The 57671-nt window shown below is 40.5% G+C and carries 66 protein-coding genes and 1 pseudogene (2 of these 67 cut by a window edge); 16 read left to right on the forward strand and 51 right to left on the reverse strand.

The window, feature by feature from the left end:
• The 5 genes from CDG59_RS05405 to CDG59_RS05425 form a co-directional block, all read right to left on the reverse strand.
• Window positions 1-376 carry the 5' end (the start) of a TRAP transporter large permease subunit gene (locus tag CDG59_RS05405; RefSeq protein WP_087544072.1) on the reverse strand. 1829 nt of this gene lie to the left of the window's left edge, so the window shows 376 of its 2205 coding nt (coding positions 1-376); its start codon is at window positions 374-376; the stop codon falls past the left edge of the window.
• Between the two features lie 178 nt (window positions 377-554).
• Window positions 555-1136, reverse strand: a complete 582-nt coding sequence (gene rrtA / locus CDG59_RS05410) for a rhombosortase (RefSeq protein WP_087544074.1) — start codon at window positions 1134-1136, stop codon at window positions 555-557.
• A gap of 76 nt (window positions 1137-1212) precedes the next feature.
• Window positions 1213-2277, reverse strand: a complete 1065-nt coding sequence (locus tag CDG59_RS05415) for a hypothetical protein (protein WP_087544076.1) — start codon at window positions 2275-2277, stop codon at window positions 1213-1215.
• Window positions 2278-2821: 544 nt separating this feature from the next.
• Window positions 2822-3217, reverse strand: coding sequence for a hypothetical protein (locus CDG59_RS05420; RefSeq protein ID WP_087544078.1), 396 nt, complete (start codon window positions 3215-3217; stop codon window positions 2822-2824).
• The gene (locus CDG59_RS05425) at window positions 3204-3461 is read right to left on the reverse strand and encodes a succinate dehydrogenase assembly factor 2 (protein WP_005156268.1); all 258 of its coding nucleotides are present in this window, start codon (window positions 3459-3461) and stop codon (window positions 3204-3206) included. The genes CDG59_RS05420 and CDG59_RS05425 overlap by 14 nt, the downstream gene beginning before the upstream one ends.
• A gap of 189 nt (window positions 3462-3650) precedes the next feature.
• Between CDG59_RS05425 and CDG59_RS05430 the strand changes: the two genes are divergently transcribed.
• Window positions 3651-4823: an acyl-CoA dehydrogenase family protein gene (locus CDG59_RS05430; RefSeq protein WP_087544079.1), complete on the forward strand. Its 1173-nt coding sequence runs from the start codon at window positions 3651-3653 to the stop codon at window positions 4821-4823.
• Window positions 4824-4876: 53 nt separating this feature from the next.
• Here CDG59_RS05430 and CDG59_RS05435 read toward each other — a convergent pair whose 3' ends face one another.
• From CDG59_RS05435 to CDG59_RS05590, 32 genes and pseudogenes are all read right to left on the reverse strand, one after another.
• Window positions 4877-5383 carry a DUF2059 domain-containing protein gene (locus tag CDG59_RS05435; RefSeq protein ID WP_087544081.1) on the reverse strand — a complete coding sequence of 169 codons (507 nt, stop codon included), beginning with the start codon at window positions 5381-5383 and terminating at the stop codon, window positions 4877-4879.
• Window positions 5384-5505: 122 nt separating this feature from the next.
• Window positions 5506-6996, reverse strand: coding sequence for a flavin-containing monooxygenase (locus CDG59_RS05440; protein ID WP_087544083.1), 1491 nt, complete (start codon window positions 6994-6996; stop codon window positions 5506-5508).
• A 342-nt stretch (window positions 6997-7338) separates the two neighbouring features.
• Window positions 7339-7914, reverse strand: a complete 576-nt coding sequence (locus CDG59_RS05445) for a tetratricopeptide repeat protein (protein ID WP_171294993.1) — start codon at window positions 7912-7914, stop codon at window positions 7339-7341.
• Between the two features lie 220 nt (window positions 7915-8134).
• A complete protein-coding gene (gene rplQ / locus CDG59_RS05450) occupies window positions 8135-8500 on the reverse strand; it encodes a 50S ribosomal protein L17 (protein ID WP_004641032.1) in 366 nt (121 codons plus the stop codon).
• A gap of 18 nt (window positions 8501-8518) precedes the next feature.
• Window positions 8519-9526: a DNA-directed RNA polymerase subunit alpha gene (locus tag CDG59_RS05455; RefSeq protein ID WP_004660372.1), complete on the reverse strand. Its 1008-nt coding sequence runs from the start codon at window positions 9524-9526 to the stop codon at window positions 8519-8521.
• Between the two features lie 18 nt (window positions 9527-9544).
• Window positions 9545-10171 carry a 30S ribosomal protein S4 gene (gene rpsD, locus CDG59_RS05460; protein ID WP_004641035.1) on the reverse strand — a complete coding sequence of 209 codons (627 nt, stop codon included), beginning with the start codon at window positions 10169-10171 and terminating at the stop codon, window positions 9545-9547.
• 12 nt (window positions 10172-10183) lie between these two features.
• Window positions 10184-10570 carry a 30S ribosomal protein S11 gene (gene rpsK, locus CDG59_RS05465; protein WP_001040166.1) on the reverse strand — a complete coding sequence of 129 codons (387 nt, stop codon included), beginning with the start codon at window positions 10568-10570 and terminating at the stop codon, window positions 10184-10186.
• A gap of 19 nt (window positions 10571-10589) precedes the next feature.
• The gene (rpsM, locus tag CDG59_RS05470) at window positions 10590-10946 is read right to left on the reverse strand and encodes a 30S ribosomal protein S13 (RefSeq protein WP_000090816.1); all 357 of its coding nucleotides are present in this window, start codon (window positions 10944-10946) and stop codon (window positions 10590-10592) included.
• A gap of 107 nt (window positions 10947-11053) precedes the next feature.
• A complete protein-coding gene (gene rpmJ, locus CDG59_RS05475) occupies window positions 11054-11170 on the reverse strand; it encodes a 50S ribosomal protein L36 (RefSeq protein WP_000867907.1) in 117 nt (38 codons plus the stop codon).
• Between the two features lie 20 nt (window positions 11171-11190).
• Entirely contained in the window at window positions 11191-12510 is a 1320-nt protein-coding gene (gene secY / locus CDG59_RS05480; RefSeq protein WP_171287530.1) for a preprotein translocase subunit SecY, read from the reverse strand.
• A 45-nt stretch (window positions 12511-12555) separates the two neighbouring features.
• Complete coding sequence (gene rplO, locus CDG59_RS05485) at window positions 12556-12996, reverse strand: 50S ribosomal protein L15 (RefSeq protein WP_004660366.1); 441 nt, start codon at window positions 12994-12996, stop codon at window positions 12556-12558.
• Window positions 12997-12999: 3 nt separating this feature from the next.
• Window positions 13000-13176, reverse strand: coding sequence for a 50S ribosomal protein L30 (gene rpmD, locus CDG59_RS05490; RefSeq protein WP_003653652.1), 177 nt, complete (start codon window positions 13174-13176; stop codon window positions 13000-13002).
• Window positions 13177-13182: 6 nt separating this feature from the next.
• Window positions 13183-13680 (reverse strand): 30S ribosomal protein S5, encoded by a 498-nt coding sequence (rpsE, locus tag CDG59_RS05495; protein WP_004657688.1) that lies wholly within the window; start codon window positions 13678-13680, stop codon window positions 13183-13185.
• A 2-nt stretch (window positions 13681-13682) separates the two neighbouring features.
• A complete protein-coding gene (gene rplR, locus CDG59_RS05500) occupies window positions 13683-14033 on the reverse strand; it encodes a 50S ribosomal protein L18 (protein ID WP_004660364.1) in 351 nt (116 codons plus the stop codon).
• A gap of 14 nt (window positions 14034-14047) precedes the next feature.
• Window positions 14048-14581: a 50S ribosomal protein L6 gene (gene rplF, locus CDG59_RS05505; RefSeq protein WP_004660363.1), complete on the reverse strand. Its 534-nt coding sequence runs from the start codon at window positions 14579-14581 to the stop codon at window positions 14048-14050.
• A 13-nt stretch (window positions 14582-14594) separates the two neighbouring features.
• Window positions 14595-14990, reverse strand: coding sequence for a 30S ribosomal protein S8 (rpsH, locus tag CDG59_RS05510; RefSeq protein WP_004660361.1), 396 nt, complete (start codon window positions 14988-14990; stop codon window positions 14595-14597).
• A gap of 12 nt (window positions 14991-15002) precedes the next feature.
• Complete coding sequence (rpsN, locus tag CDG59_RS05515) at window positions 15003-15308, reverse strand: 30S ribosomal protein S14 (protein WP_004660360.1); 306 nt, start codon at window positions 15306-15308, stop codon at window positions 15003-15005.
• 9 nt (window positions 15309-15317) lie between these two features.
• On the reverse strand, window positions 15318-15854 hold the full coding sequence (gene rplE, locus CDG59_RS05520) for a 50S ribosomal protein L5 (RefSeq protein ID WP_004660357.1): 537 nt from the start codon (window positions 15852-15854) through the stop codon (window positions 15318-15320).
• 15 nt (window positions 15855-15869) lie between these two features.
• Window positions 15870-16187 carry a 50S ribosomal protein L24 gene (gene rplX, locus CDG59_RS05525; RefSeq protein WP_004641054.1) on the reverse strand — a complete coding sequence of 106 codons (318 nt, stop codon included), beginning with the start codon at window positions 16185-16187 and terminating at the stop codon, window positions 15870-15872.
• A gap of 9 nt (window positions 16188-16196) precedes the next feature.
• Complete coding sequence (rplN, locus tag CDG59_RS05530; RefSeq protein ID WP_004657680.1) at window positions 16197-16565, reverse strand: 50S ribosomal protein L14; 369 nt, start codon at window positions 16563-16565, stop codon at window positions 16197-16199.
• 92 nt (window positions 16566-16657) lie between these two features.
• Window positions 16658-16915: a 30S ribosomal protein S17 gene (gene rpsQ / locus CDG59_RS05535; RefSeq protein WP_004641057.1), complete on the reverse strand. Its 258-nt coding sequence runs from the start codon at window positions 16913-16915 to the stop codon at window positions 16658-16660.
• Window positions 16912-17109: a 50S ribosomal protein L29 gene (rpmC, locus tag CDG59_RS05540; RefSeq protein ID WP_004660354.1), complete on the reverse strand. Its 198-nt coding sequence runs from the start codon at window positions 17107-17109 to the stop codon at window positions 16912-16914. The genes rpsQ and rpmC overlap by 4 nt, the downstream gene beginning before the upstream one ends.
• Window positions 17109-17522, reverse strand: coding sequence for a 50S ribosomal protein L16 (gene rplP / locus CDG59_RS05545; RefSeq protein WP_004657678.1), 414 nt, complete (start codon window positions 17520-17522; stop codon window positions 17109-17111). Before rplP ends, rpmC begins: the two co-directional genes overlap by 1 nt.
• Window positions 17462-18278, reverse strand: a pseudogene (gene rpsC / locus CDG59_RS05550) (30S ribosomal protein S3). The gene rplP and the pseudogene rpsC overlap by 61 nt, the downstream one beginning before the upstream one ends.
• A 1-nt stretch (window position 18279) precedes the next feature.
• Complete coding sequence (rplV, locus tag CDG59_RS05555; RefSeq protein WP_004657676.1) at window positions 18280-18609, reverse strand: 50S ribosomal protein L22; 330 nt, start codon at window positions 18607-18609, stop codon at window positions 18280-18282.
• Window positions 18610-18620: 11 nt separating this feature from the next.
• Window positions 18621-18896 (reverse strand): 30S ribosomal protein S19, encoded by a 276-nt coding sequence (gene rpsS / locus CDG59_RS05560; RefSeq protein WP_004641066.1) that lies wholly within the window; start codon window positions 18894-18896, stop codon window positions 18621-18623.
• A 13-nt stretch (window positions 18897-18909) separates the two neighbouring features.
• Window positions 18910-19734 (reverse strand): 50S ribosomal protein L2, encoded by an 825-nt coding sequence (rplB, locus tag CDG59_RS05565; RefSeq protein WP_004660349.1) that lies wholly within the window; start codon window positions 19732-19734, stop codon window positions 18910-18912.
• Between the two features lie 11 nt (window positions 19735-19745).
• Window positions 19746-20066, reverse strand: coding sequence for a 50S ribosomal protein L23 (rplW, locus tag CDG59_RS05570; protein WP_038346096.1), 321 nt, complete (start codon window positions 20064-20066; stop codon window positions 19746-19748).
• Entirely contained in the window at window positions 20063-20665 is a 603-nt protein-coding gene (gene rplD / locus CDG59_RS05575) for a 50S ribosomal protein L4 (protein WP_004660347.1), read from the reverse strand. The genes rplW and rplD overlap by 4 nt, the downstream gene beginning before the upstream one ends.
• A gap of 11 nt (window positions 20666-20676) precedes the next feature.
• Window positions 20677-21315 (reverse strand): 50S ribosomal protein L3, encoded by a 639-nt coding sequence (gene rplC, locus CDG59_RS05580; RefSeq protein ID WP_004777442.1) that lies wholly within the window; start codon window positions 21313-21315, stop codon window positions 20677-20679.
• Between the two features lie 57 nt (window positions 21316-21372).
• The gene (gene rpsJ, locus CDG59_RS05585) at window positions 21373-21684 is read right to left on the reverse strand and encodes a 30S ribosomal protein S10 (RefSeq protein WP_000070912.1); all 312 of its coding nucleotides are present in this window, start codon (window positions 21682-21684) and stop codon (window positions 21373-21375) included.
• Window positions 21685-21910: 226 nt separating this feature from the next.
• Window positions 21911-22639: a type 1 glutamine amidotransferase gene (locus CDG59_RS05590; protein ID WP_087544087.1), complete on the reverse strand. Its 729-nt coding sequence runs from the start codon at window positions 22637-22639 to the stop codon at window positions 21911-21913.
• 167 nt (window positions 22640-22806) lie between these two features.
• Here CDG59_RS05590 and CDG59_RS05595 point away from each other — a divergent pair, with 167 nt between their 5' ends.
• The 6 genes from CDG59_RS05595 (at window position 22807) to CDG59_RS05620 (ending at window position 29377) form a co-directional block, all read left to right on the forward strand.
• Window positions 22807-24000 (forward strand): PLP-dependent transferase, encoded by a 1194-nt coding sequence (locus tag CDG59_RS05595; protein WP_087544089.1) that lies wholly within the window; start codon window positions 22807-22809, stop codon window positions 23998-24000.
• A gap of 19 nt (window positions 24001-24019) precedes the next feature.
• The gene (locus tag CDG59_RS05600) at window positions 24020-25567 is read left to right on the forward strand and encodes a helicase HerA-like domain-containing protein (RefSeq protein ID WP_087544090.1); all 1548 of its coding nucleotides are present in this window, start codon (window positions 24020-24022) and stop codon (window positions 25565-25567) included.
• Between the two features lie 141 nt (window positions 25568-25708).
• Window positions 25709-26920: an NO-inducible flavohemoprotein gene (hmpA, locus tag CDG59_RS05605; protein WP_087544092.1), complete on the forward strand. Its 1212-nt coding sequence runs from the start codon at window positions 25709-25711 to the stop codon at window positions 26918-26920.
• A 79-nt stretch (window positions 26921-26999) separates the two neighbouring features.
• A complete protein-coding gene (locus CDG59_RS05610; protein ID WP_004660334.1) occupies window positions 27000-27452 on the forward strand; it encodes an RrF2 family transcriptional regulator in 453 nt (150 codons plus the stop codon).
• Window positions 27453-27526: 74 nt separating this feature from the next.
• The gene (yihA, locus tag CDG59_RS05615) at window positions 27527-28303 is read left to right on the forward strand and encodes a ribosome biogenesis GTP-binding protein YihA/YsxC (protein ID WP_087544094.1); all 777 of its coding nucleotides are present in this window, start codon (window positions 27527-27529) and stop codon (window positions 28301-28303) included.
• 129 nt (window positions 28304-28432) lie between these two features.
• Window positions 28433-29377 (forward strand): metal-dependent hydrolase, encoded by a 945-nt coding sequence (locus CDG59_RS05620; RefSeq protein WP_087544096.1) that lies wholly within the window; start codon window positions 28433-28435, stop codon window positions 29375-29377.
• 56 nt (window positions 29378-29433) lie between these two features.
• Here the strand turns inward: CDG59_RS05620 and CDG59_RS05625 are convergent, their stop codons facing one another.
• On the reverse strand, window positions 29434-30675 hold the full coding sequence (locus CDG59_RS05625) for a dicarboxylate/amino acid:cation symporter (RefSeq protein ID WP_087544097.1): 1242 nt from the start codon (window positions 30673-30675) through the stop codon (window positions 29434-29436).
• A 136-nt stretch (window positions 30676-30811) separates the two neighbouring features.
• Entirely contained in the window at window positions 30812-31684 is an 873-nt protein-coding gene (locus CDG59_RS05630) for an acyl-CoA thioesterase (protein ID WP_004660328.1), read from the reverse strand.
• A gap of 329 nt (window positions 31685-32013) precedes the next feature.
• On the opposite strand from CDG59_RS05630, the gene plsB reads away from it, so the two are divergent.
• On the forward strand, window positions 32014-34569 hold the full coding sequence (gene plsB, locus CDG59_RS05635) for a glycerol-3-phosphate 1-O-acyltransferase PlsB (RefSeq protein ID WP_087544099.1): 2556 nt from the start codon (window positions 32014-32016) through the stop codon (window positions 34567-34569).
• A gap of 51 nt (window positions 34570-34620) precedes the next feature.
• Here the strand turns inward: plsB and CDG59_RS05640 are convergent, their stop codons facing one another.
• The gene (locus CDG59_RS05640; protein ID WP_087544101.1) at window positions 34621-35601 is read right to left on the reverse strand and encodes a putative solute-binding protein; all 981 of its coding nucleotides are present in this window, start codon (window positions 35599-35601) and stop codon (window positions 34621-34623) included.
• Between the two features lie 125 nt (window positions 35602-35726).
• Entirely contained in the window at window positions 35727-36545 is an 819-nt protein-coding gene (locus CDG59_RS05645) for an NAD-dependent epimerase/dehydratase family protein (protein WP_087544103.1), read from the reverse strand.
• Window positions 36546-36563: 18 nt separating this feature from the next.
• Here CDG59_RS05645 and recG point away from each other — a divergent pair, with 18 nt between their 5' ends.
• Together recG and CDG59_RS05655 are read left to right on the forward strand one after the other, a co-directional pair.
• Window positions 36564-38609: an ATP-dependent DNA helicase RecG gene (gene recG / locus CDG59_RS05650; protein WP_087544105.1), complete on the forward strand. Its 2046-nt coding sequence runs from the start codon at window positions 36564-36566 to the stop codon at window positions 38607-38609.
• Window positions 38602-39285 (forward strand): ComF family protein, encoded by a 684-nt coding sequence (locus CDG59_RS05655; RefSeq protein WP_087544107.1) that lies wholly within the window; start codon window positions 38602-38604, stop codon window positions 39283-39285. Before recG ends, CDG59_RS05655 begins: the two co-directional genes overlap by 8 nt.
• Here CDG59_RS05655 and CDG59_RS05660 read toward each other — a convergent pair.
• Entirely contained in the window at window positions 39239-39634 is a 396-nt protein-coding gene (locus tag CDG59_RS05660; RefSeq protein WP_087544109.1) for an NUDIX hydrolase, read from the reverse strand. The two genes, CDG59_RS05655 and CDG59_RS05660, sit on opposite strands and share 47 nt — an antisense overlap.
• A 344-nt stretch (window positions 39635-39978) precedes the next feature.
• Here CDG59_RS05660 and CDG59_RS05665 point away from each other — a divergent pair, with 344 nt between their 5' ends.
• Entirely contained in the window at window positions 39979-40992 is a 1014-nt protein-coding gene (locus CDG59_RS05665; RefSeq protein ID WP_087544111.1) for a CorA family divalent cation transporter, read from the forward strand.
• A 42-nt stretch (window positions 40993-41034) separates the two neighbouring features.
• On the opposite strand, the gene CDG59_RS05670 is transcribed toward CDG59_RS05665, so the two are convergent.
• From CDG59_RS05670 to dxs, 8 genes are all read right to left on the reverse strand, one after another.
• On the reverse strand, window positions 41035-41322 hold the full coding sequence (locus tag CDG59_RS05670) for a lipid asymmetry maintenance protein MlaB (RefSeq protein ID WP_087544113.1): 288 nt from the start codon (window positions 41320-41322) through the stop codon (window positions 41035-41037).
• An 11-nt stretch (window positions 41323-41333) separates the two neighbouring features.
• A complete protein-coding gene (locus tag CDG59_RS05675; RefSeq protein WP_087544115.1) occupies window positions 41334-41966 on the reverse strand; it encodes a phospholipid-binding protein MlaC in 633 nt (210 codons plus the stop codon).
• 19 nt (window positions 41967-41985) lie between these two features.
• Window positions 41986-42663, reverse strand: coding sequence for an outer membrane lipid asymmetry maintenance protein MlaD (locus CDG59_RS05680; protein WP_087544117.1), 678 nt, complete (start codon window positions 42661-42663; stop codon window positions 41986-41988).
• On the reverse strand, window positions 42663-43442 hold the full coding sequence (gene mlaE / locus CDG59_RS05685) for a lipid asymmetry maintenance ABC transporter permease subunit MlaE (protein ID WP_004660307.1): 780 nt from the start codon (window positions 43440-43442) through the stop codon (window positions 42663-42665). The genes CDG59_RS05680 and mlaE overlap by 1 nt, the downstream gene beginning before the upstream one ends.
• A complete protein-coding gene (locus CDG59_RS05690; protein ID WP_005156344.1) occupies window positions 43439-44257 on the reverse strand; it encodes an ABC transporter ATP-binding protein in 819 nt (272 codons plus the stop codon). Before CDG59_RS05690 ends, mlaE begins: the two co-directional genes overlap by 4 nt.
• Before the next feature lie 420 nt (window positions 44258-44677).
• The gene (locus CDG59_RS05700; RefSeq protein ID WP_087544119.1) at window positions 44678-46600 is read right to left on the reverse strand and encodes a DEAD/DEAH box helicase; all 1923 of its coding nucleotides are present in this window, start codon (window positions 46598-46600) and stop codon (window positions 44678-44680) included.
• A 449-nt stretch (window positions 46601-47049) separates the two neighbouring features.
• Entirely contained in the window at window positions 47050-47880 is an 831-nt protein-coding gene (locus tag CDG59_RS05705; protein WP_087544121.1) for an inositol monophosphatase family protein, read from the reverse strand.
• Between the two features lie 135 nt (window positions 47881-48015).
• Window positions 48016-49911, reverse strand: a complete 1896-nt coding sequence (dxs, locus tag CDG59_RS05710; RefSeq protein WP_087544122.1) for a 1-deoxy-D-xylulose-5-phosphate synthase — start codon at window positions 49909-49911, stop codon at window positions 48016-48018.
• 305 nt (window positions 49912-50216) lie between these two features.
• Between dxs and ribA the strand changes: the two genes are divergently transcribed.
• From ribA to aroE, 4 genes are all read left to right on the forward strand, one after another.
• On the forward strand, window positions 50217-50819 hold the full coding sequence (gene ribA, locus CDG59_RS05715) for a GTP cyclohydrolase II (RefSeq protein WP_004660293.1): 603 nt from the start codon (window positions 50217-50219) through the stop codon (window positions 50817-50819).
• A 40-nt stretch (window positions 50820-50859) separates the two neighbouring features.
• Window positions 50860-51333, forward strand: a complete 474-nt coding sequence (locus tag CDG59_RS05720) for a DUF4844 domain-containing protein (protein WP_087544124.1) — start codon at window positions 50860-50862, stop codon at window positions 51331-51333.
• Between the two features lie 131 nt (window positions 51334-51464).
• Window positions 51465-52406, forward strand: coding sequence for an oxygen-dependent coproporphyrinogen oxidase (gene hemF / locus CDG59_RS05725; protein WP_087544125.1), 942 nt, complete (start codon window positions 51465-51467; stop codon window positions 52404-52406).
• Window positions 52407-52538: 132 nt separating this feature from the next.
• Entirely contained in the window at window positions 52539-53327 is a 789-nt protein-coding gene (gene aroE / locus CDG59_RS05730; protein WP_087544127.1) for a shikimate dehydrogenase, read from the forward strand.
• A gap of 66 nt (window positions 53328-53393) precedes the next feature.
• Here the strand turns inward: aroE and CDG59_RS05735 are convergent, their stop codons facing one another.
• Complete coding sequence (locus tag CDG59_RS05735; protein WP_087544128.1) at window positions 53394-55718, reverse strand: hypothetical protein; 2325 nt, start codon at window positions 55716-55718, stop codon at window positions 53394-53396.
• Window positions 55719-55957: 239 nt separating this feature from the next.
• Here CDG59_RS05735 and CDG59_RS05740 point away from each other — a divergent pair, with 239 nt between their 5' ends.
• Window positions 55958-57671 carry the 5' portion of an acyl-CoA dehydrogenase C-terminal domain-containing protein gene (locus CDG59_RS05740; protein ID WP_087544130.1) on the forward strand. Its footprint extends 110 nt past the window's final position, so the window shows 1714 of its 1824 coding nt (coding positions 1-1714); it begins with the start codon at window positions 55958-55960; its stop codon lies beyond the right edge, outside the window.

Raw genomic sequence — 57671 nt, forward strand, 5'->3', positions numbered from 1 at the left:
GATATTTTTCTTCACACTGTTGTTGTGCAGCTAATAAAGAAGCGCGTACATCTGATTCAGATGCTGTACCAAACATACTTGCAAACTCATCAGCAGCATTTGCTTTCATCTGCTCTTGAACTTGCGCTTCAATATTAGGATGTCGATCACAAGATGGTTTTTCAGGTTCAGCTCGTAAAAACGAATACTGCATTCCTATTTTTTCATCACCATACAAACGCTCCCCCATACGGAGCATTTGACCGTGAATCATCTCGCCAGTACCAATAAGCAAAGTCATTAGCAACAAAGCAAGAATGATGAATGTTGATATCCAATCATTCCAGATATAACCCAGTCGGGCTAATCCAGACTTTTTCTCTTGATCATTTTGCATGTATATTCCAGTTTATTGTTATCAACACCCATCCAAAGATGTTGAGTCATGCGATGTCCATGGTTGATAGATAAGTGAATTTACCCTCTTCGTAACCAATCCCTTTTAACCGCCTAAATTTGCAGCAATCTTTCCCAAAAAAGAATGACTACAATCATTTTTTTGTTGGTTTTTTTTATCAACTTATATGTTCTCTCTCTATCCTTCTTAACAATGAATAGCCTAACCCACAGAACAAACCACCAATCGCACCAATCAAATGAGCTTCTGTCAAAACAGGACTACCAATTAACTGTGCAGTACCCGTCTGGCCAAAAGTATTTTCCCATATTAATTTTGCTGAGATCAGCAACAAGACCAATAAGGCAAATTTTCTTTCTTTAGGATATTTCAGATACACGAGACCAACAGCAACATATAATCCATGCAGCACGCCAGAAAGACCAGCATATGCATCGATATAAGGTAAGTAGAAATAAAAGATAAGACTAATAAACGGAGGAAGGATTAAAAGCAGAACACATAAGTGCCAATTACGAGCATGAGGAAAAATAAAAGGTAAACACGCAAATGCCAGCATATTTAAGAAAAAATGCATCCATCCAACATGAACCCAATGTGCAGTCCATAAACGCCAAAACTCAGCGAATAAACTAGGTTTCCAATAAATGAAGTGATCTGCAAATACTTGCAAGCACGCTGATATAGAAACACATGCAGCGATTAAAATAACTTTCGGTATCCATACGTGATCTTTCATCCATTACCACCCCATGAAAAAACTGACCTTTTACCAGTTTAAATGTTTCACTTGTAAAAGGTCGTTTAATTCAAGTTTACTCTGCTGGTGCTGATGCGCCATCTCCATCATCAAATAAAGCATCCAATTCAGATGAACTTTCTTTCTTATCGTCCCAGAAAGAAGTCAAACCTTCATCACCAGAACGTACACCTGTATTTTCAGTCCAATAACGATCAGCTATACCACGGACCATCAAACCAGCCATCTTATCGATCAATCTAAATTGAGGATTTACTGGTTTGTCTTCACCAGTTGCAGCAGCATAAGAACGGAAAGCATCACGCAGTTTGGCATCATCGCCACTTGCTTGTGCAGCAACTGCATATAATGCATGTGATAAACGAACACCTTTTTTCTCGCCAATTTGCATTGATTCTTTCATGGTTGCATAAGGTTCAGGTTTACCGTCACCCGCACCTGGTAATAAAGTCCAAATCACTGCTCGCGTCGCCATCGGCGCGCCCCAGAATTTTTCATTATCCAAACAGGTCATGCCACGCTCAACAATACCCGCAATATCTTTCGGGACATTAATCGCGCCACCAGAGTTAATATCATTGGTCATCGCTTGCAGACCACTTACCATCCCTAAAAGGTAAACTGTCTGATCTAAATCATTGCGCATTGTTGGGCATGAATCACCCAATTTATATTTATATTTTGATTCCCAACGATTTGCAAAAAGTTGATAACCTGCATATTGACGTTCAGCAGCAATCCCCGCCCAACGTTTTTGTTCAATACGAGCATCTTGAGCTTCAGAAACTTGACCTGCTTTCGAAGCACGCAAATAGCGGAGTTCCGCTTCTAAGGCTTTATTTTCAGCACAAATACCTGCTGAGGTATACAATAACACCGCCATACGTGTTGGATCAGCACCCATATCCTTGGTTGACATCACCGCTGGAGTTAAGGCATTACCTGAATTACACACCATTTCGGCGTCATCCATCGCCAAAATTGGTGGAACAATATGATTTTCACTAAAACTTAATGCGACATTAGCCCCTGTTTTAATGATTTGTGAACACCCTGATAATATTGATGTTGTGAGTAACGCAACCGCCACACCCTGTCCCATTTTTTGGAATTTAGACATTCTTCCTGTCCTCTAATTAATTTGTTTTTCCTTTTAGACGTACCTTATCAGATGCAATACTTGAATTAAAGAGTAATTGCTCTAATTTAACATGTGCATTCTGACACAATTCACAGATAAGCGAATTGACAGAGAGTTGAAAATACAAAAATTTTAGGCAAAAAAAAGTAGCATTGCGACGGTTCAGCACATGCTACTTATTAACTGGTAAAAACGTGAAACTCTTTATCTTTTAGTTTTGTTGAAAGTAATCCTTGAGTAAAGTTCCTGCTCTTCCTATAAAAATTGCAAAAACAATTGCAATCACCAGAAACGACCATGTTGGAATTTCCATTACTTTGGACCTCCACCACACTTTACGTTGGTATTTGTACTTTAACGAAAATGAATACAAGTTGATGGTCAGATTGTCTGACAATTTATATTTTCACGAAATTTCAGAATATTTAATCTAACAATTTAAATGAACGCAAAGTAAAACAAACATAAAAAATTGAAAATAAACATATAATTAATTATATACAGTTGTAGAATTGTCCAACAATTAAAGCATTTTTATTAATAATTTTAAGTTTTTCCACTGCGAAATTGACAATTGATCCCACCAAATCGTTAAAGGTTGGTACTGAGTATCAGAAAAATAAATCGTAATATAAGCTTGGTGATCAATAATTTTAGTGATTGTTCGACCTTGGATTGCGATAGAAGTATCCACAAACTCAAATGACCAATGCTGATGATCCAAATACTCAAAACGCTTTATTAAAGGACGCCGTAACAATAGAACCCAAAATAAAACCATTACAACAAGGCTAAGCAGCCAAAATGAAAGAGCTAGCAATTGGTAGGCTAAAATTAGAACAGTGACAAAAACAAAAAGTTGCAATACAAGCGAAAATCGACTGTATTGCAACTCAAAAACACGATTAGCCATGAACATAATGTTTTAATTTTAAAATAAAATCTTTTAACTCAGCACGAGGTGGCTCACCCACTTCCATAAACCAATCCAATAAATCTGGATCTTCTTGATCAACCAACTCTGCAAATAGCGCCTTTTCATCAGCATCGGCGGTTAAATAATAGTTTTTAACATAAGGATCGAAATACACATCAATTTCTTTTAAACCACGACGTGCGCGATAAACGACCTTACGTTCTTCCAAACTTATTTCATCAGACATTATTTGTTCCACTATGCAACAATTTTATAGTCATAGTGTACTCGATCCCCCATTAACTTCGCAGCGTTTTTTCTCAAGTGACCAAATACATCAATCAAATTGAGCATTGATCACATTGTTCACTATTTTCAATTTCTTGTATCGTGGCAATGAATGTTTAAATCCAACACTCTAGGGAAAAAATAACAAATGCAATCAGGTGCAATTCGTCCAATTCCAAATATGCTCCCACGTAAGCTATTTACTTCTGAGCATGAAGCATTTCGTGAAACTGTACGTAAATTTTATGAAAAAGAAGTTGTTCCAAATATTGAGAAATATGAGAAACAACAGCATGTTGACCGTGACTTATGGAACAAGGCGGGTGAGCTTGGCTTGCTCTGCACCACCATGCCAGAACAATATGGTGGCTCTGGGGTTGATCGTTTGTACAGTATGATTCTCATTGAAGAACAAGCTTATGCAATGGACTCAAGTACAGGTTTCTCATTACACTCAGATATCGTTGCCAACTATATCAACAACTTTGGCAATAAAGAGCAAAAACAAAAATGGCTGCCTAAAATGGCAACAGGTGAAACAGTTACAGCGATTGCTATGACTGAACCGGGTACAGGTTCAGATCTTCAAGCAGTTCGTACTACAGCTGTGCTTGATGGCGATGAGTATGTCATTAATGGTTCAAAAATCTTCATTACCAATGGCTACCTTTGTGACATGGCAATTGTCGTCTGTAAAACAGGCAACAATGAAAAAGGCTCAGCAAATTTATCATTAATCATCGTTGAAGCTGATCGTGCTGGTTTTAGTAAAGGTAAACCTTTGAATAAAATCGGAATGAAAGGGCAAGATACTTGCGAATTGTTCTTTGACAACGTACGAGTACCTAAGGAAAACCTACTTGGTATGGAAGGTATGGGTTTCATCATGTTGATGAAAGAACTGGCTTGGGAACGTATGTTGGTTGCGATTATTTGCCAAGCAGGTGCAGAAGCAGCATTTGCGCATACTGTTCAATACACCAAAGATCGTAAAGCATTTGGCAAAGCCATTAGTACCTTCCAAAATACACGGTTTAAATTAGCTGAATTACGTACTGAAATTGATTTCTGCCGTACTTATTTAGATCGTTGTATGGAATTACAACTCGAAGAAAGCTTAAGTGTAGATGCCGCAGCAGCAGCTAAATACAAAATTTCAGATATGTTCTCAAAAGTTGTAGATGATTGCTTACAGTTACATGGTGGCTATGGTTATATGTTGGAGTATCCAATTGCACGTGCCTACATCGATAACCGTGCTAACCGTATTTATGCGGGAACAAATGAAATTATGAAAGAATTAATTTCTCGTACACTTTAAACATAAATTGGAAAGTTAAAGGGATCGTGTTTAATTACACGATCCTTTTTTATTTATTTAGTTTCAGATTTTTCAGTTGTTTGAGCTGGCGTAGGCGTTGGATTCATTCGTGCCATTAGTTGCTTTACCGTTGGATTATCAATATGTTGCTGCATAGTGACATTTAAAGCAGTGCGTGCATTTTGCGTAGTGAAATGTGCAACTTCACTTCCTATCTCACTGGCTTTTTTAGCCCATGCTTTCCCTTCTGTAGATTGATAAAAGGTTAATGCGGCTTGTAGTTCCTGTTGACTGAATGTTTCAACATAACGTTGGATAATGAATTGCTTACGCTGTTCACTGTTTAAATTTTTAATCAAATCTACGTAAAAATTTTCAGGTATATCTTTAGGCAAACGCATTCGGATTTGCTCTAAAATCATTTTATCAGTGTTTTGTAAACCTTGTTCGGTTCCATCTACAGATACCAATTTTTGAGCAATAACTTCTTTCTGTTTTACATCATCAGCAGAAACAAATGTACTGAATAATAATATCCCCAAGATTAATAGCTTTTTCACTCAGCCATCCCTGTTTTAAATGTTATTGCGCTCAATATACGCGATATTTTTTATATTTAAATAGCCACTCAAATAAAAACCCTATGCAACTGCATAGGGTTTAAAAACATTCAAGCAAAAACTTATGAGACTAATTTTGGCTTACGATTTGTTTGATCGCCACGCTTATGAAATTCTAAAACCCCGTCATGAAACTTAGCATCTTTCAGTTCTTTACGATCAGCTAGGTAATTATTGGTGATCTTCCACGGTGCTTGTTTACCTTGTTTAGGCATTACATCAGCTGCACGTGCGATATAACCAGAAGACATTTTACCCATGATTGTATCATTTTCACGCTGTAAAGGATCAGCATGTGCAATCACTTCATCAAAACCATTTTTATCCATATGATTGATTAAGCGACAGATATAATCAGCTGCAATATCAACCTTTAATGTCCATGAAGCATTGATATAACCAATGATCATCGCCATGTTAGGGACATCACTCACCATCACGCCTTGATACAGCATATGTTGAGATGTGTTCATTGGCTTACCGTCAATTGAACCTTTCACCCCACCTAGAATCTGAATTTCTAAACCAGTTGCCGAGATCACAATATCCGCTTCTAAATGTTTTCCAGATTTTAATTGGATACCATTCGCAGTGAACTTCTCAATTTGATCCGTTTCAACGCTTGCCTTACCTTCACGTAATACCTTGAACAAATCACCGTCTGGCACAACACATAAACGTTGATCCCAAGGGTTGTAGCTTGGCGTAAAGTGTTTCATATCCACTTTACCTTTAAGCTGTAATTCAATTCCTTTCAACAATAAACGACGTACAGTTTTCGGATATTTTTGAGCTAATGCATAAATACCACGTTGCATACCAATATTACGTGCACGAGTAAATTTATACGCCGTTTCCTCAGACATAAATTTACGTGTTTTCTCATAAATAAAGTCAATTGAAGGAACCGTAGCAATATAAGTTGGTGAACGCTGTAACATTGTGACATGCCCTGCTCCACCTTTCACCATTGAAGGTACAAGCGTAATTGCAGTTGCACCACTACCAATGATCACCACTTTCTTACCCGTATAATCTAAATTTTCTGGCCAATGTTGTGGGTGAATAAACTGACCTTTGAAATCTTCTTGTTTCGGGAATTTAGGTGCATAACCCTGATCATAGTTATAGTAACCGGTACAACCGATGACAAAATTTGCAGACCAATTTTGTTTTTTCTTATTGTTATCTTCGATCTCAACTAACCATTTTTTCTTTGTAGAATCATAGTTTGCTGAAATAACACGATGGCCAAAGCGAATTTTATCTTTTAACTGATTTTCACTGATCACATCACTTAAATAGCCCTTGATTTCAGCACCACTAGCCAACACTTTGTCTTTTGCCCATGGCTTGAAGTTAAAACCAAAAGTCGACATATCCGAATCAGAACGAATACCAGGGTAACGGAACAAATCCCAAGTCCCACCAAAGCTATCACGACGCTCTAAAATCTCAAAGTTACGTTGTGGACAGTTTTTAGAAAGATGCACAGCCAACCCAATTCCAGAGATACCTGCACCAATAATTAATACATCAACTTGCTTTTCCATTTTTTTTATACCCTGTATAAACCATGACTTTATTAAAGCACAAATTTGACAATACACAATGTCAAGTTTATTCATTCATCGGCTTTTTCATATCAGTTCGGGACATTTTTAAGAAACATAAGGGAAAAATCTTGAGATTTTTGCTTGGATTTGTTTAATTAAAGGTTCTAGATAACAGGATAAGATGGCAATAATTAGACTCTTGCGCTTATCTAAATCACTTGAAAGACAATATTTAAAGAATAATATTAAGACGGAACAAAAATATTAAGAACCGCTCGTATATTCTAAACACTCGAATGGTTTTTGATTAAATATTTGTACACCAAATAAAAGCTATAATTATTTTTTCTTAAGAGAGTTTGCTTTATCTTCCCAACGTTTTGCGATATCTAAATTTTTTTCAACGCCTATTCCATATTGATACATAAACTCAATTTCTCTCATAGCTTCTTTACTTCCTTGAGCAGCAGATTTCTGAAGTAAATCTAATGACTGATCAATATTTTTTATAACCCCTTCACCATTACGATATAGCCTAGCTAAACCAACCATAGAATCACTGTGATTAAGATCCGCCCCTTTTGCAAACCAAATAAAAGCTTTTTTATAATGATCCTCGGCATCAATTGGATCTGTATCTTCAACTAAACCTGCATATGTTGCATATCCATCACCCAGCCAATACATAGCATTCACATTCCCATTTTCAGCAGACTTCATAGCCCAACTTTCCGCTTGAGCTTCATCTTCCTCAACCCCATAACCATGGATATAAACATCTGCTAATTCTAATTGCGCTGATGAATCACCATTTTTAGCTTTTGTTAATAGTTCATTTGAGAAAGTTGGATTAGCAAATGTTTGCATAGTGAGGATTAGTCCTAAAACAATAAATGTAAGTTTGAAAATTTTCATTTCAGCCTTTAAATTAAGGTTATATTTGGTTCTTTAATGTTTTAATAATACTTTATAAATATGAAAATAATGAGACTATCTAAGATAGTTAGGATTATTCAAACCTAAATTAATAACTTCATTAATCTATAAAGCTTCTACCTCTACGCTAAACAATAAAAAAGGCCGGTTATTACACCGGCCTTTTTTGGAACAACTGACTGTTCTACACGTAGAAGTATTATTTTACTTCACGGTCAACGAGTTCAACGTAAGCCATCGGTGCAGCATCACCTGCACGGAAGCCCGCTTTAAGAACACGAAGATAACCGCCGTTACGTTCTTTGTAACGAGGGCCAAGAACGGTAAATAATTTACCAACAGTTGCTGCTGAACGAGTACGAGCAAACGCTAAACGACGGTTTGCAACAGTATCGTTTTTAGCCAAAGTGATTAAAGGCTCAGCAACACGACGAAGTTCTTTCGCCTTAGGCAAAGTTGTCTTAATTAACTCGTGCTCTACTAAAGCATTTGTTAAGTTTTGAAACAACGCCTTACGGTGGCTGCTTGTACGGCCTAATTTCACACCACTATTACGATGACGCATGGTGATAGTCCTACTTAATTAACGGCTACGATAGGCAAATCGGTCATCCATACGGAGACTAGCTGGTGGCCAGTTCTCTAAACGCATGCCGAGTTGTAAACCTTTCGATGCCAAAACATCTTTGATCTCTGTTAACGATTTTTTACCTAAGTTAGGAGTTTTTAACAACTCAACTTCAGTACGTTGAACAAGATCACCAATGTAGTAAATATTTTCTGCCTTCAAACAGTTAGCAGAACGAACAGTAAGCTCGAGATCATCTACTGGACGAAGCAAAATTGGGTCAACTTCTTCGCGAGGTTCTTGAGCAACAGGAGTTTGATCTTTCTGAAGATCAACAAAAATTGCAATTTGTTGTTGCAAGATTGTTGCCGCTTTGCGGATAGCTTCTTCTGGATCAACAGTCCCATTAGTCTCAAGATCGATTACGAGTTTATCAAGATCGGTACGTTGTTCTACACGAGCATTTTCTACTGTGTAAGAAACACGCTTGATTGGGCTATAAGAAGCATCTAACTGTAAACGACCTACTGGGCGTGTTTCACCTTCTGGGAAACGAGAGTCAGATGTCTCATAACCACGACCTTGAGCTACTTTAAGGCGCATTTTTAATGAACCAGAAGAACTCAAAGTACCGATTAAATGATCAGGGTTAACCACTTCAACATTATGAGGTAAACGAAGGTCAGCTGCTGTTACGTCACCTGCACCTTGCTTCTCTAATGTTAAATATGCTTCATTTTGATCGAACAGCTTAATAGACAATCCTTTTAGGTTCAGCAAGAGCTCGACGATGTCCTGCTGCAAGCCTTCTAAAGTACTGTACTCGTGCTCGACGCCTTCTATCTCAACTTCAACCACAGCAGCGCCAGGTAAAGAAGACAATAGAATGCGACGTAAAGCATTACCTAGAGTATGGCCAAAACCACGCTCTAAAGGCTCAAGAATCACTTTTGCCGAGGTCCCGCTCACCGCTTCGACCTTGATCGCTTGCGGAGTTAGAAACTCGTTTGCAGTACGCGTCATTTATTGCTACCTCAAGGATTATTTAGAATACAATTCTACAATCAAGCTTTCGTTGATTTCAGCAGGTAAATCAGAGCGATCTGGTGCAGCTTTAAACGTACCTTCCAACTTAGAATGATCAACTTCCATCCAAGCAGGGATACCACGTTGAGCAGCTAATTCAATAGCGTTTTTGATACGCAATTGTTGTTTAGCACCTTCATGCACTGCAATTACATCACCCGCTTTTACTTGAATAGACGCAATGTTTACACGACGACCATTTAAAGTAATAGAACGGTGAGATACCAACTGACGAGCTTCTGAACGTGTAGAACCAAAACCCATGCGATAAACTACGTTATCAAGACGGCTTTCAAGCAATTTCAACAAGTTTTCACCAGTTGCGCCTTTAACACGAGCTGCTTCTTTATAGTAGTTACTAAATTGACGCTCTAACACACCGTACATACGACGTACTTTTTGTTTTTCACGTAATTGTAGTGAATACTCAGATTGCTTACCACCACGAGCCTGACCATGTTGACCAGGTGCTTTATTGTGTTTTTTGGTTTTTACATCAAACGGTTTAACGCCTGATTTAAGTTGCAGGTCTGTCCCTTCGCGGCGAGAGAGTTTGCATTTTGGACCAATATAACGAGCCATGAATGTTTCTCCTTACACGCGACGTTTTTTAGGTGGACGGCAACCGTTGTGAGGAATTGGTGTCACATCGGTAATGCTGTTAATCTTATAACCCACTGCGCCTAATGCACGAACCGCAGACTCACGACCTGGACCAGGACCTTTTACAAGGACGTCTAGGTTTTTCAAACCGTAATCCAAAGCTGCTTTACCAGCAACTTCAGCAGCTACCTGAGCAGCGAACGGAGTTGATTTACGTGAACCACGGAAGCCTTGTCCACCTGAGGTAGCCCAAGCCAATGCATTACCTTGACGATCGGTAATCGTTACAATGGTGTTATTAAAAGACGCGTGAATGTGTGCAACACCTTCAGAGACGGTACGAGTGACCTTCTTGCGTGTGCGAGTATCTTTAGCCATCTTTTAGCTTCCAGAAATCTTACTTTTTAATCGGTTTGCGCGGACCTTTACGGGTACGTGCGTTAGTTTTGGTGCGTTGTCCACGAACAGGCAAGCTGCGACGATGACGAAGACCGCGGTAGCAGCCTAAATCCATTAAACGTTTAATGTTCATGGAAATTTCGCGACGTAAATCACCTTCGGTCGGAACCTTAGCAACTTCTGCACGAATCGCATCAAGCTGAGCATCATCTAATTCACGGATTTTTGTAGTCTCAGTAATACCTACAGTTGCTAAGATGTTCTTAGCAGTGTGGCGACCGATACCAAAAATATACGTGAGAGAGATAACAGCATGCTTGTTATCCGGAATGTTTACACCGGCAATACGAGCCATTCAATTTTCTCCAAAAAGGCAGTCAAGATAATCAACCGCCCCACAAAAATCTTGAGGGGCGGATAATAACCTAATTAGCCTACTGAAATCAACAGGTCTTAATTAAATTAACCTTGACGCTGCTTATGACGAGGTTCTGCGCTACAAATCACGCGAATAACCCCATTACGACGGATAACTTTGCAGCTACCACAAATTTTCTTTACAGAAGCTTGTACTTTCATGATGAAACCTCTAAGTGCGCTTATCCCTTAGGATGAGCAGTCGTTTTTCTCATTAACGTTTGATTATCATATTGATGCGAAGTAAGGTGCGCTTGAAGTTGCGCCATAAAGTCCATTACTACTACAACTACAATCAGTAAAGATGTTCCACCCAAATGGAATGGAATACTAAACGAACTTTGTAGCACCATAGGCATTAAACACACTACAGTAATGTAAATTGCACCAATAAAAGTCAAACGGTTAAGAATATGATCTAAATAACGAGCCGTTTGCTCACCTGGGCGGATACCAGGCACATATGCTCCGCTGCGTTTTAAGTTCTCTGCAACTTCTTTTGGGCTAAATACTAGCGCTGTATAGAAATAACAGAAGAAAATAATTAACGCACCAAACAGCATTAAATACAACGGCTGTCCAGGCGATAACACCAATGCCAGATCTTGTAGGCTACGCTTCACAATCCCTGCATTTGGATCAGCACTACCTAACCATTGCCCTAAGCTCGCTGGAAATAATAACAATGAGCTTGCAAAAATCGCTGGAATCACACCTGCCATATTAATTTTTAATGGCAAATGCGTTTGCTGTGCAGTAAAAACACGACGACCTTGTTGCTTTTGTGCATAGTTCACTGGAATACGACGTTGTGCTTTTTCAATAAACACAATCGCAGCTAAAACTGCTAATGAGAGTAAGCCAAATACAGCCAAACCAATTAAACTACCTTGACCATTATCTACAGACGTAAACGACTGTATTACAAGATTTGGCAAGCCTGCCACAATACCTGCAAAAATGATCATCGAGATACCATTACCAACACCACGTTCGGTAATTTGCTCTCCTAACCACATCAGAAACATTGTTCCCGCAACTAACGAAGTAACTGCAGGAACATAGAATGCTAAGCCTGATGTCAAAGTAATACCTTGACTGATCAAACCAGCACACATCCCTACACCTTGCACGAGTGCAAGGAATAAGGTGCCATAACGTGTATATTGATTGATCTTTCGTTTGCCTTGCTCGCCTTCTTTTTTCAAAGCTTCTAACGAAGGAACAACCGTAGACATTAACTGCACGATAATCGATGCAGAAATGTACGGCATAATTCCCAACGCTAGAATCGACATGCGTTCTAATGCACCGCCAGAGAACATGTTAAATAAGCCTAAGAAGGTACCTTCATTCGCCTTAAAAAACTGTGCTAGCGCTATATTATCAATACCTGGCAACGGAATATGCGCTCCTAGTCGAAAGACCAATAACGCGCCAATCAAAAACATTAATCGACGAATAATTTCACGATATTTCACATGAAATGGTTGGCCTTTCATCATGTTTACATGACCTGAAGAACTAGGAGTCATAGACACTCGAGATTACTCCTCGACTTTACCGCCAGCAGCTTCAACAGCAGCTTTAGCGCCTTTAGTCAACACAACACCTTGAACAGTGAATGCGCGAGTGATTTCACCAGAAAGAACGATGCGAGCACGAATTTGATCACGACGAACAACGTTCGCAGCTTTTAAAGTTTCAAGGCTAATTACATCACCTTCAACTTTATTCAATTCAGACAAACGTACTTCAGCAGTTTTCAAAGCGATTTGGCTAGTGAAACCGAATTTTGGTAAACGACGATATAACGCTGTTTGACCGCCTTCAAAGCCTGGACGAGTACCACCACTTTTACGTGAGTTTTGACCCTTGATACCACGACCACCAGTCTTACCAACGCCAGAGCCGATACCACGACCTAGACGACGATTTTCACGCTTAGCACCTTCAGCAGGTGCAAGTTCATTTAAACGCAGAGTCATGGCTTATTCCTCTACACTAACCATATAGTAAACTTTGTTGACCATACCACGGTTAGAAGGCGTATCTTGCACTTCTACAGTATGACCAATACGACGCAGACCTAGACCTTGTAAGCAAAGTTTATGATTTTTTAAACGATGCGAAGAAGATTTAGTCTGGGTAACTTTAATCGTTTTCATGATTGATTACCCTTGAATTTGTTCTACTGAAAGACCACGTTTCGCAGCGACTTTCTCAGGAGAAGTCATATCACGCAAACCTTTGAAAGTTGCGTTTACTACGTTAGCAGCATTTGTAGAACCATAACATTTAGCAAGTACGTTATGTACACCTGCAGCTTCGAGAACAGCACGCATCGCACCACCAGCAATTACGCCAGTACCTTCTGAAGCAGGTTGCATGTATACACGGCTTGCACCATGACGAGCATTCACAGGGTGTTGTAAAGTAGTCCCCGCAAGGTCTACAGTAATCATGTTACGACGTGCAGCTTCAAGTGCTTTAGAAATAGCAGCTGGAACTTCACGCGCTTTACCACGACCAAAACCTACACGACCATTACCATCACCCACAACAGTTAATGCTGTGAAAGAGAAGATACGACCACCCTTAACAACTTTGGCTACACGATCAACGGCAACCAGCTTTTCAACGAGACCTTCGTTTTGTTCAACTTTCGCCATGATTAGAACTCCAAGCCGCCTTCACGAGCAGCATCAGCCAAGGCTTTGATACGACCATGATATTTAAAACCAGAACGGTCAAATGCAACTTTAGTAACGCCAGCTGCTTTAGCACGTTCTGCGATTAAAGCACCAACCTTAGTTGCTGCATCGATATTACCAGTCGCACCACTACGCAAAGATGCATCTAAAGTTGAAGCTTGCGCTAAAACTTTGCCACCATCTGCTGAAATAACTTGAGCATAGATGTGACGCGGAGTGCGGTTTACACACAAACGAGTCGCACCCAATGCACGAATGTGCAAGCGTGTGCTTTTTGCACGACGCAAACGGGTTTGTTTCTTTTCGTTCATAAGAACCTCGCGCCTTATTTCTTCTTAGCTTCTTTACGAAGAATAACTTCATCCGAATAACGAACACCTTTACCTTTATATGGTTCAGGAGAACGGTATGCACGGATTTCCGCTGCTACTTGACCTAACAACTGCTTGTTTGCTGATTTCAAAATGATTTCAGTTGCAGTTGGAGTTTCCGCTGTTACACCTTCTGGTAAAGCGTAGTCAATTGGGTGTGAATAACCTAAAGCAAGGTTAACGACAGTGCCTTTAACTGCTGCTTTGTAACCAACACCAACTAGCTGTAACTTACGTTCGAAGCCTTCGCTAACACCTTTTACAAGGTTGTTCAATACAGCGCGAGCAGTACCAGCTTGCATCCAAGCATCTTTCGACTCTTTAACTGGAGCAAGTTGAAGTTTACCTTCTTCCTGTTTTAGCTCGACCAGCGCATGCAGGTTGAAAGACAATGTACCTTTAGTGCCTTTCACTTCGACCTGCCGGCCGTTCTGAGTAACTGTTACACCATTAGGTACAGTTACTGGGGCTTTAGCCACACGAGACATGAGGAATCACCTATTAAGAAACAAAAGCAATAACTTCACCACCAACGCCCGCAGCACGTGCAGCGCGATCAGTCATGATGCCTTTGCTTGTAGAAACAATTGCAATACCTAAACCTTGCTTAACGCTTGGAAGTGCATCTTTACCGCGATACTGACGTAGACCAGGACGGCTTACGCGCTTCACAGTTTCGATAACTGGTTTGCCTTCGAAATATTTTAACGTAATAGTCAAAGTAGCTTTTGCATCTTCTTGAGCAACTTCTACATTTGAAATATAACCTTCTTGTTGAAGAACGTTTGCAATAGCAACCTTCAACTTAGAAGAAGGCATAGAAACAACTTGTTTCTTTGCCATTTGAGCGTTACGAACACGCGTTAACATGTCGGCAACGGTATCTTGCATACTCATTATAGTCGCTCCTTACCAGCTTGCTTTAACAACGCCTGGTACATCACCCTGCATTACTGTATCGCGTAATTTGTTACGGCTTAAACCGAACTTACGGAAGTAACCATGAGGACGACCAGTTAAACCACAGCGGTTACGAAGACGTACTGGAGATGCATTACGTGGTAATGCTTGTAACTTCATCATCGCTTCGAAACGTTCTTCATCAGATGCATTTACGTTTGCAATCGTTGCTTTTAATTCAGCACGTTTTGCAGCGTATTTAGCAACTGTCTTTTCGCGTTTCAATTCGCGATTAATCATACCTTTCTTAGCCATATCGACCTCTTATTTGAACGGGAAGCCGAATGCACGCATAAGCGCACGGCCTTCGTCATCGCTACGAGCAGTGGTCGTAATAGTGATATCTAAACCACGGATACGATCAATTTTGTCAAAATCGATTTCAGGGAAAACGATCTGCTCTTTTAAACCCATAGAGTAGTTACCACGACCATCAAATGATTTCGAAGAGAAACCACGGAAGTCACGGATACGAGGGATAGCGATCGAGATCAAGCGATCCAAGAATTCGTACATTTGGTCGCCACGTAAAGTAACTTTACAACCAATTGGCCAACCATCACGGATTTTAAAACCAGCGATTGATTTACGTGCAAGTGTCACAACTGGTTTTTGACCAGCAATCAGTTGCATATCAGCAACAGCGCCATCTAATAATTTCTTATCAGTTGCAGCTGCGCCTACACCCATATTCAGAGTGATTTTCGTGATGCGAGGAATATCCATCACATTCTTAACGCCAAGTTCTTCTTGTAACTTCGCTTTAAGTTCGTCGTTATAACGTGCTTTAAGTCTGGCCATCGCCTATTCAACCTATTACTTCGCTACCGCCACTGATTCACCATTTGATTTGTAAACACGAGTTTTCGCGCCATCAATCACTTGGTAACCAATACGGTCAGCCTTTTGGGTTGTAGCATTAAAAATTGCCACGTTTGAAATATGAAGCGTTGCCTCTTGAGTAACGATACCGCCTTCAGCGCCAGTTACACGGTTTGGCTTTTGATGCTTCTTCACTAAGTTAAGACCTTCGACCTTAACTCGATCTTCAGAAACAGACAAAACAACACCTTGTTTGCCTTTTTCTTTACCTGCGATCACAATTACTTGATCGCCTTTTTTAATCTTAGCCATGATTGCCTCTTATAAAACTTCAGGAGCCAATGAAATGATTTTCATGAACTGTTCAGTACGAAGTTCACGAGTCACTGGTCCGAAGATACGAGTCGCAATCGGAGCTTTGTTGTTGTTCAAAATAACAGCTGCGTTATCGTCGAAACGAATAACAGAACCATCTGGACGACGGATGCCGAATTTTGTACGTACAACTACAGCATTCATCACGTCACCTTTTTTAACACGTGCGCGCGGAATTGCTTCTTTTACAGTAACTTTAATAATATCGCCAACTGAAGCATAACGACGGTGTGAACCACCAAGTACTTTAATACATTGTACGCGGCGTGCACCACTGTTGTCTGCTACGTCGAGCATACTTTCGGTTTGAATCATTGCCCTACTCCAAAACCGAGCATCACCGGTCGCAATTTCGAAAGGCTCAAAGAGTACTCGAAATTGTCCGATGATGCAACAAGAACGTCTAATTACTCAGCAGCTGCTTCAACGACTTCCACTAAAGTCCAAGCTTTAGTTTTAGAAATTGGGCGGCTTTCTTTGATGGTCACTAAGTCGCCAGTTTTAGCAACATTGTTCTCATCATGAGCGTGTAATTTAGTTGAACGGCGGATTGATTTGCCGTACAACGGGTGTTGAACGCGGCGTTCAATAAGCACAACAATAGACTTGTCCATTTTGTCACTTACAACTTTGCCGGTTAACGTGCGGACTGTTTTTTCACTCATTGTCCGTTCCCCTGTTTTTCGGTAAGGAGTGTCTTGATACGAGCAATTGTCTTACGAGCAATTTGCACTTCATGCGATTTGCCTAATTGACCAGTTGCTTTCGCCATACGAAGACGGAATTGGTTAAGCTGTTGCTCATCAAGCAAAGCTTTCAACTCTTCTACCGACTTTTCACGTAGATCTTTAATTTTCATTACATCACCGTCCGAGTCACGATAGTGGTTTTAAACGGGAGTTTAGCAGCGGCTAAAGCAAAAGCTTCACGCGCTAACTCATCGCTAACACCTTCAATTTCGTACAGGATCTTACCTGGCTGGATCTGACAAACCCAGTATTCCACACTACCTTTACCTTTACCCATACGAACTTCTAATGGTTTTTCGGTAATTGGCTTGTCTGGGAATACGCGGATGAAGATTTTACCACCACGTTTAATACGACGGCTAATGGTACGACGTGCAGCTTCAATCTGACGCGCAGTCATACGACCACGTTCAGTTGCTTTAATTGCAATCGAACCAAATGATACTGTACTACCACGATGCGCTAGACCAGTGTTACGGCCTTTGTGCACTTTACGGAATTTGGTACGTTTAGGTTGCAACATGGATTATTCTCCCTTGTCAGCAGCACGGTCACCGCGACGACCACGACGCTCTTGACCTTCACCACGACCACGACCGCGTTTAGCTGGACGCTCTTCAGCAGGAGCAGGGTTCATGACTTGTTTCATGCCACCTAAAATCTCGCCACGGAAAATCCAAACTTTAACACCGATCGTACCGTATGTTGTTTCTGCACGCATAGTAGCATAGTCGATGTCAGCACGAAGTGTATGCAAAGGTACACGACCTTCACGATACCACTCAGTACGAGCGATCTCTGCACCACCTAAACGGCCAGAAACTTCAACTTTGATACCTTTAGCGCCAGCACGCATTGTGTTTTGAACCGCACGCTTCATAGCACGACGGAACATAACACGCTTTTCTAATTGAGAAGCAATTGCTTCAGCAACTAAACGTGCATCCAAGTCAGGGCGATCAATTTCATTGATGCTAACTTGAGCTGGAACACCCATAATGTTGGTGAGTTCGCGCTGTAATTTCTCAATATCTTCGCCTTTCTTACCGATCACGATACCAGGACGAGCAGTGCTAATTGTTACTTTAGCAGCACCTGTAGGACGTTCGATAAGAATATTGCTTACCATCGCATTCTTAAGTTTTTTAAGCAAAAACTCACGAACTTGAAGATCTTTAAGCAAGTATTCAGCGTATTGTTTCGGACTCGCATACCAGTTAGCGTTATGACGTTTCACAACACCTAGGCGGATACCGATTGGATGAACCTTCTGACCCATATCAAACCCCTACCTTAACGGTGATGTGACAAGTACGCTTAGTAATACGATCTGCACGGCCTTTAGCACGTGGCATAATACGTTTAAGGCTCATGCCTTCATCAACGTAAATCGTAGTTACTTTAAGGTCATCAACATCTAAGCTGTTGTTATGTTCAGCATTCGCGATTGCAGATTCAAGTGCTTTTTTAACGAGCACAGCTGCTTTCTTGTTGCTGAAGTTCAAAATGTCTATCGCACGTGCAACCGACTTACCACGGATCAAATCAGCAACTAAACGTGCTTTTTGTGCCGAGATAGCGGCACCGCGTAATTTAGCAGTTACTTCCATCATAGCACCTATTAACGTTTAGACTTCTTATCAACACCGTGACCACGATAGGTACGAGTTGGTGCGAATTCACCCAATTTATGACCAACCATGTGTTCAGTAACAATTACTGGAACGTGGTTACGGCCATTGTGAACAGAAATTGTTAAACCAACAAAGTCTGGAAGGATCATTGAACGACGTGACCATGTTTTGATCGGCTTACGGTTGTTAGCAGCAATCGCAGCTTCAACCTTAGCGAACAAATGCGCGTCGACGAATGGACCTTTTTTTAATGAACGAGGCATTATTCAGATTCCCTTACTTGACGCGACGGTCGCGAATAATCATCTTAGTCGTACGCTTATTGGTACGTGTCTTGTACCCTTTAGCTTTTTGACCCCATGGACTTACAGGTTGAATACCTTTACTACGTCCTTCACCACCACCGTGCGGGTGATCTACCGGGTTCATCGCCATACCACGAACGGTAGGACGAATACCACGCCAGCGCGCAGCGCCAGCTTTACCCAATGAACGAAGGTTGCTTTCTTGGTTAGAAACTTCACCAATTACAGCACGACATTCAACGTGTACTTTACGCATTTCACCAGAACGTAAACGAACGATAGCGTAAGAACCATCACGACCCAACAACTGAACTGAAGTACCAGCAGAACGTGCTAATTGAGCACCTTTACCGATTTTAAGTTCAAGGTTGTGAAGCGTAGAACCGATTGGCATATTGCGAAGTGGCAAGCAGTTACCTGGACGAATTGGAGCATCGTTACCAGATTGTACTTTATCACCAGCACGTAAGCCTTTAGGTGCAATGATGTAACGACGTTCACCATCAGCATATTTCAATAAAGCAATATGAGCTGTACGGTTAGGATCGTATTCGATGCGCTCTACAGTCGCTGGAATACCATCTTTGTTACGTTTAAAGTCAACAATACGGTAGTTTTGCTTATGACCACCACCCACGTGACGTGTAGTGATGTGACCATTATTATTACGACCACCAGTACGTTTTTTAGCTTCTACCAACGGTGCATAAGGAGCGCCTTTGTGAAGATGGTCATGAACCACTTTCTCTACAAAGCGACGTCCTGGAGACGTTGGCTTACATTTTTGAATTGGCATAATTCTCGTCCTTATTCCGCTGCGTTTTCAGCGGTATCGCCCAAGTCAGCCATTTCTACATCTTGGCCAGCTTTCAGGGTGACGTATGCTTTTTTCACATCAGAACGACGTCCTAATGTTTTACCAAAGCGTTTTGTTTTACCTTTAGTGATCGTTGTATTAACTTTTACAACTTCAACACCAAAGAGCTGCTCAACTGCTTTTTTGATTTCAAGTTTGTTTGCATTTAATGCAACTTTGAACACTTGAACACCAGCAGTATCACCTAAAACTTGTGCTTTTTCTGAGAATACTGGTCCTAATAGGACTTGATAGATACGTTCGTTGTTCATCCGAGTTCTACCTCAATTTTCTTAGCAGCAGCTACAGACATTACAACTTTATCAAATGCAATCAAGCTAACAGGATCAATAGCAGTAGCATCAACCACATCAACGTGTGGAAGGTTGCGAGCTGCAAGATACAAGTTCTCATCTACAGCATCTGTAATGATCAATGCACGAGTTGCATTCAAGTCTGTAAGTTTTGCAAGCAAGTCTTTAGTTTTTGGAGCTGCAACAGCAAACTCTTCAACTAATACAAGACGATCTTGGCGAACAAGTTCAGCTAAGATACATTGCATTGCACCGCGATACATCTTACGGTTTACTTTTTGAGACCAATCTTGTGGGCGAGCAGCAAAAGTTTTACCACCACCAACCCAGATCGGGCTACGAATAGAACCCGCACGAGCGCGACCAGTACCTTTTTGACGGAATGGTTTTTTACCACCGCCAGAAACGTCTGCACGTGATTTCTGAGCTTTCGAACCTTGACGACCACCAGCTAAGTAAGCTGTAACAACTTGGTGTACAAGCGCTTCGTTAAACTCACGTCCGAAAGCAACTTCAGACAATTCAACAGCAGAGCCGGAAACAGTTTTTAAATTCACAGTATTTCCCCTCAGGCCTTGATGGTAGGACGTACAATAACGTCACCATTCGTTGCACCAGGAACAGCACCTTTAACAACTAAAACAGAACGTTCAGCGTCAATAGATACAATTTCAAGACCTTGAACTGTTACGCGCTCATCACCTAAGTGACCAGCCATTTTCTTGCCTTTGAACACGCGACCAGGAGTCTGGTTTTGACCTGTAGAACCTAATACACGGTGAGATACAGAGTTACCATGAGTAGCATCTTGCGTACGGAAATTCCAACGCTTAACACCACCTTGGAAGCCTTTACCTTTTGATTGACCAGTTACGTCAACAATTTGACCAACTGTGAACAAATCAACACCGATAGAAGCACCAACTTCACGGCCTTCAAGCTCAGCTTCAGTAACACGGAACTCTTTAACCAGACGACCAGCAGCAACACCCGCTTTCGCGAAGTGGCCTTTCTGAGCGTTAGTTACGCGCGATTCGCGACGTTCACCAGTAGTTACTTGAATTGCTTGATAACCATCAGTTTCAAGTGTTTTGATTTGCGTAATGCGGTTTGGATCGACTTCGATCACTGTTACTGGAACAGAAACACCTGCTTCAGTAAAGATGCGAGTCATACCACATTTGCGACCGACTAAACCAATAGCCATGTGCATAAACCTCTAAAAAAGCGGCCTAATTAACTTAGAGTTAATTAACCGAAAGCCTTAACCCAAAGCGATCTGAACATCAACACCAGCAGCAAGATCTAACTTCATCAATGCATCAACAGTTTTATCTGTAGGTTGAACGATGTCGATCAAACGTTTATAAGTGCGGATTTCGTACTGATCACGAGCGTCTTTATTGACGTGTGGTGAAGTAAGAACGTTGAAGCGTTCGATGCGAGTAGGCATCGGGATTGGACCACACACTTGTGCGCCAGTACGCTTAGCGGTTTCTACGATCTCTTGAGCAGATTGATCAATCAGGCGATGATCAAAAGACTTCAAACGGATACGAATTCTCTGGTTAGACATACCAGTAAACTCCAAGCCAAAAATATAAAGAATCACCCATGACGCACCTCACCTTATTGGCAAGTGTCAAGGGCAGTGAAAATCACTAAGGTCATGATCGATGCCACGACTGTAATGCGTTAACTACTTTCTTCGTAGTGAACGCCCTCCATTTGAGGGTCGCCCATTATAACGATTGTTTAAGTCTTATGCAATTCTTCTTTTATTTTTTTAGTTTTATAGTTGATTAAGCATTCACCACATACTCTATTGCTCGATTTAGTAATTGATTACCCTGTTCAAACTTACTTTTAATCGTTTTTTTTAATTCTGCGATTGGCTGAACATATTCACCATTAAATACCGCACTATCTTCTTCATTTTCAATCAATAATTGCAAAGCATGTGGTGTTATTTCAGGATGAAATTGAAACCCCAGTACATTGCGCCCAATTTGATACATTTGATTTTGACAAACATTATTCTGCGCTAAACGGACTCCTCCACGGGGTATTTCGAAGGTTTCGCTATGCCACTGCATAATGTTAATTTTTTCTGGTATTTGAAAATAATTTTCGGGTATGTGTGAAACACGACCTACATCCATCCAACCCAGTTCTTGGTGTTGATTTCGACTCACAGATGCACCAAGTGCATTAGCAATCAGTTGTGCCCCTAAACATAAACCAATCGCAGGTTTACCCGCAGAGAGATAACGTCTTAACCATCTTTTTTCCAATTTTAACCAAGGATAATTTGCTTCGTCATTCACACTCATGGTTCCCCCCATAATGATCAACAAATCAACTTCATCAATATTAGGTAGGGCCTCCAATTCAAGAGATAAATCAACGGGTAAAGCAAAGAACTCTGTGGCGGTAATTTTTGCTTGATGTGCCTTTAAATAGTCATAGCAACTGCCAAAACCTTCACCAGCAATGTGCTGAAAATAATGCACTCTTAAATGCGACTTCATGCGCGTAAACCTATTGTAGTTAGAATGATAATTAGTCTTAGCAAAAATAAAGCCAGTTTTGACTAAAAGCTTTGATTCGTAACGATTCTGTACAAAATATGCAAATGACTAGCAGGATTCGATATTTTCTCTTAACCTAAATCATTCTATTGATTTAATTTTGCGCCATGACTAAACAAAATAGCTTACAAACCACACTCATTCATGCACCACGCCAAGCTCCCCAATACATAGAAACGATTCAACCTCCCCTATTTCGTGCATCAACGATTATTTTTAAAACAACAGCGCACCTTTTTGACCGCCACTGGACTGACCCTTATGATTATAGTTATGGTACACACGGTACACCGACGACGTTTACATTAGGAGATAATATTGCTCGAATTGAAGGTGGAAATTATTGTTTACTTGCACCCAGTGGCTTATCTGCAATCAATTTAGTAAATAGTACTTTTTTAAGCTCAGGGGATGAAGTTTGGGTTGCAGACAATATTTATGGCCCAAATCTGGAACACTTAAAGAATCTGCAAGACCGCTACGGCATTCACGTCAAAATCTACAACCCAATTGATGCAAATAGCTTTCAACCAACTGAAAAAGCCAAATTAATTTGGCTGGAGGCGGCAGGTTCTGTCACTTTAGAATTTCCCGACCTCAAAAATCTGGTTAAAAAAGCTCAGCAAGCGAATGTTCTCACTGCATTGGATAATACATGGGGTGCTGGGCTGGCTTTTAATGCATTTGATTTTTCAGATGAGCATTTGTCTGTGGACATCACTATACATGCACTCACCAAATACCCAAGCGGTGGTGGCGATATTTTAATGGGTTCAGTAGTTACACGAGATCCGCAATTACATCATAAACTGTACCGTATACATGCAACCCAAGGGATCTGTGTTTCAGGCGATGATTCCGCACAAATTCAACGTAGCTTAGCTCATATGCCACTTCGTTATGAACAACAATCTAACAGTGCAATAGCAGTGCTTGATTGGCTAAAGCAACAATCTCAATTTTGCCAAGTTTTACATCCAAGTGATGCCAACTCAGCAGGCCATTTATTTTGGCAGCAAGTCTGTGAAACAGGAAAAAGTGCAGGTTTAGTCAGTGTCATTTTCAAACCTGAATATGATCTCGCAGCGATTCGAAAATTCTGCGATAGCTTAAACTTATTTAAGTTGGGATTCAGTTGGGGCGGCCCTGTCAGCCTTGTTATGCTTTATGATTTAAAACAGATGCGAGAACTAGAAAATACACATTTACAACAAGGTTTATTGGTTCGCTTCTGCATAGGACTAGAACATCCAAACGATTTAATCCAAGATATTCAAAACGCACTAAAACAACTCGAATGAAATAAAGCATAGGTGAAGAATGAATACACCCATTATTATTGCAAAAAAAACCAAAGATACAACGCAAGATATTGTTTTACATTCTCAATTTGCAAACCGCCACGGTTTAATTGCAGGTGCTACAGGCACAGGTAAAACAGTGACTCTCAAGGTACTAGCCGAAAGTTTCTCACGGCTGGGCGTACCTGTCTTTTTGGCAGATGCTAAAGGTGATGTCTCTAGTTTGGCTAAAGCAGGAAGTAGCAACCCCAAATTTGATGAGCGTTTAAAAAACTTACAACTTGAACCCATTCCATTTGCTGCTTCCCCTGTTATTTTTTGGGATTTATTTGGGCAACAAGGTCATCCTATTCGTACCACAATTTCAGAAATTGGTCCGTTACTTTTGGCACAAATGCTCAATTTGAATGACACACAAGAAGGCGTTCTTTCGGCCGTTTTCCGCGTTGCAGATGATCAAGGGCTTTTATTAATTGATTTCAAAGACCTTAAAGCCATGCTGACCTATGTCAGCGAAAATGCAGCCGAATTAAAAGCTGAATATGGCAACCTTTCTCCAGCTAGTCTTGGGGCGATTCAACGTAATTTATTGGCTTTAGGTGATCAAGGTGGAGAGCAATTTTTTGGTGAGCCTAGCCTGAATATTCTCGATTTTATTCAGACCGATACCAATGGTCATGGCTATATTAATATTTTAGCTGCTGACAAACTCATGAACACACCCAAGCTTTATGCCACATTCCTACTTTGGATGCTGTCTGAACTTTTTGAACAGTTACCCGAAGTTGGTGATATGGATAAACCTAAACTGGTATTTTTCTTCGATGAGGCGCACTTACTCTTTGACAATGCCAGCCAAAATTTACAAGAAAAAATTGAGCAAGTCGTTCGCCTGATTCGTTCTAAAGGGGTTGGGATTTACTTCATCACCCAAAATCCACTCGACTTACCTGAAAGCGTCTTAGGACAACTTGGTAACCGCGTACAGCATGCGTTAAGAGCATTCACCCCAAAAGACCAAAAAGCAGTAAAGACCGCAGCAGATACCTTTCGCGCTAACCCTGATTTTAAAGTTGATCAAGCGATCACTGAACTTGCTGTCGGTGAAGCATTGATTAGCTGCTTAGATGAACAAGGTACGCCACAAATTGTAGAACGTGGCTGGGTCATGCCACCTTACTCTTCATTTACGCCAATCACGCCAGAAGAACGCCAAATTATTATTTCGCAAAGTATTGTGGCGGGTGTTTATGATCAAGCTGTGGATCGTGATAGTGCTTATGAAATGCTGCAAAAGAAAGTGCTACAACAGTCTCAACAAAAACAGGCAGATGAATTAGAAAAGCAGCAAAGCAAAGAACAAGATGCTTTAGCCAAACAACAGGCGAAAGAACAAGAACGCTTTGCGAAAGAGCAACAAAAAGCCGCAGAGAAAGCACAACGAGATCGCGAAAAACTCACCCAAGATATTGTGGGAACTTTTGCAAAAAGTGCGGCTCGTAGCTTAGGCGGCTCTACAGGTCAAAAGATCGTTCGCGGTTTACTTGGCTCACTATTTGGCAAATAAAAATCTTTATTATGTTAAAAATCAGGGGATAATCATTTATCCCCTATTTTTTTATGGTTTAATCAAAACTGATCTTGCAAATAAATTTTATAAGGTATATTTTAAATGTATCTTATAAATGATAGCCAAGAGAGATCACCCATGACTCCGCAGCAAATTGACCTTGTAAAAGCAACTGTACCTGTACTCCGTGAAAATGGTGTGGCACTCACTGGTTACTTTTACAACCGTATGTTAGGTAATAACCCCGAGCTAAAAGAAACCTTCAATATGGGACATCAGCGTAGTGGTGCACAAGCACAAGCACTTGCGGGTGCTGTACTAGCTTATGCGGAAAATATTGAAGATCCTTCTGTACTTTTACCTGTGGTCGAATTGATTGCACACAAACATGTGAGCTTGAATATTCAATCACCTGATTACAGTATTGTGGGTGAGAACCTACTGCACTCTATCAGTGAAGTACTGAATATCTCGATGGAAGATCCATTGATTGGTGCATGGGCTGCCGCTTATGGTCAATTAGCTGACTTATTTATTAGCACTGAAAAAGCCATTTACGATCAACATCAACAAACCAAAGGCAGTTGGTTAGGTTGGCGTAATTTCAAAATTGCCAAAAAAGTCGTTGAAAGCGATGAAATTACTTCTTTCTATTTAGCTCCTGTAGATGGCGGTGAGTTACCAAAATATGAAGCAGGTCAATATGTTTCGGTTCGCGTGTTTGTACCTGAACTCAATTTAAGACAACCACGTCAATACACACTATCAACAAGTCCTCAAGCAGATTACTTACGTATTTCAGTCAAGCGTGAAGATGAAAAAGGTGATTTGGCAGGTGGCTGGGTATCAAGCACCTTACATGGCTTGGCTGAGGGTTCAGAAATTGAGGTGTCTGCACCTACAGGCAACTTCTACCTGATTGATAGCAAAAAACGTAATGTGTTTATCAGTGGTGGTGTTGGCTTAACTCCAATGATTGCTATGCTGAATCAATTAGTGACAGAAGATATGCCTCAGCCTGTCAGCTTTATTCATGCCTGCCGTAGCAGTCAGGTGCATGCCATGAAACAGCATATTCATGAGTTAAAGGCAAAATATCCACGCCTGAGCACATTTACTGCCTATGAGTTCCCACATGAAAGTGATGTGCTAGGTGAAGATTATGACGTTGCTGGCCGTCTGGATTTAGCAGCGATGGATGCCGCTTTACTGCCAATCAATGCAGACTATTATCTGTGTGGTCCAATGCCATTTATGGCGGAACAGCATAAGGCACTGGTTGCCCGTGGTATTCCTGCCGAAAACATTCATAGCGAAGCATTCGGTACGGGTGGCGTAAAACTCAGCTAATCGGTGCTGCGTTTTGCATAGGGCTAGTCTATGTTAGACTAGCCCTTTCTGTTTAAAGCAATAGATTGAGTGAAAACCCATGCAACTCAATAAGTTTACTGATTATGCACTCAGAATCTTAATGTATGTCGCTCGTCCGAGTGATGTACCGTATACGATTGCAGATATTGCACGGGACTTGCATGTATCCCAAAATCATTTAGTGAAAATCGTTCACTTCATGGGAAAACAGCATTGGATTGTAACGATTCGCGGCAAAGGCGGTGGACTTCGTTTAAATCCAGAAGCCAAAAGTTTAAAACTAGGTGAAATTGTTCGTATCTTACAAGGCAATCATCAAATCGTAGAATGTAATACACCACCTTGTGTTTTACGCTCTCATTGCGGACTGAAAAGTATTTTGGATCAAGCTTTAGAATGTTTTTATCAAAGCCTAGATCAATATACACTTGGAGAAGTGGTGCAATATGGCATTCTTCCCTCTTCTACAAATTCAAATATTGATTTTTTACAACTCGTTCAAAAAGCCTAAACATCAAGATTCGCACGAATCTCTCACATCCTTTATAATAGTCGTTGCTATTTCAATTCAAAAAGTAAGCTTCTATGCGTCGTAGTGAAAAATCGAAAGACACCAAAGCCAAACTCGCACCTAAACAAAAAATCAGTTATGAAAAAAAGACTGATCCTGCTGTAACCGCGTATGCAGTGCAGTCTTTGGCTTGGTTACGCCAAGCTGAATTTTTGATGAGTGCACCTAAACTGGATTTGTGCGTAGAAGATACAGGTTATGAAATCGCATTTGCAGGTCGTTCCAATGCAGGAAAATCGAGTGCAATTAATGCTTTAACCAATCAAAAGCAACTCGCACGCGCTTCAAAAAGACCTGGGCGCACGCAAATGATTAACTTTTTTAGCTTAGGTAATCCAGATCAACGTTTGGTCGATTTACCAGGTTATGGTTATGCGGCTGTACCTGAAGCCATGAAAATCGTATGGCAGAAAGAACTTGAGAACTATCTAATCCATCGTAAAAGCTTACAAGGCTTAGTACTGTTAATGGACATCCGCCATCCATTACAACATTTTGACTTAATGATGCTGGAATGGGCACATTCACGCCATTTGTTTGTGCATATCCTGCTTACTAAAGCAGATAAATTAAACCGTGGCCCTGCCAATAAAGTACTATTAGAAATTAAGCAGCAGTTGAAGAAAATGAAACTTGATTTCTCGATTCAATTATTCTCTTCACTCAATCGAATTGGTTTAGAAGAATTGGCAAGCGTCATGGGTGGTCGTTTAAATTTCACACTTGATCAACCAGCAGAATTTGACCTTGATCAGATCCCAGAAGCTTCAGAAGTAGACGTCGAAGAATAAATAATGCATTTTATGCAACTTGATGCACTAAATAATTTCTAATTGTCCCGAATTGCTAAACACAAACACTAGGTAGTTTTCATATACTGCTTAGTGTTGGTTCATTGCACTATCGATTAGGACTGAACGATGAAATTAATATCATTTATGAAGAACAAAGTGCTTGGTTCTTCGATTGACTATAAAATTCTCCCACGCAAAGTGAAGTTTGACTGGAAAAAAACACCAGTGGATTGGATTCCAAACCAGCCTTATGCCAGTTATTTTATTAATGAAATTAACAATATTTTGCCTGCTGGTGAGTTTTGGTTCTGCCGCTTATACAACAAAGTTCTTCCAGAAATTACTGATGAAAAATTAAAACAAGACGTTCAAGCATTTATTCGCCAAGAAGCGATGCATGCCGTTGCACATACGTCTGCGAACAAAGAATATCTTAGCCAACGTAATATTGATATTCAGCGTAATCTCGATATTATGGATTTCTTATTTAACAAAGCTTTAGCGGATCAGCCTTTTGGTAAAGAAGTTCCTAAAATACTTGACCATCAATGGGATTTGTTCCGTCTAGGCATCATTGCAACAGTTGAACACATGACTTGTGTATTGGGTAAATACGCACTGTATAACAAACGTTGGCAAGAGCTCGGTGCCGATCCAGAAATGATTGATCTGATTAAATGGCATGGTTCTGAAGAAATCGAACATCGTACCGTTGCCTTTGATCTATATCGTCATTTAGGTGGTGGTTATATTGCACGTTATTACATGAGTGTCGCTGTAATCGTGGGTGTGCTTGGTTTATGGGTTGATGGCGCGGCACATATCATGGGTCAAGATCCTCGTTTTACCGACAAAAAACCAAGTTTATTTAGACCATGGGTTTGGATGGAGTGGTACAAAATTGGTCGTCAAGATAATCAGGTTTTACCAAATCCAATTTGGTTAGTCGCTCAACAAATCGACTATCTCATGCCTTGGTATGATCCTGTGAAAGAAGGTAATACTCAAGATGCGGTGAATTATTTAAATAATTCATCGGCAGCAAAACGCGCTTTACAACAAGCTGCATAAGCATTTCAATAAAAAAGCAGGAGTCTTCTCCTGCTTTTTTTATTTCTTAAATCGCATCAACTTGATTCAACTTCTGCTTGCTTAGCATAACGATCAACAACAACACTGATCATCATATCACCCTGTACATTCACTACTGTTCGTACAGTATCTAATACTCGATCAATCGGTAATAAAATCGCAATCGCTTCCGCAGGCAAACCAACTGATTGTAAAACCATAATCATGGTCACCATACCTGCGCTGGGAATACCTGGTGCTCCCAATGAAGCAATCATGGCAGTTAAACATACGATAATTTGCTGTGTTAAGCTCAAGTCCAAGCCCATCAAATTTGCAATAAACAAAGCAGCGGCTGCCTCATAAAGTGCAGTACCATCCATATTTAATTGTGTTCCTAAAGGAATCACAAATCCTGCCGTCTGTGGTCGCACACCTAAATTTTCTTGTGCACATTTCATACTGAGTGGCATCGTCGCAGAACTTGAACTGGTCGCAAATGCAGTGACCAAAGCTGTGCGTGCACCTTTAAAGAAAGTGATTGGATTCATTTTTCCAAAAATCCAAAGTAATGCCGGCAAAACAACAGCACCGTGAAAAATCGTTGTTCCTGTGACAACCATTGCGAATTCCACCAAACGACTTAACACGGAAAGATCTTCGGTCGCGATCAATTTAGCAAGCAATGCAAAAATACCGATTGGGGCTAGCTTCATCACCCAACCCACAAGCATCATCATCATGACAAAGAATTGTTGGCAGGTATTGCGAACTAAACTAAAGCTTTCACCCCCTTTGACTAATGCGACTCCAAGGAATAACGCAAAGACCACAACTGCAAGTACATTACCCTCACTAAATGCTTTAAAAGGATTGATCAAGGTATTTTGGATAAAACTGGTCAGAAAACTTGAAGGCGTCAGCGTATCTAGCGTCTGATGGTTTTGCATGGCTTCTTGGAAGATTTGAATATCTACGCCTTTGCCTACTTCAAATAGATGTGCACAACTAATCCCTAAAATCAAAGCTAAGGTTGTCGTCGTGAGGCAGCTTAATGCTGTAATTTTCCAAACTCGTCCAAATTGTCCACCAGCCTGTAAATTTGAAACACCTACAACGATCGAACTAAAAATAAGCGGGATGAGCAACATTTTTAGTAAACCAATAAAAATACTGCTTAAAATCCCCAGTCCATACAAACTATGTTCAGCAAAACTAGTCTGCGGATAGAAAGTTAAGAAGAACCCATATATAACACCCAGTACGGCTGCGATTAGAATTTGTGTATTTAAATTCATTCTGATTAATAAAATATTTTAGCTTGTGGGTACTATGGCACGCTCACATTGAAGAATCGAGCAATTTTTTGTCACAACCTTATGACAAAAAAAGCCATCTAAACGATGGCTTTTTTTTGATTTTTTCCAATCTAATTTACTGGGTTTCAATTTCTCTCAATCGAATTAGACCCTCTTGCACAGTGCTACATACCAGCTGACCATTCTGCCACATGCGTCCAAAATTCAGACCACGTGAACTGGCACTAATCGTTGCTTCCATATCGTAAAGCATCCAATCATCAGCACGTAACGGGCGATGGAAGTAAATGGTATGATCAATACTTGCACATTGTAAATTTGGCGAAATCCAAGATAACCCGTGTGGACGCAGTGCTGTAGTCATCAAAGTAAAGTCTGAATAAAACGCAACGATGGCTTGATGTAATGAAACGTCATCAACATTTTCTGCAATACGATCATGGGTACGAATGTAGTGCGCATAATATGGTGCTTCAGGCTGCGGCTGAAAAGGATTAACTGGTCGAGTTGGTCTAATTTCCACATGACGTTCGCGCATAAAACTCGTACGTGCATTTTCTGGAACGAAATTGAGCATACTTTCTTTTAATTCTTTCTCAGACTTCAGCTCTTCAGGACTCGGATACTCTGGTTCTTTATGTTGATAATTTAAGCCTTCTTCTGGATTGGCAAAAGATACCATCGCCGAGAAAATTGTACGTCCATGTTGGATCGCACGCACTTGTCGACTTGCAAAACTTTTACCATCTCGCAATGGATCAACTTCATAAATGATCGGTGCATCGACATCACCACCATATAAAAAATAAGCATGCAACGAATGTGCTGGACGGTTTGTGGTATATGACGCCGCTCTTAATGCTTGTCCAAGAACTTGCCCACCGAATACTCGTTTCCCAACCAAATTGCGACTGTTGCCTCGGAAAATATGTTCTTCCAACTTTTCCAAAGTCAAAAGTTCAACCAGTTCTTGAGTTAACGCATTCATGTAATAGCCTTCCAACATCAATGAGGAGAGATCAACTAATCCATTCAGGATTGATCATTTCGATTGTGCCACAAATTCCAATAAATATGCTCAGGATAAAATGATTCATCCGTCACATTAATCTTTATTTATAACCGCTAAAAATACGATTTTTAACGATAAAATCTACCAAATACGCTATATTTTGTCAGAAAATAACATATCGTTTCATGGCAGAATATCGCAGAATGTCGTGTTGACGTTTGTGTTCATCGAGCTATGCCGTACGCTGTGGTTTTACGGCACTTTAACAACGCCTCATGCTCAAGGTTATCATTTAGGAGTTTGTAATGTCCAAGACTGGATTTGGTCAAATGTATCGCCAACTTTCGAGTAAGTTACTTGACCTTGTGGTCACTCCACATGTTCTTGGTGAAGTTCCTACAGAATCAACAACAACTGAGCAAAGCACACCAGATTCAAATAAAGTGATTTGCTATGTACTACAAAATTATTCACGTAGTAATGCTTTGGTAGTTGATGGTGAAACGCGTCGCCTTCATTTAAAACCAGCTTTAGATGCCATGAGTTTTGGAACTTATCACGAAAAAAACTCGGTTCTATTTTTACATCAAAATGAAAATAACTTTTTTAATACTCAAACATATCCCCCACGCCTTCTACAGTTGATCGAAGCATTAGAACAAAATCAAGAAGTAGATGTTCAATTAGTTCCCGTTACAGTACTTTGGGGACGCTCACCTGATAAAGAAGATTCATGGTTTAAATTATTATTTTCTGATACTTGGGCAACACCAGGTACTGTTAAGCAACTCATGAATATTGGCTTACATGGGCGTGATTCATATTTAGAATTCCATGAACCTCAATCTCTACGTGAATTGGTAGATTATGCCAAGAGACATCATCCAAACATCTCTCCTGCCACGTATATCGCAAGTTCACTAGATGGCTACCTAGACCAGCAACGCGAAGTGGTACTTGGGCCCGACTTGTCAGACCGCCGTAACGTGATGCAGTCTGTCATTAAGGCACCCGATGTACAGGATGCCATTCGCCGTGAAAGCATTCAGCATAAAATCAGCATGCTTGAGGCAGAACGCCGCGCAATTGGCTATGTCAATGAAATCGTTTCTGATTATTCAGCGTCAGCAGTACGCTTCGCAGATATGGCTTTAACACGATTATGGACACAACTGTATGACGGCGTTGAAGTTCATAATTTCAGTACGGTTCGCGAACTTGCGAAAGACTATGAAATTATTTACACACCATGCCATCGTAGCCATATCGACTATTTATTATTGTCCTATGTGATTTATAAACGTGGCTTGATGATTCCATATATTGCTGCAGGTGATAACTTGAACTTGCCTTTTGTAGGTCAGTTATTGCGTGGAGGTGGTGCATTTTTCATACGCCGCTCATTCCGCGGAAATGCACTATACACATCTGTATTCAAAGAATATTTATACAGCATTCTATCACGCAATACGCCTATCGAGTACTTCATTGAAGGTGGTCGTTCACGTACTGGTCGCTTGCTACCACCGAAGACAGGCATGCTTGCAATGACCGTACATGGTCATTTACGTGGTCGTGCTAAGCCAATCGTATTCTTACCGACGTATATTGGGTATGAGCGCTTGATGGAAGGCTCAACTTATGTAGGTGAAATGCAAGGTAAGCCAAAAGAAGCAGAATCAATTTTCGGTATCGTCAAAACTTTACGTAAAATTGAAAGAATTTTTGGCAAGGTACACGTTAACTTTGGTGAACCTGTTTTCCTCGATGATATTTTAAAGCAGCATAATGCGGATAAAATTCAAATCGAAAAAAATGATGCGCCAATTCCAGCTGAAGTATCGAATGTTGTTTCAAGCTCAGCTAATGTTATTTTAGAAAATATTAATCGCGCAGTGGTCATCAACCCTGTTTCATTATTATCTTTGATCTTATTAGCAACACCAAAACATACATTAGATGAAGAGATCTGTGCGAAACAACTTGATATTTATCGTGATTTAGCGACTCAACAACCGTATGACGAACGCACACAAGTCACTTCTTTATCAGGTAAAGAAATCATTGCTTATGGTTTAAAGCTCAAACTGATCAAACGTGTGCAGCATGTTCTAGGTGATATTATTGCCATAGAAGACAATCAAGCCGTTTTATTAACCTATTTCCGTAATAATATCTTACATGCTTTTGTCTTACCATCACTGGTTGCATCATTGGTTGAACATAACGGTAAGATTAATAAAACAGATTTAAGCAATGTGATTCGTACATTGTATCCATTCTTAAAAGCTGAATTATTCATGAAGTGGAAAGCTTCTGAATTGCAACAGCACATTGATAACTATATCAACGCACTTGTTAAAATTGGTCTAATTTTCCAAGATCATGATGGCAACTTATTTAGCCCAACACCAAACAGTGAAGAGCATCAGAAACTTTTGACTTTAGGTATGCCAGTTAAACAAAGCTTAGAGCGTTATTACATGACGCTTGCACTGATTACCCAGCGTGGTTCTGGCAATATCTCCACCAAACAGGTTGAGGAGCTGAGTCACTTATTGGGTCAACGTCTGTCTGTGCTGTATGAATTTAACTCACCAGAGTTCTTTGACAAGGCACTGTTCCAAAGCTTTATTAAGGTGCTAACTCAGCAGAATTATATTCGCAACAATGAACAGGGCTTCATTGAATATGATGACAACTTTAGTGAGATGGCGGCAGGTGCTCAATTGGTGCTGGATGAGGCGACCTTGCAGATGTTGCAACACATCACAACATTTACAGATAAAGAACTTGCAACCGCTTTAGAAGCAATGGCTTCTCAACAGGCAAAACGTCGTTTAAAACGCAAGAAAGCTTAATGTTTCGGTATTCACTTCTGATGGGTTAGTCAAAAATTTGTCTAACCCAATTTATTTGCGGCACTCTAAATATTTCGGATCATCTAGACACCTGAGTCGTTTGATTAGCTCGACAAAATAGGCATCGTAGTAACCTGAATCCACATAACGATTACGAATCTTAGCAACCAGCGCCTCATAGCCCTGCTTTTCATAACCCGAAATATCAGCCCAATAATACGCTGGTAAATGATTTTCCCATTGCATTGCTTGTGCAGCTAAAACATTACTATTTTTTACAAACCAAGTTCGGATTTGGTGTCCAAAACCATTGGGATACGCTTGAGGTCGAATCACAATATTAATTGCGAAATACGCGACTGGAAAATTGACAACTTGGGTCGATTCACCAAACTCTTTTTTCAAGTTATAAGGTAATACGCCATACGCAGGCGCAGCCAAAATATCGATCTTCTTTTTCTTGAAAGAATCAACTGCCGTAGCAAAATCCACATAAACAGGTTTTGCCGATACACTTTGTACCAATGCCAATTGAGGCGGATTATTTTCCAAAATACCAATGGTCTTATTCTTTAATTGTGAAACTTTCCTGATCTGCTGAGTATTCATGGTCATATATGCCGTGCCAATTGGAATCATGCCTAGCACTTCATAATTTTGATCTAGCATACGTTTTTCGACATTTGGATTGGTCAATAACTGCAACAACATACGTGCAACACGATTGTTTGAAATCAAACCAATTCCACTGGTACTTCCCATAAAATGGTTGTAACGATAGGTATGAAAATTAGATGCCACTAAACCTGAACATTTATTTTGATCAAATGCCTGAATCGCATTTTTTTCATCCTTAAAAGTATCAAACTTTAACTGAGTTTTATGTTGAAGTGCATAGAGACGAATATCTTGTAAACGACGACTAATATCGCCCTGCGTGCCCAATGGATCAAACACACACCATGTTTGTGCGCCCGCCCAACTTGTTGTTGCTACCAACCCCAGCATCATCGTAAAAATTATTTTTCTCATATCCACCCCTTAATGCCTCATCACAAACCATGTGCACAACTCAGGCAGTTCCTTTACGGAGTCTGTTGGTATTTTATCATCAAAATCTATACCAACTATTCAAATTGTCTTGCAGTTTAATCTAATTATTTTTCATTATCATGTACCGACAACAGCGTCTGATAGTCATTAAAGCAAATCTGATGTTCAAATTTAAATCCCGTTTGTGGCAATCGAGTTGCATAAATTCGCTTCCCAGTTACTTGCTCAGACAAAAGTTGCAACTGAGGCAAGTTTAAATATTGTTGAAACCAACTTAATATTTCATGCATGGGTAAAGGATTGTTATTACTGATGATATAACTTGATTCAACAACATCTATAACAGCTAATAATGCTAAAAACTTGGCTAAATCATCGATATGAATTCGATTACTAAAATGTATCGTTGGATAAGTCAGTGTTTGTTCAGCAAGCTTTTTTAAACGAGCAATTGAGGTCCCATAAATTCCTGCTGGTCGGACAATAATGCTCTGATGAGGATAATGTGATTGCCACAACAACTCCATCTTCCGAAGCAGATGTCCCTGCTCATCGATGGGTTGAATGAATGATTCATCATCGATGCGCTCCCCTGCATTTTCACCATAGACTCGTGTCGAAGAAACGATGATGATACGTCGAACAGGATGATTTTTGAGAGCATTAGCAATCGGTTCAACGCTATCAACATAGGTTTGTTGATATGCTTCTATGCCGCTCTGCGAAGGTGCAAGAATGACATAAACCAAATCAATTGGATCAAGCTGAGCCAAATCTAAATAATGTATATCTTGAATATAGTGTCTTGCATAACAATCCATTTTTGGACTACGGCTAATTGTGCTAATGTGGTGACCTTGCTCAAATAAGTGTTTAGCAACGCGCTGAGATGTTTTACCATAACCAATAAATAAAATATGCATATACACCCTTGAATAGAGATGACTTCAATCCAGCAATTACAAGGTGTTGGTGCCGCCGCAGCAACCCTATTAGAAAAGCTTCATATTTTTAGCACGGATGATTTGTTATTTCATCTTCCGCGTGACTATGAAGATCGTAGCACCATTATTCCAATGAATCAGCTGGTTGTTGGACGAAGTTATTTGCTCGAAGGTGAGGTTCGATCCGTAGATTTTCCTCCGGGCAAAAAGAAATCACTTGCAGCCTTATTACAAGATGATTTTGGCAAGGTCACTTTACGGTTTTATCATATTTATAAGGGACTAACTGATCGCATCAAAATGGGACAACAGCTCCGAATATTCGGTGAAGTTCGTGTTGGAGCGCGCGGTCTTGAAATGTATCATCCAGAAATACAAGTCATCCAACAGCATACGCCGTTACCCAAAACCCAACTCACTGCAATTTATCCTAGCACTGAAGGTCTGACGCAGCCTAAATTACGTGAATATATTCGTCAGGCGTTACAACATCATAGCGATGACTTGGCTGAGTTATTACCGACTAAATACAGCAACGGCTATGAACTTAAACAAGCATTAGAATATATTCATGAGCCACCTGTTGATGCCAACATGCAACAACTCAATCAAGGTTCGCATCCTGCCCAACAACGATTAATTTTTGAAGAGCTAGTCGCCCATCAAATTAGCCTATTAACACGCCGTGCCTATATCCGCCAAATTGCTGCACCTCGTTTTGATAGCAGTAAAGTCTTGGCTAAGGCATTATTAGATGGTCTTCCTTTTCAAATGACCAATGCACAAAAACGAGTTTCTAAGGAAATCTTGCAAGATCTCAAGCAAAATCAACCGATGCTCCGCTTAGTCCAAGGTGATGTAGGAGCAGGTAAAACACTCGTTGCAGCAGTTGCAGCCTGCCATGCACTAGAAGCAGACTGGCAAGTTGCACTGATGGCACCGACTGAGATTTTAGCAGAACAACATTATTTAAATTTTAAACGCTGGTTTGAGCCACTAGGCATCCAAGTGGCATGGCTTTCAGGCAAACAAAAAGGCAAAGCACGTACACAAGCTGAACAACAAATTAAACAAGGGCATGCACAACTTATTGTCGGTACGCATGCTTTATTCCAAGATGCCGTGGAATTTTCTAAACTAGGCTTGGTTATTATTGATGAACAACATCGTTTCGGGGTCGATCAACGCCTTGCCCTACGCAACAAGGGCGCAAACCAGTTCACGCCGCATCAGTTGGTGATGACAGCAACCCCCATTCCCCGCACGCTGGCTATGAGTGCCTATGGTGATTTAGATACTTCAATTATTGACGAGCTCCCCCCGGGACGCACCCCAATTCAAACCGTAACAATTCCTTTAGATCGCCGTGAACAAGTCCTGCAACGGATTGCCAGCAACTGTCGTGAAGGTAAACAAGCATATTGGGTCTGCACCTTAGTGGAACAATCTGAGACCCTAGATGCTCAAGCCGCCGAAGCCACCTATCAAGAAATTAAGGAACGCTTTCCAGACATCAATATTGGTCTAGTCCACGGCAAAATGAAAGCAGATGAAAAACAAGCGGTCATGCAAGCTTTTAAAGATAATCAATCACAACTGTTAATTGCCACTACCGTGATTGAGGTTGGCGTCGATGTGCCGAATGCATCCATCATGGTGATTGAAAATGCTGAACGTTTGGGTCTCTCGCAATTGCACCAACTTCGAGGGCGTGTTGGGCGTGGTGCTACCGCTAGTTTTTGCGCTCTACTCTACAAAGTACCTTTGTCTCAAAATGGTCAGGAGCGACTGTCTATTTTACGAGAAAGTAATGATGGCTTCGTAATTGCTGAAAAAGATTTGGAAATACGCGGTCCGGGTGAACTCTTAGGAACAAAACAAACTGGGGATATGGGCTTCCGTGTGGCACGTTTAGAACGTGATGATCATTTACTCACACAAGCCCATTATGTGGCTGAACAAATTCTAAAAGACTATCCACAACATGCTGATGGACTATTAAAACGCTGGCTACCTGAAGCCCCAAGATACGCCTATGTTTAAATTAATTCAAACATCAGCAAAACAAATCTTTGATTATCTAACGCCATGTAGCCTGTGTGATATTGGGATTAGGAAGCAATATGGAGTATGTCAAAGTTGTTGGAATCAGTTACCTTGGTTAAAACAATCCATTCAACGTAATCAACAACAAATATTCGTTGTATGCCATTATCAATATCCGATTGATCGCATCATTCAGCAATTTAAATATGAACAAAAACTGCATCATCAACGACTATTGGAAGGACTGCTACAACAACTCAAGCTTCCTAAAGTTCATGCCGTCGTTCCAATGCCGATTTCAACTGATCGATTAGTTGAACGAGGTTTCAACCAAACGCTGTTACTGGCCCAAGCACTTAGTAAAAGCTTAAATATCCCTATCTGGCAACCTGTACAACGCTTGAATCAACACTCGCAAAAAGGCTTATCGCGCATCGAAAGACTAGAAAATATTGAACAGCAATTTGTGGCTGCGCCGCCCAATCATCTTCGTTATCGCAAAGTCTTGATCGTCGATGATGTCGTCACAACGGGCAGTTCAATTACCGCCTTATCTCAAGTCTTGCAACAACTTGGCTGCCAACAGGTTTATAGTATTTGTTTAGCAGCCCCTATCCGTAATAATGCTAGTTCTCTAAATTTTGCTGACACCATGGAATCACCACTTCTTTAGTCAGTGGTGCCAGTACAGTGGTTTGATCGTCTAAATCAATCCATTTCATCTCTGCAATTTCCGCAGCGATACGTGGTGTTTGTTTCAGTTTCACCTCATAAACATAACTCACTAACAAATGATCAGGCTCATTTGCAGCCGCCGTTTCAAAGCGCCCGATAAACTGTTTGATCTCAGATTCACACGCGATTTCCTCTAAAATTTCACGCTGTATTGCAATTGCAGGCGCTTCATTACTTTCTAGCTTGCCGCCTACTTGCATAAAAGCTTCTGTATTTTGCTTACGAACCAAAAGCAATTGATTTTGCTCATTTAAAATGACAGCGGCAGCGACAGTAATCGTTTTCAATACCCTTTCCTCACACTTAAATTTCAACCGATGAATTCATTACAATAGAACTAAAGAACCATAAATTCGGTATTGTCCTGCTCAGCCATGACTTATCTAGACAACGATAATTTTTTAGATGAATAGAACCGTAATCTGGCAGCCTCACACAAAAAACACATATAGATTTCATACAATTAAAACTGTTTTATATAACTGTCATGCTGATAAAGTAGGCTGTGTAACAAGATTTTTTAGAAATTAACGTTTAGGCAAGTGTTTTTCGTTTCATCCTTGTCTAAAATACACGCTGGTTTTCGGTACAATGCTGAAAATCTCACATTGGCTGCGCGAGGAAAAAAGACATGCTTGAAGCCTTTTATGCCACAGAGCGCGGTAGTCTAGAAGATGCAACAATCAATGGGAGTTTTGATCTCCACCCTGAATTGGTTTGGATTGATCTAATTGCTCCATCTCAAGAAGAACAACAGTGGGTATTTGATGCTTACGAGCGAAACCTACCAACATTAAAATCACTTGAAGACATTTCCTCATCCGCACGATTTTACCGTGATGATGATGGTATCTTGCATATCAGTACATATTTTTTAACAAAGAATAAAAATTATCAGGTCGATGGCGATACAGATGAATCATCTCATATGCTTGCAACAGTACAAACCGTTGCCTTCATTCTGCATAAAGATCGTTTGTTTACCATGCGTGGCGAAAAATTAGTTGCATTTCGTGCCTTCCGTGCGCGTGCACGCCGTAATGATTACGATATGGACTATAAAGATCCCACATGGATCTTGCTTGGTCTGCTTGAGGCCAAGCTGGATGAGCTTGCGGATATCCTTGAAGATATCCACAAAGACTTGGAAAGATACTCAACCGAAGTGTTGAATAACCATCACCGTGAAACCCTGCTCGATCTGGATGACATGATTACACGGCTGGCACAGCAGGAAGATATGCTCGGAAAAGCCCAGCTATGCTTGATTGACCTGCGTAGGGTACTGACCTTTTTATCTCGCCCACGCGCTTTGGGCAGCCATATTTATGATGCCGACATTCGGGAGTTAAGTGAGGATGTTCGCTCACTGGTGGAACATGATGCTTTCCTATTCCAGAAAGTACGCTTCTTACTGGATACCACATCAGGTTTTATTAACACCGAACAGAATGACACAATTCGTCGATTCTCGATCTTACCAAGTATGCTTGCCCCTCCGATGCTGATTGCTAGTATTTATGGCATGAACACTGAGGTCTTACCTTTCGCACATGGTAGTCTGAGTTTCTGGATTGTAGCGAGTATCCTGATGGCGTTCCTTGTACTCCCAATGGTGTACTTCCGCTGGAAGAAATGGATTTAATAAAAAAGCACCTTGCGGTGCTTTTTTATTACAAGACTTTTTTCATATCAATTTCAAATCATCTTGCAAATGACAGGCTTGGATGATTTTCAGCATCTTATCAGACACATTTTTAAAATGCAGCCCTTTACTTTCAGGTGTCTGACGCAGCCATTGCACCAATACCGCTAAAGAAAGGGTATTTCCTTGTTCAAGCTGACCCAGATCAACAATGAGAGGAAAACTCTTATGTTGCTGGATATGCTTTAAACCTGCTCGATAAACCTGTTGTGCATTCGAGAAATCAATTGTTTTTGAAACAATTAATTGCTGATCAATATACTGAATCACCCGTCACCTACTTATTTTTTATTAACAGCAGCATCTGCATCTGGCTTAAAGGTTGCAATCGCTTTATTCAGATCACCACCATTGCGCTGAACAGTAGCAGCAAACTGATTACGGAATTGCAAGCCTAAATCAATACCAGAGACATTAATATTACGGACTTTCCATTGGTCGCCTTTATCTGTCAACTGGAACGATACAGGGATTTTCTCACCATTATGTAAGAAGTCTAATGTAACAACGGGATTCTTACTATTGGTCGACTTAAAAGGACGCATAGTATAACTTTGATTGGTATATTTAGCGAAAGCACCACCATAGTTTTCAATAATCACCGCACGGAAATTTTGTTCAAACTGAGCACGTTGCGCAGCAGTTGTATATTGATTGTTTGCATACGTACCTAATACGATACGTGTAAATGCTTGTGAATCAACATACGGATCAAGGTTTTGACGAATAATCGATTTAACTAAAGCAGGATTACTTTGTAATTTCGCATGATCTGCTTTTAGACGTGTAATTAAACCATCAGCCACACGTTTAACAAAATCAGGTGGGGTTTCTGTTGGTGCTGCAAATGCAGCACTCACAAGCATGGTTGATAATACACTTGCTGTTAACGTCTGTTTCAATAATGTATTCACTTCAATCTCCTAACCTGAATTACTCAACAAATGATGGTTCTGCTTCAGTAGCAACTGGCTGCGATGCCGAACTCTCTGAAGTTGTTGAGCTTGATGTGGCTTTACCAGCACCACCAGTAATAAATTTACTGATCAAATCTTCTAAATCCATTGTACCTTGGGTATTTGAAACAACATCACCACGCTTTAGGTAATTCACACCACCACCTGGTACAACTTTCAAATACTTCTCACCCAGTAAGCCATTGGTTGCAACCATAATATAAGCATCCTCATCCAAACTGGTGATGGAGGTCATGTTACTGATAAGTTGCTGTTCCATTGCTTTTTGTTTCGCAGCATCAGCTTGTTGATAATCTGAGCTATAACGCAATTCTTCTAAGGCATTTTTCTGCACTTCTTTTAATTGCTCAGTATTAAAGCTGGTTAATTTACCATCCAAATCAAACTTAACTGTTGCTAAACGTGTTACTGGATCAAGCGTAATAGATTCTACACGACCAATGGTCACACCACTCATGGACACCTTTGCTCGTGGTTTTAAACCATTTACGTTATCAAACTGCGCTGTCATGCTATAGCTATCACGTAGATTTGTACCCACTAAACCACTAACTTTCATCGCAAGAAAAAATAGAGCGATACCGAAGATAATCACAAAAATACCTACGGCCAGCTCACTAGTACGTGATTTCATTAAATCCCTCCGAACATGACCGCAGTCAACACGAAATCAAAACCTAATACACAAAGTGAAGAATATACGACCGTTCTGGTCATCGAAGTCGCGATACCCTCTGGTGTTGGATCACAAGCATAACCTTGATAGACCGCAACCCATGTACAAATCAGCGCAAAAACAATACTTTTAATAATAGTGCCATTAAAAATATCATGCCCAAACTGAACTGTACTTTGCATACCACCCCAGAAAGAACCTTCATCAGCACCTAAAAAATCTACGCCAACCAACTTGCCGCCAATGATACCGATCGTTGCAAAAATCACAGTCAACATCGGCAAACTCACAATACCTGCCCACAAACGCGGAGCCACAATTTGACGAAGTGGATCAACGCCAATCATTTCCATACTGGCCAATTGTTCACTCTGTTTCATTGACCCAATTTCGGCAGTGAGAGCCGAGCCTGCGCGCCCTGCAAATAGTAATGCAGCAACAACCGCAGCAAGTTCACGTAACAAAGTTAACGAAATCGCAGTCCCTAACATAGCTTCACTACCAAAAGTGACCAAAATGCTATACATCTGTAAGCCAAGGACAGCGCCAATAAACAAACCTGACACAGCAATAATCAGCAGAGACATGACCCCAACACGATGCATTTGATAGACAAAGCGTTGAAAGCCACCCTTTGAAGGCGCTGAAAATAAAATCTGGATGAGCATAAGTGATGCTGCACCTATCCCCTTTATTCGCTCAATAACGAGTCTACCTAACCAGGCAATCGTATTCATGCACGAACCTCGTTATCTAAATATGCTTGATGAGTAAATTGATATTCAACAGGACCCTCAGCTGAGCCTGTTAAAAATTGACGTACAAATGGGGAAGCATGTGCCTGTAGCTGCTCAGGTGAACCTTCACCCTGAATTTTGCCTTCAGCAACCACATAAATATAATCAGCAATCGATAATGTCTCTGCGACATCATGCGAGACAATAATTGTTGTTAAGTCTAAAGCTTCACGCAAAGAACGAATCAATCGTGTTAGAACACCTTTAACAATTGGATCTTGGCCAGCGAATGGCTCATCATACATAATCAATTCTGGATCAAGTGCAATCGCACGCGCTAAGGCAACACGACGATTCATACCTCCTGAAAGTTCAGATGGCATTAAGGGTTCAGCACCACGTAGCCCAACCGACTCCAACTTTAAAGCGACTAACTCAGCAATCAAATGTTCTGGTAATTGTGTATGCGCACGAATAGGAAATGCAACATTTTCATAAACTGACATATCAGTAAATAACGCACCACTCTGGAATAACATCCCCATACGTGCGCGTGCAGCAAACAAGTCTGGACGAGACATGGCTGCAATATTCTTACCATCGAGCAATACTTCACCATGATCAGGGATTAACTGCCCACCAATCAAACGGAGCAAAGTGGTCTTACCTGTTCCTGAAGGTCCCATAATTGCAGTAATTTGACCACGTCGAATTTTAAGACTGACATCATCATAAATGACGCGTTCCCCTCGGTTAAAGCTCAAGTTTTTAACTTCAATGAGGGCTTCAGCATCGAGAGGAGATTTGTTATTCATACTGGCATTCATTCCTGCACTTTTTATGCACGCATACTATACACTGAAAGATTAAGCGCTTGTTTTTATTTTGATATGCTACGTATGAAGATTATTAATTTATGTAATTGTTCTTTTTATCAACTTCTGTGCTCAACTCATGTTGTGAGCTTGCATTCAAAGAATCGGTATTATTGCGTGCAATAAGTGCATATGCAAAAAACAACCCATTACAAAGCATTAAAATAACAAATAGACATGGCAACCCTTCACCACAAATGAATGACCATATTTGACTTAAAAGACTTTTATTTTGTTTAAGTTTATTCATTTCTTCTATAAAATTTGAATTAGTATACATTTTTATAATTTTACATGACTAATCCTAAATAAAAAAGCCAGTTTTTCAACTGGCTTCTTCATTTTATCGGTTTTTAATGATTAGAAATCGTTTTTACGACGACGGTCGCCACCGAAAGTTTCTTCACGTGTACCGCGTACTGGACGATCTTCACCAAATTTACGCTTAGGACGGTCTTCACCACCGAATGTACGTTTTGGACGATCTTCACCACCGAAACTACGTTTTGGACGGTCACCAAAACCACCTTCACGTTGTGGGCGATCACCAAAATCGCGCTTTGGACGGTCGCCGAAGCTACCTTCACGACGTGGTTTGTAATCTACACGGTTACCACGGTTGTCATCATTCGAATCAAAACGCGGTTTATCATTGAAACCACCTTCACGACGCGGGCGATCTGAATTGAACTCGCGACGTGGACGGTCTTCACCACCAAAACTACGCTTTGGACGATCTTCAAAACCACCTTCACGACGTGGGCGATCTGAATTGAACTCGCGACGTGGACGGTCTTCACCACCGAATGATGGACGTTCACCACGTGGTTTATCATCAAAATTACGACGTGGACGGTCGTCAAAACCACCTTCACGACGTGGACGATCAGAATTGAATTCGCGACGTGGACGATCTTCACCACCAAATGATGGACGTTCACCACGTGGTTTATCATCAAAGCTACGACGTGGACGATCTTCACCGCCTTCACGACGTTTGAAATTGCTTTCGCCTTCAAAACGACGACCGCCACCAAAACCACCACGACCACGACCGCCGCCATCACGACCACCGCGACCGCGACCGCCACCATCACGACCTGAACGAGCAGGAGGTGGAGATGGCTCTAAACCTTCAATTTCAGATACATTTAAACGTGCATCTAAGTAATCTTCTAACGCACGGATTTTGCCACGCTCGCGATAAGTCGCAAGTGTAATCGCCTGACCTGTACGACCTGCACGACCTGTACGACCAATACGGTGTACATAATCTTCGTTTTTCATCGGTAAACCGAAGTTAATCACGTGAGAAATAGTTGGTACGTCTAAACCACGTGCTGCTACGTCAGTTGCAACTAAGATTTTTGCACGACCTTCACGGATGCTGCGTAAACGACGGTTACGAACGGTTTGTGGCATAGCACCATGCAATGCAACAACTGAGTGACCTGCTTCAGCCAATTCTTCAGCAAGCATATCTGTATCTTCTTGCGTGCTTGCAAAGACAACAGCTTGATCTACTGACTCGTCAGACAACCAGTGAGTAAGTAATTTTTTCTTATGCTCAAAGCCATCTGTCCAATGTAATGTTTGTGTTACATCAGTGTTAGTGCTGTGACCAGTCTCAATTGCGATACGTTGTGGATCATTCATCATACGTTCAGCAAGACGAATAATACGATCAGCAAAAGTCGCAGAGAACATTAATGTTTGATTACGGTTTGCAGCTAACTCACCAATTGCTTCTAAATCTTCAGAGAAGCCTAGATCAAGCATACGGTCAGCTTCGTCGACGATTAACGATTCAACTTTATCAAGTTTCAATTGGCGACGATTTACCAAGTCAAGCAAACGACCTGGCGTTGCAACAATCACTTGTGCACCTTTAAGCTGTTGAATTTGCTTACCAAAAGGCATACCACCCATGATTGCAGCAATACGAACACCTTTCATATGACGTACAAATGCAATCGCATCTTGGCTTACTTGTTGAGCCAATTCACGCGTAGGACATAAAACCAAGATGCTTGGTTGAGTCACAGCTTTCATGCGTTCTTTAAATGGCACAAAAGTTTCCTGACCTGCCAAAGCATTTAATGTAGGGAGTAAAAATGCTGCAGTTTTACCAGAACCTGTCTGGCTTGAAACTAATAAATCTTTTCCATCTAACGCAGCTGGAATCGCTTGTTCTTGCACAGGAGTTGGACTTGTAAAACCTAAACCTTCTAGGGCTTGTTGTAAGGTTTCGTGCAAAGAAAATTCGGCAAAAGTTTTGCTCATAGAGAGTTTCACCCTAATGGGTGCTCCATTTTAATAAATACAAAAAATAGACATCGGCAAAAAGCGGCAAAGCGACTCAAGCTGAAAATAGATGAAGTTCAGCGGCAATCCGAATAACGACGATGTGGACTAAACGCACGCTTGATTACTGCCTCAACCTGAAGAATCGCTAAGCGATTTGGGCGCAAGATATGGTCCTCTCTATGGACAGCGTGCGCTAATATGAATAGAACTGAATGTTCAGGTAATGAACTGGAATTTAAGTGCGTGGGCGGATTATAGCAGAATAATTTTAAAAGTCACCCTTTTTAATAGGTTTTTCTATTGGGTCACCTTTATTATTTTTATCTGACCGATTAAAGAAGATGAAAGTATAAAAATAACTCCTTCATTATTATCAGATCATAATTAAAAACCCTCAAATTATTGAGGGTTTTTTAATCTAAAATTTATTTTGCAGCATCGCCCCAAGCTGGAACAACTGTTTGCATCAGTGGTTTTAACATTTTCAATGAGCAAGCAAGTACTTGACCATTATCAAATGATTCATTACCACCACGAGCATCCACAACCACACCGCCCGCTTCTTTCACGATTAATTCGCCCGCAGCGATATCCCATGGTTTTAAGCCAAGCTCAAAGAAACCATCAAAACGACCCGCAGCAACATATGCCAAGTCTAAAGCAGCTGAGCCGCCACGACGAATTTGCGCGCCAGATTTAGTCACTGCCAATAACGAAGCAAAGTGTTGCTCTGCATAAGAAACAATTTCCCCGTTACGCTTCGCACGATAAGGATGACCTACCGCAAGGAATGTGCTTTCTAAAGAGTCTTTAACATTGACACGGATACGGCGTTGGTTCATGACTGCGCCACGACCACGGCTTGCAGAGAATAATTCATCACGCACTGGATCATAGATCACACCGTGCTGAGTTACGCCTTTATGTTGTACTGCGATAGAAATACAGAAATGAGGGAAACCGTTGATAAAGTTTTGAGTACCATCTAAAGGATCAATCACCCAGCACCAATCTGCATCGTGACCTTTACCTTCTTGCATGCCAAACTCTTCACCAAGGAAGCTGTGGTTTTTATAGCTTTTGCGAAGTGTATCAATTGTAAGTTGTTCCAAGTAACGATCAACACGTGTTACTGGACCATCAATGCCTTTTTCTTCAACTTGTAAATCGAGTTTATGACGATTTTGATGTGCCTTTAAAAGCTCTTGACCAACTGTTTGAGCCGCACGCGCAGCCATAACCACCATAGGTTCCATTGAACACCCACTACAAATTTGAAGATTTTGACAAAGAATAATGCATAAAAGCCCTCATATTCTATCAAATATAAGGGCTTTTAGGTAAAAAATGTTTGCGAAAGATTATTTTCTAATTTACAAAGCGTTAGCGATCTATAACCAAGCTTTCTCAATTGAAGCAAAAATCCCTTGTCCATCTAAACCACAATCTGCAAGCATTTGCTGATGAGTTGCTTGATGTAAAAATGTATCACGCAAACCGAGATTTACAATTGGCTTTAAAATTCGAGCATGTGCTAAAAATTCATTTACTGCACTTCCCGCACCCGCCATAACCGCATGTTCTTCTACAGTCACAAAAAGTTTTGTGTCTGCAGCTAAGTCACGAAGTATCTGCTCATCTAATGGTTTTACAAACCGCATGTTGACCACACGTACGGCAACCGAATGTTTACTTGCAAATAATTCTGCTGCTTCAACTGATGCTGCAACACGACTACCAAAAGCAAGGATACTGATCTGCTGATCTACGTCCTGATTAAATTGCGCAACGATTTCAGCTTTACCAATTTCTAAAGCAGTCATTTGCTGTTGAATTTCAGCACCTGTACCAACACCACGTGGATAACGTACGGCAGTTGGTCCATTATAGTGATATGCCGTATGCAACATCTGGCGACATTCATTTTCATCTTTTGGTGCCATGATCACCATGTTAGGTACAGTACGCATATAGGCATAATCATATGCACCTGCATGGGTCGGACCATCTTCACCGACCAAACCAGCACGATCAATCCCAAAAGTGACATCTAGATTTTGCAAAGCAACATCATGGATCAATTGATCATAACCACGTTGTAAAAAGGTCGAATAGATTGCTACAACAGGTTTTAAACCTTCACACGCCATACCCGCTGCTAAAGTCACTGCATGTTGTTCAGCAATCGCAACGTCAAAGAAACGTTCAGGGTATTGCTTTGCAAACTGAACCATCCCTGAACCTTCACACATTGCTGGGGTGATTGCGAGTAAACGATCATCTTGCGCTGCTTCATCACATAACCATTGTCCAAACACATCTGAGTATTTAGGCGGTGATTTTTTTGCAGGAGCAGATGCTGTAGGTGCAATTTTAGTAATCGCATGATAGGTAATCGGGTCTGCTTCAGCTGGCGCAAATCCTTTACCCTTTTTGGTATAAATATGAACTAAACGAGGGCCTTTACGTTTTTTTAGCGCATGGAAAACTTGTGTGAGTTGTTCAACATCATGTCCATCAAATGGCCCAAAATAATCAAAACCAATCGCTTTAAATAAGTTATCCGCAGCATCTGTTGCAGATTGATGTAACCGTGAGTTATAAGTCCACTTCGGATGTGGCTGAACATAGGCTTGACCATGTTCGTCGACATTCACCAGTTGACCTGTTTCCCAAATTGCAGCTAAATGTCTTGCAAAACCGCCAGTACTGCATGAAATCGACATATCGTTATCATTTAAAACAACGATCAGATCAGCATCATGTGCAACCGCATCATTCATGGCTTCAAATGCCATACCTGCTGTCATTGCACCATCACCAACAATTGCAACCACATCACACGGATCTTTTTGATAACGACGCGCAAGCGACATTCCTAGACCCGCAGAAATTGCTGTTGACGAATGTCCTACACCAAAGGTATCAAATTCAGATTCTTCACGCGCAGGGAAAGCAGCTAAACCATCTTTACTACGAATCGTAGTAATTCGCTCACGACGCCCCGTCAGTACTTTATGTGGATATGCTTGATGACCCACATCCCAAACTAAACGATCATCTGGTGTATTGAAACAGTAGTGCAAAGCAACTGTCAGTTCAATCACACCTAAATTTGCGCCAAAGTGGCCACCGCTTTGCCCTGCCGCATACAAAATATATTGACGCAACTCATCCGCCACTTGTGCGAGTTGGCTTTGCTCGAGCTGACGTAATTGTTGTGGATGATCAATTCCATCTAACAATGGCGTAACAGGACGTTGAGTTGGAATTTCGGTATACAACATAATGTGGCAAAGCCTTTTTAAGCCTGGCAAATCCGAAGCTGGGTTAAATGGGGACAATCATACAATTAAATACGATCTACCTTCAATCAGCCACATGTGCGAATGATGTAGTGCTGAACATTCTCAAGCCAATCTTAAACAACTGACTTACAGATTATCCTGAATTATGTCACTGTTTATCAACCATTATTGTGTGCTTTCTATGAAAAAGAAAAACTTATGTGAAAAATCAGAACTTGCAATTCACTCAATCTTCACACATTAAGCTATACTTTGACAGTTTTTACTAACATAGCGAGCTCTCTGTGCCGATTGAATTTATTGCAACATCAAAGCTACCAACTGCTTTTGGTGACTTCAATATTTCTGTGTTTCAAGACCCTCAAACAGGCGAAGAACATGTGGCGCTTTCTAAAGGTTTAGAAACTCCCCCAACAGGACCTGTTTTAGTCCGTATTCATTCAGAATGCTTAACAGGTGATGCTTTCGCTTCATTAAAGTGTGACTGTGGTCCTCAATTACAAGCGACTCAACGTTTGATTAATGAAGCAGGTCAAGGTGTGATTTTATATCTACGCCAAGAAGGTCGTGGGATTGGTTTAACGAATAAAATTCGCGCCTATGCTTTACAAGATCAAGGGCATGATACAGTTGATGCTAACTTATTGTTAAATCTTCCTGCTGATGCGCGTCGTTATGATATGTGTAGCATTATGCTGGATCATCTACAAATTAAAGAAGTTAAGTTAATTACGAATAACCCGTTAAAACTTAAAGCCCTAACTGATTTAGACATTAATGTGGTTGAGCGTGTACCGTTAACAGTAGGTCGTAACCCATTTAATGAACAATATTTAAAGACCAAACGTGAGCGTATGGATCATCTCTATCAAAAAGATGACTTCTAAATGTAGAGTCATCGCACTCATTAAAAGAGTATTTATTAATATGAAATTATTAAATATTTTCTTAGTAACAGGTCTCCTGTTACTAAGTGGCTACACTCAAGCGAATGAGCATAAAGCACCCCCTTTAAATACTAAAATTATCAATCAATTACATAAGTTTAAACAGCAAGATCATTTTTTAAGTGATGGCTATCTATATACAGGCGTTCAAGATAATCAATTGAAAAGAGTATTAAATCAAAAAGTAGCTCAGACTGCTGAAGCGTACATCCAGCTTTATCAGCACTCGGATCAACCAAGTAAAGAACAGCTACTGAAAATACTTTCTGTAGGTATCCATCAAATTGATCCTGACTCACTTGATACAGATGATAGAGAGCAAGTTGCAGGTACATTTGAACATTTTTTAGATATTACTGGCTTGGAAAGTTCTGAAGGTATTTTAAATACTTGGCTATATAACGAAGAAATTAATAGTCTTATCGAAAAGAATCGCGCTGCGCAGTCTAAATAAAAAGTATTCTTGGCTCTCCAAACTTTTCATCCTAAATCATGTATCTGAATATAGATTCAAAAATTCCTTACTTTTTTTATGGTTTTATGTTTTGATGTAAGTAATTCTTAGATATTATCAAGAGGATCATCATGCAGCATCCAACTTCAGCTGATATTCAACGTGTTCGCGAGTTTTTACTCGACTTACAAGCACGTATTTGTGCAGGATTAGAACAACAGGAACGTGCAGGCGGTGGTACCGCTGAATTTATCATTGATGATTGGCAACGAACCGAAGGTGGCGGTGGTCGCTCTCGCGTTTTGCAAAATGGTGAAGTGATTGAAAAAGGCGGAGTGATGTTTTCCCACATCAACATCAGTAAACTTCCTGCTTCTGCAACGGAACGCCATCCTCAAATCGCAGGTGCAAAAGCACAAGCGTTGGGCGTTTCTTTAGTGATTCATCCTAAAAATCCCAATATCCCAACTTCACATGCAAATGTACGTTTATTTGTTGCTGAACCTGAGGGTCAAGACCCTGTTTGGTGGTTTGGCGGTGGCTTTGATCTCACACCTTTCTATCCAGATGATCAAGATATTCAAAACTGGCATCAAACCGCTTATGACTTATGCCGACCATTTGGCGAACATGTTTATGCTGAACATAAACAATGGTGTGATGATTATTTCTACTTAAAACATCGTGATGAACAACGTGGTGTGGGTGGTTTATTCTTTGACGATTTAAATCAATGGGACTTCGAAACTTGCTTTAAATATATTCAAGCCGTTGGTAATGGTTATTTAGAAGCAATCTTGCCTATTTTTGAAAAGCATCGTGAACAGCCTTACACCGAAGCTCAGCGTGAATTCCAATTGTATCGTCGTGGTCGCTATGTTGAATATAATTTAGTCTACGACCGTGGTACGTTGTTTGGCCTGCAAACAGGTGGACGTATTGAATCCATTTTAGTGAGTTTACCGAATCTTGCAGGCTGGTCGTATCGCCCTGAATGGGATGAAAACTCGCCTGAAAAACGTCTCACCGATTATTATTTAAAACCAAGAGATTGGTTGAGTTTAAATAAGTAATTGACCGTAATTATTCAAAGCACCTGAATTTAGGTGCTTTTTTGTACCTAAAGATTATCGTATATTGTCTCAGCATAAGCATTCAAATATGTTTAATAGCCTCTGTCCCCTCTTTCAACTTTGGATAAAAGTATGACCAAACAATTTGCTGTCATTGGGAATCCGATTGAACAATCCCGCTCACCAGAATTGCATCATGCTTTTGCAGCAAAAACAGGAGTTGATTTAAACTATAAAAAAATTCTTGCACCCTTAGATGGTTTTGAAAGCACAACAAAAGATTTTTTTGCTCATGATGGCATTGGAATGAATGTAACTGTGCCGTTTAAAGAGCAGGCATTTGCTTTATGTGATCAACTTACTGAACGTGCCAAAATTGCAAAAGCTGTGAACACCTTGTGGATGCAAGATGGCAAACTGTTTGGAGATAATACCGATGGTCAGGGTTTAGTTGCCGCCATTCAAGCCTTAGGTTGGGACCTTAAAAATAGTCGCATTTTAATCTTAGGTGCTGGTGGTGCAACACGTGGTGTCATTTATCCTTTAGTACAAGCAGGTGCAAAGCAGATTGTCATTGCCAATCGTACACTTGCTCGAGCTGAACAATTGGTCTCAGATTTAAAAGATGCCGTGCCGCAGGCGCAACTCTCAGCGCTCAGCTTGGAGCAACTCGCTGGTGAATTTGATTTTGTCATCAATGCCACTTCTGCCAGCTTAACTGGTGATACTTTACAGCTTCCTGAATGCTTGGTTTTTCACCATGCTTATGAAATGGCTTATGGCAAACCTTCAAGCTTTTTGGATCAAGCTCAAGAGCGTCAAGTTCCATCAACAGATGGTTTTGGTATGTTGGTGGGTCAAGCAATTGAAGCTTTTTCTATTTGGAATGGGGTCAAACCTGAATTAAAAGATTTCTTATAACCCATCTATAAATTAGTAAGCAAAAAAGAACCTGCATTGCGCAGGTTCTTTTCAAGTAATCGCCAATTATTTTGCCGTTAGCATTTTCAAATACACTTCTTTAAAGATTTCATAATCAATAAATTCATTGTGTTCAATCTTTAATGATTTAATGCTCTTTTCAGATAACTGATTTTTACGTGCATCGACATATACTTGTCCCAAAATCGTTGCGGTTTGTGCTAATAGTAGTTTTTCCTCACTCGAAACTCCATTATCACGCTCAAATTGAACTTGATACTGTTGAGCAAATAGCTGCTGTGGCTGCTTATATTGAGCTTGTAGCTTTTTCCAAGCTTGACGATCTTTATCACCATGCATCGCATCATTTACAATACGATTAACAGCTTGTCCCAACTTGTCATCAAACTCATCATCTTGCTCAAGATGATGTTTCTTCTGTAATGCTTCAATGCTCTTCAACGCCTTACCTTGTGGGTTATAGATGTCATCTGTGGCATACCAATAGGCATAAACAGCCGCAATTTCCTGCAATTCCTGACTTGTATAACGTTGTGCAATTTCTGCTTTATTTTCTATCAGCTTGGCAATAAATACCGCTTTAAATGTTTGCTCATAACTGTGTGTTGCATCATATCGCTGTTTTGCAATGACCTTGAGTTGATCCTCTAAAGATAACGTATAAGGTTCAACTGAACGCTCTTGAATGCCAGTCTGTCCCAGTTTCTCTGAGAAACTGCCGATTGCTTGTTCCAACATTGAACCTTTACTTGCTTCAGCCCATGTTTTCGCTCGTTTCAATTGAGCCTGATCAATTGGCGTTGCTTGGCCATAATTGGAAATCAACATATCTGCTTTAAGATTAAAACGAGACTTCAGTTCAGGGAGTGCATAATTCAAATCATAATCAATTTTAACTGCTCGCCCTTGTGCATCTAAACCAATATCCATGGTAAATGGATTACGTTTGTCTTGAGGAGGCAATGCTTTTTCAATCTCAGCCTGATGCTTAATCCATAGTGCTTTAAATGCCTGATCATTAACAAATTGATTTTCATCATATACAGCAAATTCTTTTTCTACGCTTTGTAATTTTTCAACATAAGATAGAAAACCTGATTCGGCTTTTTTCGCATTAAAAACATCAATATCGTAAATACTTTCACAATACTGTGCATCTCCATAAGCAGCCTGTTGAGCATTCTGAAGCGCTGTACATTGGGCCTCTGTTAAACCTTGCTCATCTTCCGAGGAAGAAGCTGCATCTGCGGCAGCATCAGCTGATTCTGAATCGTCAGTGACTATCCCAGCTTTGGCAGCATCCATCGCTTGCTGCGCTGCATCGGATACCTTTGGATCAGCTTCATCTTCAACACCAAAGTGCTGATTCACTAAACGATATAATTGCTGACTGACGACACTTGCATCATCTGCGGAATCTTTACTCGCTAATATGGATGCCGCTGCATCAGGCTTGGTTTTGCTTACAGCATTGGTTTCATCAGCAATCAGCTTTTCTAAGTTTTGTTCTTTAATATTTAAAATGCTTTGCATTAAATATTTTTCATTCACTTTGCTGTACAAATTCGCTTGTAAAATTAATTCTTCAATCGATGTTTTTAAGCGAATTTTTTCGACTACTCCTAAATTTCGATCAGCAGCGGAGACAGACAATGCTTGAATGTTATTTTGATCAGCTAAACGGTAATACACAGCACTTGAAGCTTTCACATACTCTGCAAATTTTTTGTAATCCACTTGCTTAAACATTGCCTGATATTTTGAAAAATCCAAATAAGCTAAATTATTTTGATTTTCTTTGTTCACCAAATACGGCATCAAAGCAAAGTAATTGATATAAAACTTATAATTATTTAAATCTAGAACCATCGGCACTTTTGCTTGAACTAACAAGGTTGGTTTTTCATAACGTGCTGTCAGATTAAACGAACCCATTTTCTGACGATAATGCACAGAACCATCATATTCAAATTGCATATCATTCAATATATTGGCTATGATCCGAGCAAATTTATCAGCTTTAGAACCACCAGAACTTTTGGGCTGTTGTGCCAAAGCATTATAGAGTGCCTGCTTCTGTTTGCTGTTTAAATTAACCTTTTGCTCTTGTAAATATTGATCCACTTTTTGTTTGAGTGCTGCATCTAAGGTTGCCTTTTCTGACGAGGTGTTTGATTTATTTTGATCTAGGTCGACATGAACTTTAAATTTGCCACGATAATCGTAACTCGGATATTCATACATTGCATTCAGACTATTAATTGCCTTTTGCTCTAAATTCTGAGAACCTGAATTGGTTTTAATGACATGCTGTGAACATGCAGAAAGACTAAGACCTAACAAGCATAATGTTAAATATTTTAAATGCATAGCTTTACCAAACACCCTTATATCGTTATATTTTCAACTATAAAATAGATCATTTTTCACATATAATATATGCGAAGACTCTAACAGAAAAATGATTTTCTTACTCACAACTCATTTCGAAAATTAGCTTTTCTGACAATTTTTTCCCTAGAGTTTATCAATGTATTTTTATCGCTATTATGAATAATCAAAGTATCGAAACAGATAATCCAAAATGATTCAAATACAGGATTAAGATTATGCCAGCTTATAAAGCCCCTCTCCGCGATATTCGTTTCTTAATGAACGAAATGTTAGATTATCCAGCACATTACCAAACTTTGACAAGTGGTCAAAATGCGGATGCTGAAACCGTTGATATGATTCTTGAAGGTGCGGCAGATTACTGCGAAAACGTACTTTCTCCACTGAACCAATCGGGTGATGAAGAAGGCTGTACCTTTAACAACGGCGAAGTAACAACACCTAAAGGCTTCAAGGAAGCTTATGACCAATTCGTCATGGGTGGCTGGCAAGGTCTTTCTTACCCAGAAGAGTTTGGTGGTCAAGGCCTGCCAATGTCTTTAAACCTCATCAAGTCTGAAATGATGGGTACTGCAAACTGGTCATTCACCATGTACCCTGGTTTAAGTACAGGTTGTATGAACACCATCATCCAGTTCGGTACAGATGAGCAAAAAGCGACTTATATGCCTAAACTGGTTGAAGGTACTTGGTCAGGCACAATGTGCTTAACGGAACCTCAATGTGGTACAGACTTAGGTCAAGTTAAAACTAAAGCTGAACCTGCTGCTGATGGTACTTATAAAATCTCTGGTACTAAAATCTTCATCTCTGCGGGTGAGCATGATTTAACTGAAAACATTATCCACATCGTACTTGCGCGTCTTCCAGACGCACCTGCTGGTACCCGTGGTATTTCTTTATTTATCGTGCCTAAGTTCATCCCAACTGCTGACGGCGGTGTAGGTGAGCGCAATACCGTATCTTGTGGTTCAATCGAACACAAAATGGGTATCCGTGCTTCAGCAACTGCTGTATTGAACTTTGATAATGCAACAGGTTACCTCATCGGTGAAATCAACAAAGGTTTACATGCAATGTTTACCTTCATGAACACTGCACGTATTGGTACAGCTGTTCAAGGTATCGCACACGCTGAACTTTCTTTCCAGGGTGCTTTACCTTATGCGAAAGACCGTATGTCTATGCGTGCACTTTCTGGTAAAAAAGAGCCAGAGCGTGTTGCTGATGCAATCATTCACCACGCAGACGTTCGCCGCATGCTTTTAACTCAAAAAGCTGTAGCTGAAGGTGGTCGTGCAATGATTTATCATGCTGCCAAACTTGCAGATAAAATGGCTGATGCGCTGGCAAGTGGTGATCAAGCTGCTTATGAAGCTGCCGATGACAAACTTGGTTTCTATACTCCAATTCTTAAAGGTTTCTTGACTGAATTAGGTTTGGAAGCTGCAAACCATGGTATCCAAGTATATGGCGGTCATGGTTTCATCAAAGAATGGGGCATGGAACAAATCGCACGTGATGCACGTATCTCAACATTGTATGAAGGTACAACGGGTGTCCAAGCACTTGACTTATTAGGTCGTAAAGTTCTTTTAAGCTCAAAAGGTAAAGTTGTTCGTGACTATACTGCTGAAATCTTAAAATTCTGTGCTGCACATGCTCGCAACAAGTATTTACGTCGCTTCGCTTGGGACTTAACTAAGGTTTGCGCTCAATGGAACACATTAACTGTTCGCATCATGCTTGCAGCACGTAAAGACCGTGACATCGTATCTTCTGCTTCTGCTGATTTCTTGATGTTCTCTGGCTACGTGATGATGGCTTACTTCTGGGCTCAACAGGCAGTGATTGCTTCTGAGAAACTGGAAGCAGGCAACGGCGCTGAAACGCCTGAATTCTATAAAGCAAAAATCAAGGTTGCTGACT

It is taken from the genome of Acinetobacter sp. WCHA29 (assembly GCF_002165335.1).
Taxonomy (GTDB): domain Bacteria; phylum Pseudomonadota; class Gammaproteobacteria; order Pseudomonadales; family Moraxellaceae; genus Acinetobacter.

What these genes read in the sequence shown, in the direction of transcription:
- rplE (WP_004660357.1), bottom strand. Translation starts at nt 15,854, where the DNA reads ATGGCCAGACTTAAAGCACGTTATAACGACGAACTTAAAGCGAAGTTA.
- rplP (WP_004657678.1), bottom strand. Translation starts at nt 17,522, where the DNA reads ATGTTGCAACCTAAACGTACCAAATTCCGTAAAGTGCACAAAGGCCGT.
- rplB (WP_004660349.1), bottom strand. Translation starts at nt 19,734, where the DNA reads ATGCCAATTCAAAAATGTAAGCCAACGTCTCCAGGACGTCGCTTTGTA.
- hmpA (WP_087544092.1), top strand. Translation starts at nt 25,709, where the DNA reads ATGACTCCGCAGCAAATTGACCTTGTAAAAGCAACTGTACCTGTACTC.
- rpmD (WP_003653652.1), bottom strand. Translation starts at nt 13,176, where the DNA reads ATGAAAACGATTAAAGTTACCCAGACTAAATCTTCTTCGCATCGTTTA.
- CDG59_RS05640 (WP_087544101.1), bottom strand. Translation starts at nt 35,601, where the DNA reads ATGAGAAAAATAATTTTTACGATGATGCTGGGGTTGGTAGCAACAACA.
- CDG59_RS05645 (WP_087544103.1), bottom strand. Translation starts at nt 36,545, where the DNA reads ATGCATATTTTATTTATTGGTTATGGTAAAACATCTCAGCGCGTTGCT.
- rplV (WP_004657676.1), bottom strand. Translation starts at nt 18,609, where the DNA reads ATGGAAGTAACTGCTAAATTACGCGGTGCCGCTATCTCGGCACAAAAA.
- rpsK (WP_001040166.1), bottom strand. Translation starts at nt 10,570, where the DNA reads ATGGCTAAAGATACTCGCACACGCAAGAAGGTCACTCGTACCGTCTCT.
- mlaE (WP_004660307.1), bottom strand. Translation starts at nt 43,442, where the DNA reads ATGAATACGATTGCCTGGTTAGGTAGACTCGTTATTGAGCGAATAAAG.
- CDG59_RS05430 (WP_087544079.1), top strand. Translation starts at nt 3,651, where the DNA reads ATGCAATCAGGTGCAATTCGTCCAATTCCAAATATGCTCCCACGTAAG.
- rpsM (WP_000090816.1), bottom strand. Translation starts at nt 10,946, where the DNA reads ATGGCTCGTATTGCCGGTGTAAACATTCCGGATAACAAGCATGCTGTT.
- CDG59_RS05610 (WP_004660334.1), top strand. Translation starts at nt 27,000, where the DNA reads ATGCAACTCAATAAGTTTACTGATTATGCACTCAGAATCTTAATGTAT.
- rplX (WP_004641054.1), bottom strand. Translation starts at nt 16,187, where the DNA reads ATGGCTAAGATTAAAAAAGGCGATCAAGTAATTGTGATCGCAGGTAAA.
- CDG59_RS05655 (WP_087544107.1), top strand. Translation starts at nt 38,602, where the DNA reads ATGTTTAAATTAATTCAAACATCAGCAAAACAAATCTTTGATTATCTA.
- CDG59_RS05440 (WP_087544083.1), bottom strand. Translation starts at nt 6,996, where the DNA reads ATGGAAAAGCAAGTTGATGTATTAATTATTGGTGCAGGTATCTCTGGA.
- dxs (WP_087544122.1), bottom strand. Translation starts at nt 49,911, where the DNA reads ATGTTGTATACCGAAATTCCAACTCAACGTCCTGTTACGCCATTGTTA.
- yihA (WP_087544094.1), top strand. Translation starts at nt 27,527, where the DNA reads ATGCGTCGTAGTGAAAAATCGAAAGACACCAAAGCCAAACTCGCACCT.
- CDG59_RS05595 (WP_087544089.1), top strand. Translation starts at nt 22,807, where the DNA reads ATGACTAAACAAAATAGCTTACAAACCACACTCATTCATGCACCACGC.
- recG (WP_087544105.1), top strand. Translation starts at nt 36,564, where the DNA reads ATGACTTCAATCCAGCAATTACAAGGTGTTGGTGCCGCCGCAGCAACC.
- rpsE (WP_004657688.1), bottom strand. Translation starts at nt 13,680, where the DNA reads ATGGCGAAAGTTGAACAAAACGAAGGTCTCGTTGAAAAGCTGGTTGCC.
- CDG59_RS05720 (WP_087544124.1), top strand. Translation starts at nt 50,860, where the DNA reads ATGAAATTATTAAATATTTTCTTAGTAACAGGTCTCCTGTTACTAAGT.
- rpsN (WP_004660360.1), bottom strand. Translation starts at nt 15,308, where the DNA reads ATGGCTAAGAAAGGTATGATTAATCGCGAATTGAAACGCGAAAAGACA.
- plsB (WP_087544099.1), top strand. Translation starts at nt 32,014, where the DNA reads ATGTCCAAGACTGGATTTGGTCAAATGTATCGCCAACTTTCGAGTAAG.
- aroE (WP_087544127.1), top strand. Translation starts at nt 52,539, where the DNA reads ATGACCAAACAATTTGCTGTCATTGGGAATCCGATTGAACAATCCCGC.
- rpsH (WP_004660361.1), bottom strand. Translation starts at nt 14,990, where the DNA reads ATGAGTATGCAAGATACCGTTGCCGACATGTTAACGCGTGTTCGTAAC.
- CDG59_RS05665 (WP_087544111.1), top strand. Translation starts at nt 39,979, where the DNA reads ATGCTTGAAGCCTTTTATGCCACAGAGCGCGGTAGTCTAGAAGATGCA.
- CDG59_RS05420 (WP_087544078.1), bottom strand. Translation starts at nt 3,217, where the DNA reads ATGTTCATGGCTAATCGTGTTTTTGAGTTGCAATACAGTCGATTTTCG.
- rplN (WP_004657680.1), bottom strand. Translation starts at nt 16,565, where the DNA reads ATGATTCAAACCGAAAGTATGCTCGACGTAGCAGACAACAGTGGTGCA.
- rplR (WP_004660364.1), bottom strand. Translation starts at nt 14,033, where the DNA reads ATGAACGAAAAGAAACAAACCCGTTTGCGTCGTGCAAAAAGCACACGC.
- hemF (WP_087544125.1), top strand. Translation starts at nt 51,465, where the DNA reads ATGCAGCATCCAACTTCAGCTGATATTCAACGTGTTCGCGAGTTTTTA.
- CDG59_RS05425 (WP_005156268.1), bottom strand. Translation starts at nt 3,461, where the DNA reads ATGTCTGATGAAATAAGTTTGGAAGAACGTAAGGTCGTTTATCGCGCA.
- rpsD (WP_004641035.1), bottom strand. Translation starts at nt 10,171, where the DNA reads ATGGCTCGTTATATTGGTCCAAAATGCAAACTCTCTCGCCGCGAAGGG.
- CDG59_RS05415 (WP_087544076.1), bottom strand. Translation starts at nt 2,277, where the DNA reads ATGTCTAAATTCCAAAAAATGGGACAGGGTGTGGCGGTTGCGTTACTC.
- rpsS (WP_004641066.1), bottom strand. Translation starts at nt 18,896, where the DNA reads ATGCCTCGTTCATTAAAAAAAGGTCCATTCGTCGACGCGCATTTGTTC.
- rplW (WP_038346096.1), bottom strand. Translation starts at nt 20,066, where the DNA reads ATGAACAACGAACGTATCTATCAAGTCCTATTAGGACCAGTATTCTCA.
- CDG59_RS05600 (WP_087544090.1), top strand. Translation starts at nt 24,020, where the DNA reads ATGAATACACCCATTATTATTGCAAAAAAAACCAAAGATACAACGCAA.
- CDG59_RS05630 (WP_004660328.1), bottom strand. Translation starts at nt 31,684, where the DNA reads ATGAATGCGTTAACTCAAGAACTGGTTGAACTTTTGACTTTGGAAAAG.
- rpmJ (WP_000867907.1), bottom strand. Translation starts at nt 11,170, where the DNA reads ATGAAAGTACAAGCTTCTGTAAAGAAAATTTGTGGTAGCTGCAAAGTT.
- rplC (WP_004777442.1), bottom strand. Translation starts at nt 21,315, where the DNA reads ATGGCTATTGGTTTAGTCGGTCGCAAATGTGGTATGACTCGCATCTTT.
- rplO (WP_004660366.1), bottom strand. Translation starts at nt 12,996, where the DNA reads ATGACTCTGCGTTTAAATGAACTTGCACCTGCTGAAGGTGCTAAGCGT.
- CDG59_RS05700 (WP_087544119.1), bottom strand. Translation starts at nt 46,600, where the DNA reads ATGAGCAAAACTTTTGCCGAATTTTCTTTGCACGAAACCTTACAACAA.
- rplQ (WP_004641032.1), bottom strand. Translation starts at nt 8,500, where the DNA reads ATGCGTCATCGTAATAGTGGTGTGAAATTAGGCCGTACAAGCAGCCAC.
- CDG59_RS05680 (WP_087544117.1), bottom strand. Translation starts at nt 42,663, where the DNA reads ATGAAATCACGTACTAGTGAGCTGGCCGTAGGTATTTTTGTGATTATC.
- CDG59_RS05620 (WP_087544096.1), top strand. Translation starts at nt 28,433, where the DNA reads ATGAAATTAATATCATTTATGAAGAACAAAGTGCTTGGTTCTTCGATT.
- CDG59_RS05590 (WP_087544087.1), bottom strand. Translation starts at nt 22,639, where the DNA reads ATGAAGTCGCATTTAAGAGTGCATTATTTTCAGCACATTGCTGGTGAA.
- secY (WP_171287530.1), bottom strand. Translation starts at nt 12,510, where the DNA reads ATGAAAGGCCAACCATTTCATGTGAAATATCGTGAAATTATTCGTCGA.
- CDG59_RS05705 (WP_087544121.1), bottom strand. Translation starts at nt 47,880, where the DNA reads ATGGAACCTATGGTGGTTATGGCTGCGCGTGCGGCTCAAACAGTTGGT.
- CDG59_RS05625 (WP_087544097.1), bottom strand. Translation starts at nt 30,675, where the DNA reads ATGAATTTAAATACACAAATTCTAATCGCAGCCGTACTGGGTGTTATA.
- CDG59_RS05690 (WP_005156344.1), bottom strand. Translation starts at nt 44,257, where the DNA reads ATGAATAACAAATCTCCTCTCGATGCTGAAGCCCTCATTGAAGTTAAA.
- rplF (WP_004660363.1), bottom strand. Translation starts at nt 14,581, where the DNA reads ATGTCTCGTGTGGCTAAAGCCCCAGTAACTGTACCTAATGGTGTAACA.
- rpsJ (WP_000070912.1), bottom strand. Translation starts at nt 21,684, where the DNA reads ATGTCTAACCAGAGAATTCGTATCCGTTTGAAGTCTTTTGATCATCGC.
- CDG59_RS05445 (WP_171294993.1), bottom strand. Translation starts at nt 7,914, where the DNA reads ATGAAAATTTTCAAACTTACATTTATTGTTTTAGGACTAATCCTCACT.
- rrtA (WP_087544074.1), bottom strand. Translation starts at nt 1,136, where the DNA reads ATGAAAGATCACGTATGGATACCGAAAGTTATTTTAATCGCTGCATGT.
- CDG59_RS05735 (WP_087544128.1), bottom strand. Translation starts at nt 55,718, where the DNA reads ATGCATTTAAAATATTTAACATTATGCTTGTTAGGTCTTAGTCTTTCT.
- rpsQ (WP_004641057.1), bottom strand. Translation starts at nt 16,915, where the DNA reads ATGAGTGAAAAAACAGTCCGCACGTTAACCGGCAAAGTTGTAAGTGAC.
- CDG59_RS05455 (WP_004660372.1), bottom strand. Translation starts at nt 9,526, where the DNA reads ATGACGCGTACTGCAAACGAGTTTCTAACTCCGCAAGCGATCAAGGTC.
- rpmC (WP_004660354.1), bottom strand. Translation starts at nt 17,109, where the DNA reads ATGAAAATTAAAGATCTACGTGAAAAGTCGGTAGAAGAGTTGAAAGCT.